The sequence below is a fragment of the Streptomyces cinnabarinus genome, from assembly GCF_027270315.1.
GTDB classification, from domain to species: domain Bacteria; phylum Actinomycetota; class Actinomycetes; order Streptomycetales; family Streptomycetaceae; genus Streptomyces; species Streptomyces cinnabarinus.
The window spans coordinates 8,480,744-8,534,854 of record NZ_CP114413.1 but is presented as its reverse complement, the minus strand read 5'-3'; the positions used below and the strand labels follow the sequence as shown (position 1 = coordinate 8,534,854).

59 protein-coding genes, 2 pseudogenes and 2 riboswitches (2 of these 63 only partly in view) are annotated in these 54,111 nt (G+C 70.9%); of the genes and pseudogenes, 25 read left to right on the top strand and 36 right to left on the bottom strand.

Annotated elements, in window-relative coordinates; genetic code table 11:
• Positions 1–196, bottom strand: the 5' portion of a protein-coding gene (locus STRCI_RS38610) for a type I polyketide synthase (RefSeq protein ID WP_269663661.1). 8,345 nt of this gene lie to the left of the window's left edge; only the first 196 of its 8,541 coding nucleotides appear in the window; its start codon is at positions 194–196; its stop codon lies off the left edge, out of view.
• 390 nt (positions 197–586) lie between these two features.
• Here STRCI_RS38610 and ccrA point away from each other — a divergent pair, with 390 nt between their 5' ends.
• Positions 587–1,933: a crotonyl-CoA carboxylase/reductase gene (ccrA, locus tag STRCI_RS38605; protein ID WP_269663660.1), complete on the top strand. Its 1,347-nt coding sequence runs from the start codon at positions 587–589 to the stop codon at positions 1,931–1,933.
• Between the two features lie 32 nt (positions 1,934–1,965).
• On the opposite strand, the gene STRCI_RS38600 is transcribed toward ccrA, so the two are convergent.
• Positions 1,966–2,925 carry a ParB/RepB/Spo0J family partition protein gene (locus STRCI_RS38600; protein ID WP_336298830.1) on the bottom strand — a complete coding sequence of 320 codons (960 nt, stop codon included), beginning with the start codon at positions 2,923–2,925 and terminating at the stop codon, positions 1,966–1,968.
• An 858-nt stretch (positions 2,926–3,783) separates the two neighbouring features.
• Here STRCI_RS38600 and STRCI_RS38595 point away from each other — a divergent pair.
• Both STRCI_RS38595 and STRCI_RS38590 read left to right on the top strand, forming a co-directional pair.
• Positions 3,784–3,981 carry a ferredoxin gene (locus STRCI_RS38595; protein WP_269663658.1) on the top strand — a complete coding sequence of 66 codons (198 nt, stop codon included), beginning with the start codon at positions 3,784–3,786 and terminating at the stop codon, positions 3,979–3,981.
• A 44-nt stretch (positions 3,982–4,025) separates the two neighbouring features.
• On the top strand, positions 4,026–4,787 hold the full coding sequence (locus STRCI_RS38590; protein WP_269663657.1) for a thioesterase II family protein: 762 nt from the start codon (positions 4,026–4,028) through the stop codon (positions 4,785–4,787).
• A 392-nt stretch (positions 4,788–5,179) separates the two neighbouring features.
• Here STRCI_RS38590 and ykgO read toward each other — a convergent pair whose 3' ends face one another.
• The 10 genes from ykgO to STRCI_RS38535 all read right to left on the bottom strand — a co-directional run bounded on the left by ykgO (position 5,180) and on the right by STRCI_RS38535 (position 11,745).
• On the bottom strand, positions 5,180–5,302 hold the full coding sequence (ykgO, locus tag STRCI_RS38580; protein ID WP_269663656.1) for a type B 50S ribosomal protein L36: 123 nt from the start codon (positions 5,300–5,302) through the stop codon (positions 5,180–5,182).
• Positions 5,303–5,335: 33 nt separating this feature from the next.
• Positions 5,336–5,596, bottom strand: a complete 261-nt coding sequence (locus tag STRCI_RS38575; protein WP_269663655.1) for a type B 50S ribosomal protein L31 — start codon at positions 5,594–5,596, stop codon at positions 5,336–5,338.
• Between the two features lie 50 nt (positions 5,597–5,646).
• Entirely contained in the window at positions 5,647–5,811 is a 165-nt protein-coding gene (gene rpmG, locus STRCI_RS38570) for a 50S ribosomal protein L33 (RefSeq protein ID WP_269663654.1), read from the bottom strand.
• Between the two features lie 96 nt (positions 5,812–5,907).
• Entirely contained in the window at positions 5,908–6,348 is a 441-nt protein-coding gene (locus STRCI_RS38565; protein ID WP_269663653.1) for an SRPBCC family protein, read from the bottom strand.
• A 53-nt stretch (positions 6,349–6,401) separates the two neighbouring features.
• Positions 6,402–6,740, bottom strand: a complete 339-nt coding sequence (locus STRCI_RS38560) for an ArsR/SmtB family transcription factor (protein WP_269663652.1) — start codon at positions 6,738–6,740, stop codon at positions 6,402–6,404.
• A complete protein-coding gene (locus STRCI_RS38555; RefSeq protein WP_269663651.1) occupies positions 6,737–7,201 on the bottom strand; it encodes an SRPBCC family protein in 465 nt (154 codons plus the stop codon). Before STRCI_RS38555 ends, STRCI_RS38560 begins: the two co-directional genes overlap by 4 nt.
• A 93-nt stretch (positions 7,202–7,294) precedes the next feature.
• Positions 7,295–7,597, bottom strand: coding sequence for a hypothetical protein (locus tag STRCI_RS38550; protein WP_269663650.1), 303 nt, complete (start codon positions 7,595–7,597; stop codon positions 7,295–7,297).
• Positions 7,598–7,790: 193 nt separating this feature from the next.
• The gene (locus STRCI_RS38545; RefSeq protein WP_269663649.1) at positions 7,791–9,647 is read right to left on the bottom strand and encodes a GMC family oxidoreductase; all 1,857 of its coding nucleotides are present in this window, start codon (positions 9,645–9,647) and stop codon (positions 7,791–7,793) included.
• Positions 9,644–11,032 carry a hypothetical protein gene (locus tag STRCI_RS38540; RefSeq protein ID WP_269663648.1) on the bottom strand — a complete coding sequence of 463 codons (1,389 nt, stop codon included), beginning with the start codon at positions 11,030–11,032 and terminating at the stop codon, positions 9,644–9,646. The genes STRCI_RS38545 and STRCI_RS38540 overlap by 4 nt, the downstream gene beginning before the upstream one ends.
• Positions 11,032–11,745, bottom strand: a complete 714-nt coding sequence (locus STRCI_RS38535) for a FadR/GntR family transcriptional regulator (protein WP_269663647.1) — start codon at positions 11,743–11,745, stop codon at positions 11,032–11,034. Before STRCI_RS38535 ends, STRCI_RS38540 begins: the two co-directional genes overlap by 1 nt.
• A 141-nt stretch (positions 11,746–11,886) precedes the next feature.
• Between STRCI_RS38535 and STRCI_RS38530 the strand changes: the two genes are divergently transcribed.
• On the top strand, positions 11,887–12,303 hold the full coding sequence (locus STRCI_RS38530; protein WP_269663646.1) for a hypothetical protein: 417 nt from the start codon (positions 11,887–11,889) through the stop codon (positions 12,301–12,303).
• Positions 12,304–12,307: 4 nt separating this feature from the next.
• Here STRCI_RS38530 and STRCI_RS38525 read toward each other — a convergent pair whose 3' ends face one another.
• From STRCI_RS38525 to STRCI_RS38515, 3 genes are all read right to left on the bottom strand, one after another.
• On the bottom strand, positions 12,308–12,697 hold the full coding sequence (locus STRCI_RS38525; RefSeq protein ID WP_269663645.1) for an effector-associated constant component EACC1: 390 nt from the start codon (positions 12,695–12,697) through the stop codon (positions 12,308–12,310).
• A gap of 9 nt (positions 12,698–12,706) precedes the next feature.
• A complete protein-coding gene (locus STRCI_RS38520) occupies positions 12,707–14,122 on the bottom strand; it encodes a caspase, EACC1-associated type (protein ID WP_269664755.1) in 1,416 nt (471 codons plus the stop codon).
• A gap of 262 nt (positions 14,123–14,384) precedes the next feature.
• The gene (locus tag STRCI_RS38515) at positions 14,385–14,798 is read right to left on the bottom strand and encodes a RidA family protein (RefSeq protein ID WP_269663644.1); all 414 of its coding nucleotides are present in this window, start codon (positions 14,796–14,798) and stop codon (positions 14,385–14,387) included.
• Between the two features lie 72 nt (positions 14,799–14,870).
• Here STRCI_RS38515 and STRCI_RS38510 point away from each other — a divergent pair, with 72 nt between their 5' ends.
• From STRCI_RS38510 to STRCI_RS38480, 7 genes are all read left to right on the top strand, one after another.
• Positions 14,871–15,782: a LysR family transcriptional regulator gene (locus STRCI_RS38510; RefSeq protein ID WP_269663643.1), complete on the top strand. Its 912-nt coding sequence runs from the start codon at positions 14,871–14,873 to the stop codon at positions 15,780–15,782.
• 170 nt (positions 15,783–15,952) lie between these two features.
• On the top strand, positions 15,953–16,162 hold the full coding sequence (locus STRCI_RS38505; protein WP_269663642.1) for a hypothetical protein: 210 nt from the start codon (positions 15,953–15,955) through the stop codon (positions 16,160–16,162).
• Positions 16,163–16,251: 89 nt separating this feature from the next.
• Positions 16,252–16,436: riboswitch (cobalamin riboswitch) on the top strand.
• A gap of 30 nt (positions 16,437–16,466) precedes the next feature.
• Entirely contained in the window at positions 16,467–17,174 is a 708-nt protein-coding gene (locus STRCI_RS38500) for an energy-coupling factor ABC transporter permease (protein ID WP_269663641.1), read from the top strand.
• Positions 17,171–17,533, top strand: a complete 363-nt coding sequence (locus STRCI_RS38495; RefSeq protein ID WP_269663640.1) for an energy-coupling factor ABC transporter substrate-binding protein — start codon at positions 17,171–17,173, stop codon at positions 17,531–17,533. Before STRCI_RS38500 ends, STRCI_RS38495 begins: the two co-directional genes overlap by 4 nt.
• A 6-nt stretch (positions 17,534–17,539) precedes the next feature.
• Positions 17,540–18,289 (top strand): cobalt ECF transporter T component CbiQ, encoded by a 750-nt coding sequence (gene cbiQ / locus STRCI_RS38490; protein WP_269663639.1) that lies wholly within the window; start codon positions 17,540–17,542, stop codon positions 18,287–18,289.
• Entirely contained in the window at positions 18,286–19,128 is an 843-nt protein-coding gene (locus STRCI_RS38485) for an energy-coupling factor ABC transporter ATP-binding protein (RefSeq protein WP_269663638.1), read from the top strand. The genes cbiQ and STRCI_RS38485 overlap by 4 nt, the downstream gene beginning before the upstream one ends.
• Positions 19,121–19,444 carry a hypothetical protein gene (locus STRCI_RS38480; RefSeq protein ID WP_269663637.1) on the top strand — a complete coding sequence of 108 codons (324 nt, stop codon included), beginning with the start codon at positions 19,121–19,123 and terminating at the stop codon, positions 19,442–19,444. Before STRCI_RS38485 ends, STRCI_RS38480 begins: the two co-directional genes overlap by 8 nt.
• Positions 19,445–19,461: 17 nt before the next feature.
• On the opposite strand, the gene STRCI_RS38475 is transcribed toward STRCI_RS38480, so the two are convergent.
• Positions 19,462–20,811, bottom strand: a complete 1,350-nt coding sequence (locus tag STRCI_RS38475) for a short-chain fatty acyl-CoA regulator family protein (protein WP_418953484.1) — start codon at positions 20,809–20,811, stop codon at positions 19,462–19,464.
• Between the two features lie 320 nt (positions 20,812–21,131).
• Between STRCI_RS38475 and aceA the strand changes: the two genes are divergently transcribed.
• From aceA to metE, 4 genes are all read left to right on the top strand, one after another.
• Positions 21,132–22,415, top strand: coding sequence for an isocitrate lyase (gene aceA / locus STRCI_RS38470; RefSeq protein WP_269663635.1), 1,284 nt, complete (start codon positions 21,132–21,134; stop codon positions 22,413–22,415).
• A gap of 35 nt (positions 22,416–22,450) precedes the next feature.
• Positions 22,451–24,043, top strand: a complete 1,593-nt coding sequence (gene aceB / locus STRCI_RS38465; RefSeq protein ID WP_269663634.1) for a malate synthase A — start codon at positions 22,451–22,453, stop codon at positions 24,041–24,043.
• On the top strand, positions 24,040–24,900 hold the full coding sequence (locus STRCI_RS38460; RefSeq protein ID WP_269663633.1) for a 3-hydroxybutyryl-CoA dehydrogenase: 861 nt from the start codon (positions 24,040–24,042) through the stop codon (positions 24,898–24,900). The genes aceB and STRCI_RS38460 overlap by 4 nt, the downstream gene beginning before the upstream one ends.
• Positions 24,901–24,902: 2 nt before the next feature.
• A riboswitch (cobalamin riboswitch) is annotated at positions 24,903–25,125 on the top strand.
• 153 nt (positions 25,126–25,278) lie between these two features.
• Positions 25,279–27,594, top strand: coding sequence for a 5-methyltetrahydropteroyltriglutamate--homocysteine S-methyltransferase (metE, locus tag STRCI_RS38455; RefSeq protein ID WP_269663632.1), 2,316 nt, complete (start codon positions 25,279–25,281; stop codon positions 27,592–27,594).
• 14 nt (positions 27,595–27,608) lie between these two features.
• Here the strand turns inward: metE and STRCI_RS38450 are convergent, their stop codons facing one another.
• Positions 27,609–28,472 (bottom strand): LLM class flavin-dependent oxidoreductase, encoded by an 864-nt coding sequence (locus tag STRCI_RS38450; RefSeq protein ID WP_269663631.1) that lies wholly within the window; start codon positions 28,470–28,472, stop codon positions 27,609–27,611.
• Positions 28,473–28,501: 29 nt separating this feature from the next.
• Positions 28,502–29,524 carry an aldo/keto reductase gene (locus STRCI_RS38445; protein WP_269663630.1) on the bottom strand — a complete coding sequence of 341 codons (1,023 nt, stop codon included), beginning with the start codon at positions 29,522–29,524 and terminating at the stop codon, positions 28,502–28,504.
• Between the two features lie 161 nt (positions 29,525–29,685).
• Here STRCI_RS38445 and STRCI_RS38440 point away from each other — a divergent pair, with 161 nt between their 5' ends.
• Positions 29,686–30,267, top strand: coding sequence for a TetR/AcrR family transcriptional regulator (locus STRCI_RS38440; RefSeq protein WP_269663629.1), 582 nt, complete (start codon positions 29,686–29,688; stop codon positions 30,265–30,267).
• 12 nt (positions 30,268–30,279) lie between these two features.
• Here STRCI_RS38440 and STRCI_RS38435 read toward each other — a convergent pair whose 3' ends face one another.
• The gene (locus STRCI_RS38435) at positions 30,280–30,864 is read right to left on the bottom strand and encodes a hypothetical protein (protein ID WP_269663628.1); all 585 of its coding nucleotides are present in this window, start codon (positions 30,862–30,864) and stop codon (positions 30,280–30,282) included.
• The gene (locus STRCI_RS38430; RefSeq protein ID WP_269663627.1) at positions 30,861–31,574 is read right to left on the bottom strand and encodes a Type 1 glutamine amidotransferase-like domain-containing protein; all 714 of its coding nucleotides are present in this window, start codon (positions 31,572–31,574) and stop codon (positions 30,861–30,863) included. Before STRCI_RS38430 ends, STRCI_RS38435 begins: the two co-directional genes overlap by 4 nt.
• Before the next feature lie 126 nt (positions 31,575–31,700).
• Here STRCI_RS38430 and STRCI_RS38425 point away from each other — a divergent pair, with 126 nt between their 5' ends.
• Together STRCI_RS38425 and STRCI_RS38420 are read left to right on the top strand one after the other, a co-directional pair.
• Complete coding sequence (locus STRCI_RS38425) at positions 31,701–32,132, top strand: tautomerase family protein (RefSeq protein WP_269663626.1); 432 nt, start codon at positions 31,701–31,703, stop codon at positions 32,130–32,132.
• Entirely contained in the window at positions 32,125–33,147 is a 1,023-nt protein-coding gene (locus STRCI_RS38420) for a zinc-dependent alcohol dehydrogenase (protein ID WP_269663625.1), read from the top strand. The genes STRCI_RS38425 and STRCI_RS38420 overlap by 8 nt, the downstream gene beginning before the upstream one ends.
• 10 nt (positions 33,148–33,157) lie before the next feature.
• On the opposite strand, the pseudogene lysA reads toward STRCI_RS38420, so the two are convergent.
• The 7 genes and pseudogenes from lysA to STRCI_RS38385 all read right to left on the bottom strand — a co-directional run bounded on the left by lysA (position 33,158) and on the right by STRCI_RS38385 (position 42,593).
• Positions 33,158–34,488 (bottom strand): annotated as a pseudogene (gene lysA, locus STRCI_RS38415) (diaminopimelate decarboxylase).
• Positions 34,485–34,850, bottom strand: a complete 366-nt coding sequence (locus STRCI_RS38410; RefSeq protein WP_269663624.1) for an SAV_915 family protein — start codon at positions 34,848–34,850, stop codon at positions 34,485–34,487. Before STRCI_RS38410 ends, lysA begins: the two are co-directional and overlap by 4 nt.
• A gap of 152 nt (positions 34,851–35,002) precedes the next feature.
• Positions 35,003–36,238, bottom strand: coding sequence for an MFS transporter (locus STRCI_RS38405; protein WP_269663623.1), 1,236 nt, complete (start codon positions 36,236–36,238; stop codon positions 35,003–35,005).
• A gap of 43 nt (positions 36,239–36,281) precedes the next feature.
• Entirely contained in the window at positions 36,282–39,305 is a 3,024-nt protein-coding gene (locus STRCI_RS38400) for an SAV_2336 N-terminal domain-related protein (RefSeq protein ID WP_269663622.1), read from the bottom strand.
• On the bottom strand, positions 39,302–40,294 hold the full coding sequence (locus tag STRCI_RS38395) for an AAA family ATPase (protein ID WP_269663621.1): 993 nt from the start codon (positions 40,292–40,294) through the stop codon (positions 39,302–39,304). The genes STRCI_RS38400 and STRCI_RS38395 overlap by 4 nt, the downstream gene beginning before the upstream one ends.
• Entirely contained in the window at positions 40,291–42,240 is a 1,950-nt protein-coding gene (locus tag STRCI_RS38390) for a VMAP-related conflict system protein (RefSeq protein ID WP_269663620.1), read from the bottom strand. Before STRCI_RS38390 ends, STRCI_RS38395 begins: the two co-directional genes overlap by 4 nt.
• Complete coding sequence (locus STRCI_RS38385) at positions 42,237–42,593, bottom strand: CU044_2847 family protein (RefSeq protein ID WP_269663619.1); 357 nt, start codon at positions 42,591–42,593, stop codon at positions 42,237–42,239. Before STRCI_RS38385 ends, STRCI_RS38390 begins: the two co-directional genes overlap by 4 nt.
• 250 nt (positions 42,594–42,843) lie before the next feature.
• On the opposite strand from STRCI_RS38385, the gene STRCI_RS38380 reads away from it, so the two are divergent.
• Entirely contained in the window at positions 42,844–43,578 is a 735-nt protein-coding gene (locus STRCI_RS38380) for a D-Ala-D-Ala carboxypeptidase family metallohydrolase (RefSeq protein WP_269663618.1), read from the top strand.
• A 36-nt stretch (positions 43,579–43,614) separates the two neighbouring features.
• Positions 43,615–44,142: an SMI1/KNR4 family protein gene (locus STRCI_RS38375; protein WP_269663617.1), complete on the top strand. Its 528-nt coding sequence runs from the start codon at positions 43,615–43,617 to the stop codon at positions 44,140–44,142.
• Between the two features lie 24 nt (positions 44,143–44,166).
• Here STRCI_RS38375 and STRCI_RS38370 read toward each other — a convergent pair whose 3' ends face one another.
• Positions 44,167–44,970: a phosphotransferase gene (locus STRCI_RS38370; protein WP_269663616.1), complete on the bottom strand. Its 804-nt coding sequence runs from the start codon at positions 44,968–44,970 to the stop codon at positions 44,167–44,169.
• Positions 44,971–45,027: 57 nt separating this feature from the next.
• Positions 45,028–45,903 carry a hypothetical protein gene (locus tag STRCI_RS38365; protein WP_269663615.1) on the bottom strand — a complete coding sequence of 292 codons (876 nt, stop codon included), beginning with the start codon at positions 45,901–45,903 and terminating at the stop codon, positions 45,028–45,030.
• A 125-nt stretch (positions 45,904–46,028) separates the two neighbouring features.
• Here STRCI_RS38365 and STRCI_RS38360 point away from each other — a divergent pair, with 125 nt between their 5' ends.
• A complete protein-coding gene (locus STRCI_RS38360; RefSeq protein WP_269663614.1) occupies positions 46,029–46,610 on the top strand; it encodes a sugar O-acetyltransferase in 582 nt (193 codons plus the stop codon).
• 15 nt (positions 46,611–46,625) lie between these two features.
• Positions 46,626–47,183, top strand: coding sequence for a TetR/AcrR family transcriptional regulator (locus tag STRCI_RS38355; protein ID WP_269663613.1), 558 nt, complete (start codon positions 46,626–46,628; stop codon positions 47,181–47,183).
• Here STRCI_RS38355 and STRCI_RS38350 read toward each other — a convergent pair.
• On the bottom strand, positions 47,173–47,580 hold the full coding sequence (locus tag STRCI_RS38350; RefSeq protein WP_269663612.1) for a RidA family protein: 408 nt from the start codon (positions 47,578–47,580) through the stop codon (positions 47,173–47,175). The two genes, STRCI_RS38355 and STRCI_RS38350, sit on opposite strands and share 11 nt — an antisense overlap.
• Positions 47,581–47,679: 99 nt before the next feature.
• On the opposite strand from STRCI_RS38350, the gene STRCI_RS38345 reads away from it, so the two are divergent.
• Entirely contained in the window at positions 47,680–48,063 is a 384-nt protein-coding gene (locus tag STRCI_RS38345) for a winged helix-turn-helix transcriptional regulator (protein WP_269663611.1), read from the top strand.
• 7 nt (positions 48,064–48,070) lie between these two features.
• On the opposite strand, the gene STRCI_RS38340 is transcribed toward STRCI_RS38345, so the two are convergent.
• The 4 genes and pseudogenes from STRCI_RS38340 to STRCI_RS43600 all read right to left on the bottom strand — a co-directional run.
• Positions 48,071–49,741 carry an alpha/beta hydrolase gene (locus STRCI_RS38340; RefSeq protein WP_269663610.1) on the bottom strand — a complete coding sequence of 557 codons (1,671 nt, stop codon included), beginning with the start codon at positions 49,739–49,741 and terminating at the stop codon, positions 48,071–48,073.
• Positions 49,742–49,786: 45 nt separating this feature from the next.
• The gene (locus tag STRCI_RS38335; RefSeq protein ID WP_269663609.1) at positions 49,787–50,311 is read right to left on the bottom strand and encodes a DUF2269 family protein; all 525 of its coding nucleotides are present in this window, start codon (positions 50,309–50,311) and stop codon (positions 49,787–49,789) included.
• A gap of 86 nt (positions 50,312–50,397) precedes the next feature.
• Complete coding sequence (locus tag STRCI_RS38330) at positions 50,398–50,700, bottom strand: hypothetical protein (protein ID WP_269663608.1); 303 nt, start codon at positions 50,698–50,700, stop codon at positions 50,398–50,400.
• A gap of 88 nt (positions 50,701–50,788) precedes the next feature.
• A pseudogene (locus tag STRCI_RS43600) lies at positions 50,789–51,145 on the bottom strand (ATP-dependent Clp protease ATP-binding subunit); the annotation flags it as partial.
• 208 nt (positions 51,146–51,353) lie between these two features.
• Here STRCI_RS43600 and STRCI_RS38315 point away from each other — a divergent pair.
• Positions 51,354–51,974, top strand: coding sequence for an NADPH-dependent F420 reductase (locus STRCI_RS38315; RefSeq protein ID WP_269663607.1), 621 nt, complete (start codon positions 51,354–51,356; stop codon positions 51,972–51,974).
• Between the two features lie 19 nt (positions 51,975–51,993).
• Here STRCI_RS38315 and STRCI_RS38310 read toward each other — a convergent pair whose 3' ends face one another.
• A complete protein-coding gene (locus STRCI_RS38310; RefSeq protein WP_269663606.1) occupies positions 51,994–52,587 on the bottom strand; it encodes a TetR/AcrR family transcriptional regulator in 594 nt (197 codons plus the stop codon).
• Positions 52,588–52,666: 79 nt separating this feature from the next.
• Here STRCI_RS38310 and STRCI_RS38305 point away from each other — a divergent pair, with 79 nt between their 5' ends.
• Complete coding sequence (locus STRCI_RS38305) at positions 52,667–53,590, top strand: oxidoreductase (RefSeq protein WP_269663605.1); 924 nt, start codon at positions 52,667–52,669, stop codon at positions 53,588–53,590.
• Here the strand turns inward: STRCI_RS38305 and STRCI_RS38300 are convergent.
• Positions 53,568–54,111 carry the 3' portion of a hypothetical protein gene (locus STRCI_RS38300; protein ID WP_269663604.1) on the bottom strand. Its footprint extends 371 nt past the window's final position, so the window shows 544 of its 915 coding nt (coding positions 372–915); the start codon falls outside the window, past its right edge — the gene reads right to left on this strand; it ends in the stop codon at positions 53,568–53,570. The genes STRCI_RS38305 and STRCI_RS38300 overlap by 23 nt on opposite strands.

The following is a 54,111-nucleotide window of genomic DNA, read 5'->3' as shown; positions in this document are numbered from 1 at the left end:
GTGCCCGCTCGCCCGCCGGGTACCGCTCCCTGAGCGTCGCGGCGATGGTGCGCGCCCGCAGGTCGACCTCGGCGTCGGTCAGGGACTGCGGCTCGCCCTCGCCGTCCACGAGGAACCGGAAGGTCCGGGCCTGCGGATGATCGGCGAAAGTCGCCCGGAAATGGTCGACAAGAGATTCGGAATCGCGGCCCGGCATGGGAACGTTCCTCTCACATTGGGCAGCTCAAGAAAACCATCGCGGGACGCCGCAGAAATCCGCTGTACACGCGGAATTACCCGGAGAATTACCTTCGGGAGGCGGCTGCTCGAGCGGTCGACGAATTAGAGGTCGCCGGGGCGGAATCTAATTCCAGCATGAATTCCCCGTTCGGAAAATCAGCATCCAGGAGCCCGGTCACCCCGTCAAGGAACGTCCTCGAAGGTCACTTGAGTCGGGCGATGCGGAAAAGCACGGGGGTGTTCAACTGACCGGATCGGACAGTTGAACACCCACTGGCGTGTGCTCTGATGAGACGCTCTGCACTCGAACCTCGGTCGAGTGCAGTAGGAATGGCATTTATCCGGGATCGAAGGGGGACTCCGAAAGATGCAGAACATCGTCGAAGCGATCCAGGCCGGTGAGCCGGACGCCGTCGCGGCCCTTCCGGTGCCCGACCACTACCGGGGCATCACCCTGCACGCCGACGAGGTGGCGATGTTCGAGGGGCTCGGCGGGCGCGACAAGGATCCGCGCAAGTCCCTGCACCTCGACGAGGTCGCCACGCCCGAACCCGCCGCCGGCGAGGTGCTGATCGCGGTGATGGCGAGCGGCATCAACCACAACACCGTGTGGTCGTCGATCTTCGAGCCGCTGCCGACCTTCCAGTTCCTCGCCCGGTACGGCAGGACGTCACCGCAGGCGGCCCGGCACGATCTGCCGTACCACGTGCTCGGCTCCGATCTGGCCGGGGTGGTGCTGCGCCGCGGCGAGGGGGTCACCGCCTGGAAGCCGGGCGACGAGGTCGTCGCGCACTGCCTGTCGGTCGAACTGCACCACCCCGACGGGCACGGGGACACCATGCTCGACCCGGAGCAGCGGATCTGGGGTTTCGAGACCAACTTCGGCGGGCTGGCCGAGCTGGCGCTGGTCAAGGCGAACCAGGTGATGCCGAAGCCGCGCCACCTCACGTGGGAGGAGGCGGCGGCCTCCGGGCTGGTCAACTCCACCGCCTACCGGCAGTTGGTCTCGGCCAACGGGGCGCGGATGAAGCAGGGCGACAACGTGCTGATCTGGGGAGCGTCCGGCGGCCTCGGCTCGTACGCCACCCAACTCGCCCTGAACGGCGGGGCGACGCCGGTGTGCGTGGTGTCCAGCCCGCAGAAGGCGGAGGTGTGCCGGCGGATGGGCGCGGAGCTGGTCATCGACCGGTCCGCCGAGGGCTACCGCTTCTGGCAGGACGAGCACACCCAGGATGTGCGCGAGTGGCGGCGGTTGGGGGCGCGGATCCGGGAACTGACCGGCGGGGAGGACCCGGACATCGTCTTCGAGCACCCCGGGAGGGAGACCTTCGGGGCCAGTGTGTACGTCGCCCGCCGCGGCGGCACGATCGTCAGCTGCGCGTCCACCAGCGGTTATGAGCACAGCTACGACAACCGCTATCTCTGGATGCACCTCAAGCGGATCATCGGCACCCACTTCGCCAACTACCGGGAGGCGTGGGAGGCGAACCGGCTCATCACCAAGGGGCGTGTCCACCCCACGCTCTCCCAGGCGGTCCCGCTGGAGCAGACCTCGCAGGCCGTGTACGACATGCATCACAACCGGCATCAGGGCAAGGTCGGCGTGCTGTGCCTCGCTCCCCGCCCGGGCCTCGGGGTACGGGATCCCGAGTTCCGGGCGAGGCACGAGGAGGCGATCAACCGGTTCCGTACGGAACCCGCGAGCGATCAGTAGTCGACGAAGCGTCCTGAAGGGGCGCGCAACGCTCAGGCTCCGGAAGAGAGTTGCCGTACGTGCTGCTCCCCCGCTGCGCCGCTGGCGGCCGCGCCTCTGCCCTCGATGTCGATGGCGAACTCCAGCCACCGGGAGGCGCACATCCGGGCCATCTGCGCCACGTCGGCCGCGCGGTGGGCCGGGATGCCGTCGATGAGGTCCTGGCGCTGTTCCGTGGTGAGGAGGTGGGCGCGCAGCAGCTGCAGCAGGGTGCGGCCGATCAGGGACATCCGCAGCGAGGGGTCCCTGCGCATGCTGGACAGCACGCTTTCCCACACCGGTGGCGCGGTCGCCGGTCCGGCGTCGTCGGACCGGTCACCGGCGTCCTCGGCGGTGCCGTCGGCGGCGAGGGCGGTCGGCCGGAACTTCGGCGTCACCGGGTCCTGTCCCAGCCGGATGCGTCGGCGGACGTCGCGTGCGGTGGCCACCGCGATGCCCGCCCGGCTCGCGATCTCCCGCAGCGAGGCGTCCGGGGTCTCGGCGATGACCCTGCTGGCGGCGAGTCTCCCGGCGGCCCCGTCGACGGGTCGTTTGCGGCCGTCCCGGCCGATGCGCAGGGTCAGTTGCGGGGTGCTCCCGGCGCGGGTGCGCAGCGAGCCCACCACCCCGGGGGAGAGTCCGGTGACCGAGGCGATGCGCCGGTCGGACCAGGCCGGATGGCTCTCCATGATGCGCATCGCCGCGGCGACCCGGTCCTGCCGGGACAGCGGCATCCCGTGTTCGGCGTTGAGCTGGACGGCGAGGACGAAGGCGTCCTCCGCGGTGCCCTCCACGAACCGGACCTCGATGAGGTCGTCGCCGCGCAGTACGGCAGCGCGCAGCCGGTGCATGCCGTCGACGACCCGCATGGTGGGCCGGTGGACGACGATGGGCGGCAGGTCGGCCTCCGACTCGGCCAGCGTCCGCGCGTGCTCCTCGACCTCCCCCGCCAGCCGAGGAGAGTCGGCCGCCATTAAGGATGTGACGGGAATTAACTTCGACTTCTGAGTGATGTCATCTTCGTCGATGGGCGACTTCGGCTTTTCCCCTGGCCGTGCGTCGGACACGCGGCGCTCCCTCCATAGCTCTGCACTGGACGGCGTCGTGTTGAGCTTCCCGCCGCCGATCCGGCGAGTTCCTGTGACACTTGTTCAGTCCGGGCTTGCGCGGGGCGCGGCCCGGTGCTGTATGGGGGGTCCACCGGAGAAGACGACGGCACTCGCGAACGCGCAGGGAAGCGCGGTGGCGCGGAATGCCGGCCTAGACCTGCGTGGCCGGGTCGTGCGGCGACGGGCGGGCCGATCGCTGACGGTGGCGTCTGCCGCTCACCCGCCCACGATCAGCTCAGCGGCAGGTGAGGGGCTTGCGGGTGGCGCGACGGGAGTCGGGGCGTGGTTCCGATCGTCCGCACTCGTCCACGGATTTCTCCCTTGAAGGACCGGCATCGACAGAATTTGACGGCTTAATATCGGTCGTTCCCGAGGCGGGTGTCAAGGAGTACGGCAGCACCCCGGGTTACTGGGTCTACGCGCGTTCCGCTAGGACGGTAACCGCGAGGACACCGTCCACGGCCAGGGTTGCCGGACCACCACTCAGAAGTGGCCAGATCGCGGCGGTCGGTCCAACAACGCGTCCCCTCACGGGGGTTCGGAACCGGCGGTAACCAACTGCCCTTGACCGGGCGGCCCCATTCTTGGAATGTGGGGTCTGCGCGCATGCGGCAATTTGAGCCATAAACCAATTGATTCGTGCACGGATGGATTCCGTGCAGGGCCCAGGTCCGCAACTGAACGGTAACTTCCCGGTCTTTTCCGTCTGGAGCGAGGACGAGCATGCGTATCGAGGCCGACCCCGAGGTGTGCGTCGGCTCGGGCATGTGTGCGCTGACCGTGCCCGATCTGTTCGACCAGTCCGATGACGACGGCACCGTGGTCGTGCTGCGTCCCGAACCGCCGGCCGAGCGGATCGTGGCGGTACGGGGCGCGGTGGAGCGCTGCCCGTCCCGCGCCCTGCAACTGCTCGACGTCTGACCATCGCCCACCGCGCACCGCCGCGCCGTGAAGGAGCACCCGAAGTGAACAACCCGTGGTTCGGCCGCTGGATGCCTGGAGAGCAAGCCGCTTTCCGGCTGTTCTGCCTTCCGTACGCGGGGGGTGCCACCGCGGCGTACCGCGAGTGGCACACCCTCGCACCCGAGCACATCCAGATCTGCCCGCTGGAGCTGCCGGGCCGGGGCAGCCGCTTCGGCGAGCCTCCGGTCAGCAGGCTCCGGCCGCTGGTGGACGGGCTGGCGGGTGCGGTCGGCCCGTTCCTGGACCGGCCGTTCGCGATCTTCGGCCACAGTATGGGCGGCCTGCTGGCGTTCGAGCTGACGCGGGCCCTGCGCCGACGCGGCGCCCCGCTCCCCGCCCACCTCTTCGTCTCCGGCCGCTCCGCCCCCGACGCGCCCCCCGAGTTCCCGCCGCTGGGCGATGCCCCGGACGAGCGCGTCCTGGAGCGCCTGCGCGAACTCGGCGGCACGCCTCAAGAGATCCTGGAAGAACCCGAGTTGATGGCCCTGATGCTGCCCACCCTGCGCGCCGACTTCGCCGTCCTGGAGAGCTACGACTACCGGGACGAGCCCCCGCTCCCGGTCCCCCTGACCGTGTTCGGCGGCACCGCCGACGCCCGGGTCACCCCGGCCCGCCTCCCCGGCTGGCGCCGCCAGACCTCAACGGGCTCCCGCCTGCGCATGCTCCCCGGCGGCCACTTCTTCCTCCACACCGCAACCCCCGAAATCCTCAACCACATCACCCACGCCCTACCGACGCCCCACCCCGAAACAGCGGCGTCGTGACGACGATTACGTGACGACGACTATGCGAGCAGAACAACGCGATCCGCCTCAGCATCGAACCCGAGCACGGGACACCCGTAGCGCCCCTCGGGATCCATGAACACCGGCTTGCCCAGGCGCACGCCGGCGGTCGGCCGGACCAGCAGACTGGGACACTCGACACCGAGCGGACGCGACAACACGGCCCCTGCCCGAGGCAACGGCAGCGGCGTCTCGCCTGCGCGGAACCAGTACGCCCAGCCCTTCACCTCAAGGAGATCGAGAACCGCCTGCCAGTCCTAGAAGATCGGCCACGCAGCCATGCTGCCGGTTTACTCTCCCGCACGCCGAACCGGCCCGGCACCCCCGTCATCGCGGGTGCCGGGCCGTCGGTCGTGCTGTCGGGCCGGTGCTCAGCCCTGGCGGGCCTTGAAGCGTGGGTTCTTCTTGTTGATCACGAATGTCGTGCCGCGCCGACGCACCACCTGGGCGCCGGGCCTCGCCTTCAGCGAGCGCAGCGACTTGCGTACCTTCATCGGTCTCCGATCGATGGCGCGGCTGGGCCGAGGTCAGGGGCGGGCGGTGACGCTACGGCCGTAGCGGCGCTCGAAGCGTTCCACGCGTCCCGCGGTGTCCACGATGCGCGAGGTGCCGGTGTAGGCGGCATGGCTCGCCGAGGAGATCTCGACGTCGACCACCGGGTAGGTGCTGCCGTCCTCCCACTCGATCATGCGCTGCGAGTCCAGGGTGGAGCGGGTCAGCAGGGTGAACCCGGACGCACGGTCGCGGAACACCACGGGGCGGGAGACGGGATGGATGCCGGGCTTCATGGGGTGTCCTTTCGTCACGGCCTCCACCGCCGGATGGCGGGAGGCGGGCGTCAGCGTTCCTCGCGGAAGAGGACGTGAGCGCGGGCGACCGGGTCGTACTTGCGCAGGACCAGCCGGTCGGGGTCGTTCAGACGGCTCTTGCGGGTGAGGTAAGTGACGCCGGTGCCGGCCGTCGACTTCAGCCTCACTACGGGCCGTGTGCTGCTGCGTGCCATGAGGGACTCCCTTCCACCGCCATGCGAGCCCAATGACTCGAACATGTCAGACACCCTCCCCAACACGGACACCCGCCTCCGCATTCCCGCACGCCTCTAATGCCAGTTACTGATCTTCACGTCCCGCGGCGCGGGCTCGCCCGTGCCCGTTTCGACCAGCCTCTTCAGGCTCATGAGGAACGTCGCCCACTTCGTCGAGCAGTGGTACATGAACTCCACCGGCTCCTGCCAGCCCTCATGCCGGAACAGGATGATCGTGAAGTTGTCCTCCCGCTTCAGCTCGAACCGGATCCGCGTACCGATCCACTCCTCGGGGCCGTCGACGACCTCCCAGAGCACGCGCCCGGAGGGCTCGGCCTCCATCACCTTCATGTCGAACCCGCCGGGCTCGAAGCGGAACCGGATCACTCCCCCGACGTCACTGTCGCCATCCGTGTCCTCGGTCCACCAGCCCGCCAGTCCGTCGATGGTCGTCAGGGCTGCATAGACGTCGTCGGGTGACGAGACGACTCCGACCCTGTGCAGGATGTCCACCATGTCGCTACCTCATTCTTCGTTCGGGCGCCCGGAGCTGGGCGCGATTCACTGGGTCAGTCCTCCTGGGCGCGCTGAATCGCCTCGGCGATCCGCTTGATGCGCTGCAACCGGGCGTCCCACGTGGCCCCGACCGCCGACAACTGGGCCACCGCTCGGGCGAGTTGAGCCTGGTCGACCTCATAGCGGCGCTCCCGCCCGGCTGGCCTGACGTGCACCAGCCCGACCCGCTGAAGCACACCGAGGTGCTTGGCCACGGCCTGCCGCGTCACCGGAAGCTGTCCGCTCAGCGTGGTCGGCGTACCGCCACCGTCGGCGAGCAGCACATCCAGCATCCGCCGCCGGGTGGGGTCCCCCACCGCCGACCAGAGCTCGTCATCGACGGTGACGCTCACCGCGTCGACACCACCCGGGCGACGTACGCGACGAGACGGGGCAGGAAGTGGTCCCACCCGGTGACGTGCTCGCGGTACTGCTCCTCGAGTACGGCCGCCTCCCAGCCCTTCTCCCGGAATCCCGTCTCGGAGAAGCGCAGCAGGGTGCCCGCCCCGGAGGGAACCAGCTCGAAGGTGACCAGGAGCGAGTTGTCCGGCGCGGCGGTCCGGCCCTCGTCGTACACCCACCGGAAGGAGAACCGGCGCGGCGGGTCGGCCTCGATCACGGTGAGGGGCACCACCGTCGCCTCCGGCGAGTTCTTGTCACCGAAGGTGATGACCCCGGTGGCGCCGGTGACCGGCGTGAGCTCCGCTTCGTCCGGCCACCACTCCCGCAGATGCTCGGGCCTGCTCACGACCTCGTACACCACCTCGGGCGTGGCGTCGATGTGGATCTCCCGCTCGATGCTGCCGTACTCCATGGGGCTCTCCCAGCCATTGGCAACCTTTGGTTGCGTATAACGGTAGAGCGTCACACCCCTATGCGCAACCGAAGGTTGCGCATGCCTCCTGATCTATGCGGCCCGAGCCCTCCCCCGCCCCGCTTCCGCCCCCGCACACACGGCACTGACCCGGTACGTCGTCTTCCCGGGATCGCTCACCGGCGCCCCCAGCGTGATCCGCCCCGCCGAGCGCAGCGCCTCGCACACCTCCGTCGGCAGGGCGACATGGCAGCCGCCGACGCCCCCACCCGGCCCGGCCGCACGCCAGTAGCCGTAGCGCAGCCGTCCGCCCGCCATGGCGGTGACGAAGACGGGGGTGCGTGGGTCGGACACGATGTGCAGGACGTCGGCCGCGGGCGCCGCGAGGGGGGTCATGGCCCTTCGCGGGCGGGGCGTGCGCGCCTCAGCGGTTGTGCCCGGCTCGTAAGACAAGGGCTGGTGCGGCATCGGCGCGCCTTTCCGGCTGAGGACGGACACCGATTCCCCCCACGGGCCCGGTGTTGATCATGCTGCGCCGCATTCTGGACCACACCACTGACAACAGCCCCGGACACCCGGCCGCGCCGCCTCACACCTCCGTCACGTGGCGTTCGGCAAGGGCCAGGGCCGCCGCCATGATGCTCAGCTGGGGGTTCACCTCCGGGCAGCTCGGCAGCACCGAGCCGTCGGTGATCAGGACACCGTGGACGCCGCGCAGACGGCCGTCGGGGTCGGTGGGTGAGCGCCCGGGATCCGACCCGGCCGCGGCCGTGCCGGTGGGGTGGAAGGCGGACACGTGGAGTTGACGTGCCGTCACCTCGCTCAGCACAGCCTTCAGCTCGTTCGGGGTACGTGCGCATGGCGCCTGGGGGACGCCGGTCAGGACTTCCTCGGCTCCCGCGGCGAACAGCAGCTCACCCATGGCCTGTTGGGCTCTCAGGAGGCGGGCCGCGTCTCGCGGGGACAGGTCGTAGCGCAGGAGTGTGCGCTCACTGCCCAGGACCCGGCCCGAGGGCTGGTCGGCGATCATGGCGCCGAGGGTGGCCAGGTGCTCGGTGGAGTCCAGTTTCCGGCGCAGGGGCCGGCCAACTCCCGGGAGCACGAAGGACGTCATGCCCGGAGGTGCCGCGGTGGCCTCGATCAGGATGCCGTCGCTGTGCAGTTGCTCCACACCGACGCTCTGCAACACGGCCGTACCGTCGACCACCGGATCACTGAAGCGGCCCGCCACGCTCACGGCTGGGTGCACACTCAGGTTGCGGCCCAGACCCGGGTGCCTGCCCAGACCCGAGCGGCGTAGCAACTGCGGGGTCTGGAGGGCGCCGGCCGCGACCACCACCACCGGGCTGAGGATCTCCAACTCACTGCCGTCCGGGCGGCTGACGACCACGCCCGCAGCGCGTGGGCCACCGGGCCGGTCGGGGTCGGTCAGGATCCGCCGGACCCGAGCACCCGTCACGATCCGGGCCCCGGACGCGCAGGCGTCGGGCAGAACGGAGAGCTGCACACTCTGCTTGGCGCCCGTGGGACAGCCGACCACACACTGGCACGAGCCCTTGCAGCCGGGCGCGTTCCGGCGCAGCGGCCCGGCCGTCCAGCCGAGTTCCTTCGCACCGGCCAGGGCGAGCCGTCCGTTGGTCCCGATCACGTCCAGCGGCTGACGCGCGACACGCAAGGTGCGTTCCACCTCGTCCAGGCACGCGTCGAAACCCTCGGCGGCGGTGAAGCCGTACCGGCTCAGCCAGCGCGCCACGACATGGGCCGGAGTGCGGTAGCAGGTACCGGAGTTCACGACCGTCGTACCGCCGACCGCCCGGCCCACCGGCAGCACCAACGGCGGATTGCCAAGGGCGATCGTCGCGCCCCCGTCGCGATAGAGATCGGTGAAGCGGTCCAGCGGTGCCCGCCGTCCGAAGGACGCGGTCGAGTGATGCTCCCCCTCCTCCAGCACCACCACTCGCATCCCGGCGCGGGCCAGTGTCCGCGCGGCCATGGCACCGCCCGCGCCCGAACCGACGACTACGGCATCGGCAGTCGACCGTGTCGGCCAGTCGAGGGCGGGGGTCAGGTCCAGCGGTGGATCGATCGGGGCGGGCGTCGACGGCGCCGGGGTCCGGTGCAGCGCCCGTTCGGTCCCGGCCGCCAGCAGCACCGGCACCTTGACGGCGTCCAGGAGCGGCAACAGAGCCCGGTGGGAAGCGAGTTGCGACAGCACGCGCTCTCGCTCCGGACCGCCCAGCGTAGCCAGGCGGGCACCGGTCCGGGCCACGGCGTAGGCGTCGATCGCCCAGGCCGCACCGCGTATCCCGGCACGGGCGTGAGCGGGCAACGCATCGAGCAGCGTCTCAAGGCGCCGCGGGACCGCCGCCGTCCACGCGGCCGTGGCGTCGTCCGCGAGCAGCGCTGCCGCAAGGGCCGCGACGGCGGAGGCGGGAGTCGGGCTCATCGGTCACCGACTTCCGCATGGGCCGTGCCAGACAGCCGCCATACGGCCTCCTGCCGCCACCTGCCCCACCAGCGCTCCACGGTCACCACCGCGTCCGCGGTCTCGCTGTTGCGGCACACCGCGGCGGATCCGTCGGGGTCGGTGTAGTCCAGGGCCAGCGTCCGCTCGGGCGGCTGTGTCACCGCCACCCGGATCCGGCGCCTGCCCACGCGTCCGGCCACCCGCCACTCGGGCAGCCCCAGCTCCGCCCGGAACCGGCCGAACCCCGCCCAGCCCACGGCCGAGCGCTCCGAACGGCGCGGCCAGGTACGCCCGTTGTGCAACAGGCGCAAGAACACCAGCGGAGGCAGCCGGTCCAGGCCCGGGCGCATGGACACCGCCGCGATGACCTCCAGTACATCACCGCCGCCCAGGTCCGCGTGCAGCCATGCCCAGCGCCGTGCGTTGCCGTGGCCGTAGATCCGGGCACTCGCGCCGACCGCCTTCTCCAGCCGCAGTTCGCCCGTGCCGTGGCGGACCGTGCCGTCGTAGCGGCTGCGCGCGGCGGGCAGCATCTGGCTGGCCGGGAGCCAGGGGCGGCGCCATGACCAGCGCGGGAAGGTGTGGAGCGGCGGGCCTTGCGGGGTCTCGGCGAGCTCCCAGGTGAACGGGCCTGCCGCGCCTGCCAGTCGGCCAGGCCGGACGAGGATGTCTTCTGCGCCGTAGACCTTCTCCTGCCCCGTCCACGGCAGGGGGCCGAAGCGGACGTGCTCGGCGGGGCCGTCCTTGGGGAACACGGCGACCCAGCCGTGGGTGTAGGCGCCGGACCCGTCAGTGGGTGCGACGACTTCGTGGTGCAACCACACCCCGGTGCCGGTCGCCGGATCGGTCAGGGTCGTGTACCAGACCTCGGTCCGGCCCGGCTTCCCGTCCCAGCGCGGCGCGAGATCCCCAGCGCCTTCGGCCGTGCGCGGGAAGCGGAAGCTCGTCAGGAAGGGGACCAGACCGGTGGCGAGCGGGAAGCGCAGTCGTCCCTCGCCCACCCGCTCGCCGTCCTCGTACAGGGTGAACGGCAGTACGGTCATCGAGGTGAGCGGCCGTGCGGGCGAGACGGATTTCCAGCCGTCCAGCACCAGGCAACGGCCTTCCAGGGTGAAGGTCACGCGATAGCGGATCCTTCGGCGGGCGAGCGGCGAGATCTCCAACTCGCCCACGGCTTCCGGGTCATCGGCCCGGCCCGCGATACGGACCCGCCCGGTCACCTGCGCCTGCGTGGTGCGGTGGGGCAGCAGCACAGATTCCGTCCGGGCCACGAGGTCCAGTCGCACCGGACGGTCCCGGTCCTCGTCGGCCAGGCGCACCCGGCCCAGCATCGTCTCCTTGAACGTCGTTCCCCGGGCGGGCATCAGACACGGTCCCGGCGCCGACGGGATTGTGCCAAATCGTCGAGCATGATGCGTTCCGTCGCCGCCAGGTAGGCACCGGCGGCCGCGCGGGCCGCGGGCTCGGCGTGCGCGGCCACGGCTTCCACCACCGGTGCCAGTCGGTCATGGGCGGCCCGCGCATCGACGAAGGGCCCCACCAGCGCCGCACGCACGGGCAGATAGGCGTTGAACAGGGTGTTGGTCAGCAGCACGTACACGCGGTTGCCGGTCGCGCGGGCCAGCGCCCGGTGCACCTCGGCATCCGCCAGCTGCGCCGCTTCCCCGCCCTCCGCGTCCGCGATCGCCGCCACCAGCCGCCGCAGTTCGGCGACCTGGGCCGCGGTGGCGCGAGCGGCGGCGCGCTCGGCGATCAACTCGCCGACAGTGCGCCGAACCTCGAATATCTCCCCGATCCAGTCCGGGCTGTGCCCCACGAGCATCGGCAGCAGATCGGCCCCGCCGAGGCGGAGGAAGTCCCGGACGCGGGTCCCCACACCGTGCTTGGTCTCCAGCAACCCCGAGTGCACGAGCCTGCCGAACGCGTGCTTGAGCGTGGTGCGGTTGACCCCGAACTCGTCGGCCAGTTCCCGCTCGGGAGGCAGATAGCTCCCGGCGGGATGCAGCCCGGCCAGGATGTCCTCCCGCAGCCGCTTCTCCAGTACGTCGACCGTGCTCTCCCGCGGCAGTACGCCCATACCGACTCCCGGCAACTCAGTGGTCCAGTGACTCAGCCACTCAACCACTGCGTTGACGAAGCGTCAACAAGCCCGCCCTCGCCCAACTTCCGTGATACACCGGGAAGATCACCGTGCCGCGATCCGAGGGGGAACCGTTCAATGGAGCGATCGACCAGCTCAAGGCCGTCGCTGCCGGGCGACATGAAGGTGCTGTCCATCGGGCTGCATCCGAGCGCACTCGACTACAGCCGACTGCCGGAGGACTTCACCGAGGCGGCGCTCACAGCCCGGATCGAGGCCGCGCACGCGGCCTTGCGCGAGGCCGGGTTCGACACGGTTCCCTGCCTGATCGACAGCTCACCGGACCACGCCGAGGCACAGGTCCGGGAGCGGCTCAAGGAGCAGACGTTCGGCTTGGCGATGATCGGTGGTGGCGTCCGGATGCTGCCGGAGCACACGCTGCTGTTCGAGCGCCTCATCAACGTCCTGACCGAGGCGGCGCCCGGGATCCGACTGTGCTTCAACACGTCCCCTGAGGACACGGTCGAGGCTCTGGGACGCTGGATCCACGCGTAGGCGTCTACTGGGTTCCGTCCGTCGTACCGTCCCCATCCGCTCGCAGTGCCGAGGTCAGCGCGGCGGCCATCGCCGCGATCTCCTCGGGAGTGCTGGCCGCGGTGACCGTGACGGTCACTTCGCCGACCGTCAGCACGACGGAGGAGCCGGTCTGTCCGGGCGACGAGCACCACTTGCGCACCACGTCGATGGCCGAAGGGAGGGCCAGCAGGCCGGTGACGACGAGGGTGAGCACGTCCATGGCCGTGCCCAGTTCGCCGGGCCTCGCGCCGGCCGAGGGCTGCCACCTGACCCTGCCGACGGCCGGCATGAGCGGGTCGCGCACGAGGAACGCCCGTAACGCGTCCGGGACTTTGCCTCCACTGGGGTCCGTCAAAAGCACGGTGTTGGCCAAGTGGCCCTCCTACTGCCTGGAAGTAGTGGTCGGGCTCGAAGTGATGACCTGATACGCCCTGTTGCGCATCAAGGGGATCCGCGACCCTTCGTTGCGGATCTGCCGGGCGGGCACCGGCAGCCCGTTGGCCAGGCACTGTGCCCGCACCGTCTCGAAGAGCGCGTCGGCATCGACGACGGGCCCCGCGCCCGGGATCCCCGACCGCAGCGCGGCGAGGATCTGACCGGTGAAGTCGGTGTACCGCTCCCCGTCGGGGGCCGTGGAGGGCTCTGTGGCGCCCGATGACGCCATGACGTAGGTGCCGCGAATGGCGGCCGATGAGGCGTCGGCCGGTCCGGACAGAAGGTCAAGGGCGGAGCCGCTGTAGCAACTGTCCAGAATCACCAGCCGGGTGGACAGGCCGAAGTCGGCGATCTGATCGCGCAGGCTGTCGAAGCTCCAGTACGAGTACGTCTGGTGCTCGCGCGAGTCCGCCATCGACAGCAGCAGCCTGCCGTGGGACGGATGCGCCCGGCCGTGCCCGGCGTAGTAGAAGAGAAACGCGCCGGACGCCGGGTCCACCTCCTCCATCACCTCCTCGATGGCGGCGTGGATCCGTCTGGGGTCCCTCGGGTCCGCCAGCACCCGGCAGTTCTCTGGCGGGATGCCGAACTCCTCCGATACGAGGAGACGTTGCAGGTCAGCGAGATTGTTGTGGATCGCGGGGACGTCGGGAAGGTGCTCATAGGCGCCGACACCGACGAGCACAGCTCCGCCGACGGTCCAGCAGGTGGAAGGCTCGGGTCCTCCGGTCGCCTCCCTGGAGGGAGGCGGCGGTGCGGGGGTTGAGACAGGGCTTGCGGCGCGGTCCGCAGGGGTCTGCATGCCCAGCGATGCGCGTGCGCGGTGCTGCCAGCGGATCATCATGTCGGCGTCCTTCGGCCGCCCCTCTCGCGCCAGCCGCTCGCGGACCAAGTCCAGGAAGGCCAGGCTGGGTGGGAGTTGACCGGCCGGGGTGTTGTATCCGGTCAGCAAGAGGAAGACATCCCACCCCGTACCGCACCACGGGGGCAGTTCCCGTGTCCTGGACGCATTTGCGCGCTCCGCCATGGGCAGCAAGTCGGACGTAAGGGACATCAGCGCAGGTCGCAGCGGCGCGAGTTCGACGCCACCGAAGAAGTCGATGGCTTGCCACTCGTTCACGAGCGGCCACAGCGCGTTGACCGCCCTCGACTGCTGCTCCACGTATTCCAGCGACCGCGCCATACAGTGCAAGCCACCGTTTATCTCCGCACACTGGCGGACCACGCGGATCAGCCATACCCGCACCGGGCCAGCGTCGAACGGCTCAACGAAGACGCCTAGTTCGTAGGAGAGCAGGTCCCGCCACACTTCCCGACCGGCCGTGGTCCGGACCGTCGCGGAATCCTGCAGGACACCCACCATCTCTGCCAACAACTCACGGCGGGCCCCTTGTGGACTGCGTTCTCTCACCCGACACCCCCGCCGCGCACTGAGTCTGCAGACGACCAGCGTAAGACCGCGCACAGCAACACACATGGCCCGCCCCGAAGTTCGGGACGGGCCACGGATTCGAGCGCCGGGCAGGCCTTGCACCTGCATCTCCCCGCAGGAAGCGGGACGTCTTTCCTTGGACCACCAACGCATAACCAGCCACCGGGTGTTGCGGCGGCTAACTCAAGATCGACTATACACCACCCGCCGGGCCGGAACTGCCGCCCGCCCGTCGCGCGTAGACCTCGATCTCGATCTTCATCCGGGGGTCGGCCAGTCCGCACATCATCATCGTCGCCGCCGGTCGGACCTCCCCGAAGCAACGGCGCAGCACCGGCCAGCAGGGCTCGAAGTCCTCCCGGTCGGGCAGGAGGTAGCGCACCCGCACCACATCCGCGAAGGTGCACTCCGCCTCGGCCAGCGCGGCCTCGATGTTGCGCAGGCACTGCTCCGCCTGCTCCACCACATCGTCGGAGATCGTCATGGTGGCGTAGTCGAAGCCGGTCGTGCCGGACACATGCACCCAGGCGCCGTCCACCACAGCTCGGGCGTAGCCGATCTGCTCCTCGAACGTCGAGCCGCTGAGGATCGCGCGTCGCTCTGTCATGCGCCGAACGCTAGGTGACCAGCGCAGATACGTCTAATACGAGCTCAGCCATGCCCTGATATCACTACGCGTATGGAACGACCCGAGCTTCCCCTCCCCCAACTCCACGCCTTCGTCGTGCTCGCCGAGGAACTCCACTTCGGTCACGCCGCCGCGCGCCTCGGTATCGCCCAGCCGCCACTGAGCCAGCAGATTCGCCGACTGGAGGACAAGGTCGGGCACTCGCTGTTCAGCCGGGGCCCCGGGCGGGTCGCCCTCACCCCCGTCGGGCGTGAGCTGCTTCCCGCCGCCCGCCGGGCCCTCGGTGACCTCGCCGACGGGCTGGCCGCCGCACGCGCCGTCGGCGGCGGCAGTTCCGGCCGACTGCGGATCGGCTTCGCCGCCTCGCTGGCCCTGACCGTGCTGCCCAGTCTGCTGCGGGACTTCCGGCAGCGGTTTCCCGGCGTGCGGCTGGACATCCGGGAGATGACCACGGCCCCACAGATCGCCGCGCTGCACGACCGGAGCATCGACATCGGCCTCCTGCGCGAGCCCTCCGAGGCCGAGAACCCGGACCTCGACTTCCGGACGGTGCTCAGCGAGCCCTACGTGGCCGTACTGCCCAGCGCGCACCCCCTGACCGGGCAACGGACCGTACAGCTCACGGATTTGTCCGACTCCCCGTTCGTGCTGCTCCCCCGGGAGGTGGGTCCGGGGCTGTACGACCGGATCCTCGGCCTGTGCGCGGCGGCGGGGTTCGTTCCGCGGGTCGTTCAGGACGCGGTGGAGTGGCAGACGGTGTGCGCGCTCGTGGAGACCGGGCTGGGTGTCTCCCTGGCTCCGGCGAGCATCCGGCGTATTCGCCTCAAGGGCGTCGCCTTCCGGAGGATCTCTCCCGGGGCCGCCCGTACGCGCGTCGCCGTCGCCTGGCGCGGGAACGACCAGAACCCGCTGGTCACCCATCTCCTCGGGGCCGTCAGCCAGGAGGCACCGCGGGTCCCGTAAATTCAGACCGAGTTCTCCCGCTGCCTCAGCAAGCGGCTCGTCCGAGAAGGCGGAGCGTCCGCCTCCTTCAGGTGAATTGCCCGGGCGTGTTGACTCCGCGTGCCGGGTGCGCGGTACCTCCCGAGCGGGTCCTCGCACGGTGTGGGATCCGTCTCGAAGGAGAGGCACTCATGCGCGCACGCTTCACCCTCCTGCCCGCTGCCCTGACCGCGACGGTGCTTGCGACGGCCGGGGACGCCGCCGCCCACGACGGCCCCCTTCTGGGTGTCTCCAACCACGCGCCCGTGGTGTCGGTGGTCAACGGCATCGAGCTGAACGACCCGTTGGAGGACGTCCTGGAGCACACCCTCAACTTCGGTGACGGCTATCACTGGGAGTGACCCCGGCGGGTGCGCGCTCTGGGCGTATGAGCTGGCGTGCGCCGTCTTTGCGCCCCCGAGGCGCGCTTGTCAGCCGACCTGATCAGGCACTACTGTCACCACGCCTTGGTGAACGGGAAATCCGGTGTGATGCCGGTGCGGCCCTCGCCACTGTGATCGGGAAGTCCGGCTCCAGCCCTCGCGGGCAGCCACTGGGTCCTTGTGACCCGGGAAGGCGGAGCACCGGGCGGTGTCACCCGTCAGCCAGGAGACCGGCCAAGGCACGTCAACCATCCACGAGGTGCTGGAGAGGGTCTGCTGAGCCATGCACATAGCCGAGGGTTTCCTGCCACCGGCGCACGCGGTCGCCTGGGGCGTCGCGTCCGCGCCGTTCGTCGTCCACGGAGTACGGTCACTCACCCGTGAGGTCAGGGAGCACCCGGAGAGCACCCTGCTCCTCGGCGCCTCCGGGGCCTTCACCTTCGTCCTGTCCGCCCTCAAGCTGCCGTCGGTGACGGGGAGTTGTTCCCATCCCACCGGCACCGGCCTCGGGGCCATCCTGTTCCGGCCGCCGATCATGGCGGTCCTGGGCACCATCACCCTGCTCTTCCAGGCCCTGTTGCTCGCCCACGGCGGCCTGACCACGCTCGGCGCCAATGTCTTCTCGATGGCGATCGTCGGGCCATGGGCGGGCTACGCGGTCTACAAGCTGCTCCGGCGCTACGACGTGCCGCTGATGGTCGCGGTGTTCTGCGGCGCATTCGTCGCCGACCTGTCCACCTACTGCGTCACCAGCGTCCAGCTGGCACTCGCCTTCCCCGACCCGAGCAGCGGTTTCCTGGGCGCGCTCGGGAAGTTCGGCTCCATCTTCGCGGTCACCCAGATCCCGCTCGCGGTGAGCGAGGGGCTGCTCACGGTGCTGGTGATGCGGCTGCTGGTGCAGTCCAGCAAGGGCGAGCTGACCCGGCTCGGCGTGCTGCTCTCCGGCGGCAAGCGGGTCCCGGCCGAGTCGAACGAGGCGGTGGCCCGATGAGCCGTAACACCAAGATCAACCTGCTGCTTCTGCTCGCGGTGGCCCTGCTCGCGGTGATGCCGCTGGTCCTCGGGATGGGCGATCACAAGGAGGAGCCGTTCACCGGCGCCGACGGCGAGGCGGAGACGGCGATCACCGAGATCGAACCGGACTACGAGCCGTGGTTCTCCCCGCTGTACGAGCCGCCGTCCGGGGAGATCGAGTCGGCGCTGTTCTCCCTCCAGGCGGCCATCGGAGCCGGTGTCCTCGCCTACTACTTCGGGCTGCGGCGCGGCCGCAAGCAGGGTGAGCTGCGGGCCCGGGAGCGGGATGCCGTGGGCGTGGGAAGTGCCGGGGAGTCGGACGGCGAAGGGGTCTGAGCCCTCGTGCTGCCCATCGACGCGGCGGCGCACAGCAGTCGCTGGCGCCGCCGCCATCCCGTGGACAAGGCCGTGCTCGGGCTCGGTCTCACCGTGCTCGCGATCTCGCTGCCGCCCTGGCCCGGCGCCGCGCTGGTCCTGGTGACCGCCCTCGCCGTGCTGCTGGGTCCGGCGGGCGTGCCGGGCCGGAAGCTGTGGCGGGCCTACCGGGTGCCTCTGGGCTTCTGCATCACCGGCGCAGCCACGCTGCTGGTCCAGGTGGGCGGGCCGGACGGCTTCGTCTCCCTCGCCGACGACGGCGCGGTGCGGGCCGGGGAGTTGCTGCTGCGCACCTCCGCGGCCTCCCTGGGCGTGCTGCTGTTCGCGTTCACCACGCCCATGTCGGACCTGTTGCCGCGGCTGGTGAAGGCCGGCGTGCCACCGGCCGTGGTCGACGTGGCACTGGTGACCTACCGGATGAGCTTTCTGCTGCTGGACTCGATGCGGCGGATCCGGGACGCCCAGGGAGCGCGGCTCGGGCACACCACGCGGGCCGCGACGTGGCGGTCCCTGGGCGGGCTCGGGGCCACCGCGTTCGTGCGCGCCTTCGACCGGGCCACCCGGCTTCAGGCGGGGCTCGCCGGGCGCGGCTACGACGGCACGCTTCGCGTGCTGGTGCCCGAGGCCCGGATCTCGGTCCGTTTCACGGCGGCGAGCTGCGGGCTGCTCGTGGCGCTGGCCGCCCTCACCCTCGTACTGGAAGGTCCCCTGTCATGAGCGAGTTGGTCGCCCTCAGGGGCGCGTCCTACGCCTACGAGGAAGGGCCGACCGTGCTCGACGGCCTGGACTTCGAGGTGCGCGAGGGGCGGGCGCTGGCCCTGCTCGGCCGCAACGGCAGCGGCAAGACGACACTGATGCGGCTGCTGAGCGGGGGACTTCGGCCGCGCGAGGGCCAACTGACCGTCGAGGGACGGGCGGTGTCGTACGACCGCAAGGGGCTGACCCGGTTGCGGACGACCGTTCAGCTGGTGGTGCAGGATCCCGACGACCAGCTCTTCGCGGCCTCGGTCGGGCAGGACGTGTCCTTCGGGCCGCTCAACCTCGGACTCTCCGACGCCGAGGTGCGGGCGCGGGTCGAGGAGGCGCTCGCCGCGCTGGACATCACGGCGCTCGCCGAGCGGCCCACGCATCTGCTCTCCTACGGGCAGCGCAAGCGGACCGCGATCGCCGGTGCCGTGGCGATGCGGCCCCGGGTGCTGATCCTCGACGAGCCGACCGCCGGGCTCGACCCGGACGGGCAGGAGCGGCTGCTGGCCACGCTCGACGGACTGCGGGCGAACGGCACCACCGTGGTCATGGCCACGCACGACGTCGACCTCGCCCTGCGCTGGGCCGACGACGCGGCGCTCCTCACTCCGGGTGGCGCCCGCACCGGCCCCGCGCCCGAGATGCTGGCCCGCACCGATCTCCTGAAGGAGGCCGGACTGCGGTTGCCGTGGGGTGTCGCGGCAGCCGAACTGCTGCGGGGGCAGGGTCTGTTGGGTGGAGGTGCGGCGGGTCCGCGTACGCCTGAGGAGCTTGCCGCGCTGGCCGCCCCGATACCGGCCGATGGGTGATGTGCCTCGGGGCCGGCCGGTCGTGGTCGACGGGCAGGAGCTGGTCGCCGTGTCCGGTGAGGACTTCGCCCGGTTGCTGGCCACCCGCCGACAGGTGGGCGGCCAGAGCGCCCGCATGCGCGCCCTGTTGGGCACCGTCGAGGAACTGCTCCGGGTGCTGGCCGACGTCGACACGGCCCTGGCCGAGGTGGGCGCCGCCCATGCCTGTGCGGGCTCGGGCTGCGCGGTGTGCACGGTCGTCGGCGGGGTGGCGGACCGGGTGCGGGTGGCCCGGGAGGCCGGGGGCCGCAGGCTGGGGCGGCGCGCCTCCGAGTAGGCCCTCCGGCCCGTCGGTCATGAGGGGTCGGTGACCGGATACGGCACGAAGGTACTGCTGTTCTGGTCGATGCGCAGGGAACGGCCGAGCGGCGGCGCGGCCCGCTGCGGGCACTCCAGCCGCTCACAGACCCGGCACCCCATGCCGATGGCGGTCACGGCCGAGTCATTGGCCAGGTCGAGCCCGTCGGAGTAGACCAGCCGGTGGGCATGGCGGATCTCGCAACCCAGCCCGATGGCATACGTCTTGCCGGGCTCTCCCCACCCGCCGCGGTGCCGGGTCACCGCGCGGGCCGTCCACAAGTAGCGCTGCCCGTCCGGCATTTCGGCGACCTGGAGGTGGATGCGGCCGGGCGCGGCGAATGCCTCGTAGACGTTCCACAGCGGGCAGGTGCCGCCGGCCCGGGAGAAGTGGAAGCCGGTCGCCGACTGCCGCTTGGACATGTTCCCGGCGCGGTCCACCCGGACGAACGAGAACGGCACGCCGCGCAGCCGGGGCCGCTGGAGGGTGCTCAGGCGGTGGCAGACGGTCTCGTAGCCGAGGCCGTAGCGGTCGGTGAGGCGTTCGATGTCGTAGCGGAACTCCTCGGCCGCCGTGTGGAAGGCGGTGTACGGCAGGATCAGCGCGGCGGCGAAGTAGTGCGCGATGCCGATGCGGGCCAGGGCGTGGGTGGGCGACCCGGCCGGGAAGTCCTCGGCGGCCTGGCGGTCGAGGTCCTCGCCGTGTTCCAGCAGGGCGAGCTGGGTCGCCATGCGGAAGGCCCGCTGACCGGGCCGCAGGTGGGTCGACAGGTGCAGGGTGCGGGTCGTGTCGTCGTAGCGGTGCAGTCGGCCTCCGGCCTGCGCGGCCAGGCGCACACCGTGGGTGTCGGCCAGGCGTGCGGTCAGGGCGCCGAGCACCTCGCCGGGCCGGATGCCGAGTTCACCGGCGAGGCGTTCGGCGGCGACGTCGGTGTCGTGCAGATAGTTCTGGCGGCGGTAGAAGAAGTCCCGCATCTCCTCGTGGGGTGAGAGCGCCGTGGCGCGGTCGCGGGCACGGGCGTCCGTCGCTCCGGCGAGCCGCTCGGAGAGCAGTTGGTTGCGCCGGGCGAGGTCGAGCAGCACCTGTGCCACGGCGGGCAGACGCCCCGCGACGTCGGCGAGGTCGGCCGGGGACACCCGGGACTCGGCGAGTTCCTGCGTGAGCGCTTCCCTCAGGTCCGCCACCAGCCGGGTGGTGTCACGTTCGGAGAAGAAGCCCGGGTCGACGCCGAAAGCCTCGGTCAGCCGGAGCAGGACCGGGACGGTGAGTGGCCGGGAGTCGTGTTCCATCTGGTTGAGATAGCTGGGCGAGATGCCGAGGACCCGGGCCAGTTGGGCCTGGCTCATCCGCCGTTCCTCGCGCAGCCGTCGCAGACGCGCCCCCGCGTACGTCTTGCCCGCCACCTCGTCCTCCCCGTCCGGTTCCGGCCAGCGTACGCGATCAGCGCCGCGATTCACCCTTCGCAAAATTGGCAATCGACGCTCGGAAGATTCGCAGAACTTGGCATTCAGCCACGGTTGTTGACACTCAGTGCCACTGCCAGAGTTGCCGCTGCGGACCTGATGACGAGCGTTCGCGGCAGATCAAAGACACGCAGTGCCACGCCCCTTCCGCATTGGCGGCGGGTGTTGGCACATGCACACAGACCGAGGAGACGGTGACAGTCATGGCAGAGGCGAGGACGCAGGCGGCCGAGGAACTCGCGCGGCGCTGGGCCACCGACGCACGGTGGCAGGGCATCGAGCGCACCTACCCGGCCGAGGACGTGATCCGACTGTCCGGCAGCGTCCGCGAGGAGCACACCCTGGCCCGCCGGGGCGCCGAGCGGCTCTGGCGGCAGCTGCACGAGCGGGACTATGTCCACGCGCTCGGCGCGCTCACCGGCGGGCAGGCCGTCCAGCAGGTGAAGGCCGGGCTCCAGGCGATCTACCTGTCCGGCTGGCAGGTCGCCGCCGATGCCAACCAGGCCGGTCACACCTACCCCGACCAGAGCCTGTACCCGGTCAACTCGGTGCCGCAGGTGGTCCGTCGGATCAACAACGCCCTCCTGCGCGCCGACCAGATCGCCACCGCGGAAGGGGCGGGCGACACGACGGACTGGCTCGCGCCGATCGTCGCCGACGCCGAGGCCGGGTTCGGCGGTCCGCTGAACGCCTTCGAGCTGACCAAGGCGATGATCGCGGCCGGGGCGGCCGGCATCCACTACGAGGACCAGCTCGCCTCGGAGAAGAAGTGCGGCCATCTAGGCGGCAAGGTGCTCGTGCCCACCTCCCAGCACATCCGCACCCTGAACGCGGCCCGCCTCGCCGCCGACATCGCCGACGTCCCGACGGTGATCGTCGCCCGTACGGACGCCCTGGCCGCCAACCTCCTCACCAGCGATGTCGACGAGCGGGACGCGGAGTTCGTCACCGGCGAGCGGACCGCCGAGGGCTTCTACCGGGTCCGCAACGGCATGGCCCCCGTCATCGCCCGCGGCCTCGCCTACGCCCCGTACGCCGACCTGATCTGGGTCGAGACCGGCACCCCCGACCTCGCCCAGGCCCGCGAGTTCGCCGAGGCCATCCACGCCCAGTACCCGGACCAGATGCTGGCCTACAACTGCTCGCCCTCCTTCAACTGGAAGGCGGCGCTGGACGACGACCGGATCGCCAAGTTCCAGCGGGAGCTGGGGGCGATGGGCTACCGGTTCCAGTTCATCACCCTGGCCGGGTTCCACTCCCTCAACCACGGCATGTTCGACCTCGCCCGCGGCTACGCCGAGCACGGCATGACCGCCTACGTCGACCTCCAGGAGCGGGAGTTCGCCGCCCAGGAGCACGGTTTCACCGCCGTGCGACACCAACGCGAGGTCGGCACCGGCTACTTCGACCTCGTCTCCACCGCCGTGAACCCCGCTTCCGCCACGACCGCGCTCGCCGGCTCGACCGAGGAGGAGCAGTTCCACTAGGTCACCGTCATCCCGTCCCGGTCAGGAGACCCACCATGTCCGTCACCGCCCTCTCCCACCGCCTCCGCGTCCTCGCGCCCCCAGGCCACCGGCACGACGAGATCCTCACGCCCGCCGCCCTGGACTTCGTGGGCCGGCTGGCCGCCGAGTTCGGCCCGCGCCGCCAGGACCTGATGAAGGAACGGCGCCGCCAGGCCCTGCGGCTGGCCACCGGCTCACCGCTCGACTTCCCCATGGTCACCGCCACCGTCCGGGACGACCCCGGCTGGCGGGTCGCACCGCCCGCGCCCGGCCTGACCGACCGGCGGGTCGAGATCACCGGCCCACCGGACCGCCGGATGACGGTCAACGCCCTCAACTCCGGTGCCAGTGTCTGGATGGCCGACTTCGAGGACGCCACGTCCCCGCTGTGGGACCACATCGTCGGCGGCCAGCTGAACCTCCTCGACGCCATCGAGCGCCGGATCGACTTCACCACCCCGCAGGGCAGGGAGTACCGGCTCGGCGAGCGGCTCGCCACGATCGTGGTCCGGCCGCGCGGCTGGCATCTGGACGAAGAGCACCTGGAGTTCGAGGGGCGGCCGGTGCCCGCCGCGCTGGTCGACTTCGGTCTGTACTTCTTCCACTGCGCCCAGCGCCAGATCGACGCCGGGCACGGCCCGTACTTCTATCTGCCCAAGCTGGAGAACCGCTACGAGGCCCGACTGTGGAACGACATCTTCGTCAGGGCCCAGGAGCTGCTCGGCATACCGCGCGGCACCGTCCGGGCCACCGTCCTGATCGAGACGATCACCGCCGCCTTCGAGATGGAGGAGATCCTCCACGAGCTGCGTGAGCACGGCGCCGGGCTCAACGCGGGCCGCTGGGACTACCTGTTCAGCCTGATCAAGACGTTCGGACATCGCTCCGACTTCCTCCTTCCGGACCGGGCGAGGGTGACCATGACCGCCCCGTTCCTGCGGGCGTACACCGAACTGCTGGTGCGCACCTGCCACAGGCGGGGCGCGCACGCCATCGGCGGCATGGCCGCCCAGGTGCCCGGGGCGGACCCCGAGGCGCGTACGGCGGCGCTCGCCACGGTCCGGCTGGACAAGGAGCGGGAGGCGGAGGACGGCTTCGACGGCTCCTGGGTGGCTCACCCGGGGCTCGTCCCCGTCTGCCGTGAGGTCTTCGACGGCGTGCTCGGCGAACGGCCCCACCAGATCGACCGGACGCGCGACGACGTGGACGTGCGGGCGGCGGATCTGCTCTCGGTGCGTCGGATCAGCGGCCCGCCGACGCCCGACGGCGTGCGCGCCAACATCGCCGTCTCGGTGCGCTACTTCGCCGCGTGGCTGCGGGGCAAGGGGGCGGTCGCGCTGTACGGGCTGATGGAGGACGCGGCGACCGCGGAGATCGCCCGGGTGCAGATCTGGCAGTGGCTGCGGCACCGGGTGATCGACCGGGTGACGGTGCTGGAGCTGCTCGACTCCGAAGTGGCGGCGCTGCGGGCGGAGGACGCGTCGGCGCCCGTCGACGAGATCCGTGCGCTCTTCCAACGGAACGCGCTGAGCGGCGAGTTGCCGCCCTTCTTCACCCCGGAGGCCTACACCCGCCATCTGGTGCGCCACGCGGAGGCACGCTCATGAGCAGCGGTATCCGGCGCATCGGAGTGGTCGGCGGTGGACAGATGGGCGCGGGCATCGCCGAGGTGTGCGCACGGGCCGGACTCGACACGGTGGTCTGCGAGGCCGACGCGATCGCCGCCGGCGCCGCCCGGGAGCGGGTGGCCGCCTCCCTGGAGCGTGCCGTGCGCCGCGGCAAGCTGGACCCGGCCGCCGCCCAGGACGCCCTCGCCCGCCTGACCTTCAGCGGAACGCTGGAGGACCTGGCCGACCGGCAGCTCGTCGTCGAGGCCGTCATCGAGAACCCCGGTGCCAAAGCGGAGGTGTTCGCCGCACTGGACAAGATCGTCCAGGATCCGGCGGCCGTCCTGGCGACCAACACCTCCTCCCTCCCGGTGATGCGGCTCGGCATGGCCACCAGCCGCGCGGACCGGGTGGTGGGCCTGCACTTCTTCAACCCGGTGCCGGTGCTGCCGCTGGTCGAGGTGGTGTCCACCCTGCACACGGCTCCGGGGACGGTCGCCGTCGTACGGGACTTCGTCACCGGCACCCTGGGCAAGACCGTCGTCCACTCCCGGGACCGGGCGGGCTTCGTGGTCAACGCGCTGCTCATCCCGTACCTGCTCGCCGGGATCCGGATGGCGGAGTCCGGCTTCGCCACCGCCACCGACATCGACACCGCGATGGAACTGGGCTGCGCCCACCCCATGGGCCCGCTGAAGCTGGCGGACCTGATCGGTCTCGACACCGTGGCCGCGATCGCCGAGGCGCTGTACGAGGAGTTCAAGGAGCCCCTGCACGCCACTCCCCCGCTGCTGCGGCGGATGGTCGAGGCCGGGCTGCTGGGGCGCAAAACCGGGCGGGGATTCCACGTGTACTGAACTAGAGTTGGCGTCGCAGCTGGTTCGCCCCGTCAGCCGGACGGGAGCGTCGTAAGAGGGAACCCGGTGGGAATCCGGGACTGCCCCGCAGCGGTGAGTGGGAACGACCGCCGTCATACGCACTGGGCCCGATGTACCGGGCCCGGGAAGCGACGGCCAGTAGGAGTGCTCCGCCAGGAGGACGTGCCCGCGAGTCCGAAGACCTGCCAACTGCCCGTGCCCGGACCCCTCGTGCACGGACATCCCGGTGACCTCGAGGGCGGGTCGGCGTACACACCAGGCGGAGCGGCACCGAGCGCGCCCGCCGGGTTTGTCACCCCTTCGCGCTCTCGTCCCGTCCCCGGGATCTCAGGGATTCATCTCGCGAAGGAGATCTCCGTGACCACCGAACCCACAGCCGCCGCCGCGACGGCCACTGTGTACGGCTATCCCCGGCAGGGCCCGAACCGGGAACTCAAGAAGGCCGTCGAGGGCTACTGGAAGGGCCGCGTCTCCGCCCACGCCCTCCACGCCACCGGCGCCGAGCTGCGCCGCGCCACCTGGCGGCGACTGGCCGAGGCCGGGATCGGCGAAGTCCCCACCGGTGACTTCTCGTTCTACGACCATGTCCTGGACGCCACCGTCATGCTGGGCGCGATCCCCGGCCGCCACCGGGCCGCCATGGACGCCGACCCGCTCGACGGGTACTTCGCCATGGCGCGCGGGACGCAGGACGTCGCCCCGCTGGAGATGACCAAGTGGTTCGACACCAACTATCACTATCTGGTGCCCGAGTTGGGCCCGGACACGGTGTTCACCGCCGACTCCGCCAAGCAGGTCGGCGAGGTGCGCGAGGCGCTCGCGCTGGGGCTCACGCCCCGGCCGGTCCTCGTCGGCCCCGTCACCTACCTGCTCCTCGCCAAGCCCGCGCCCGGGACGGCCCCCGGCTTCGCCCCGCTCACCCTGCTGGACCGGCTGCTGCCGGTGTACGCCGAACTCCTCGCCGATCTGCGCGCGGCGGGCGCCGCATGGGTGCAACTCGATGAGCCCGCCCTGGTACAGGACCGCACGCCGGCCGAACTCGGCGCCGCCGCCCGCGCCTACCAGGGCCTCGGCGCGCTCACCGACCGGCCGAAGCTGCTCGTCGCCTCCTACTTCGGCCGGCTCGGCGAGGCCCTGCCGGTACTGGCCAAATCCCCGGTCGACGGACTGGCCCTGGACTTCACCGGCACCGGCAGCCTCGAAGAGCTCGCCCGGGTCGGCGGACTGCCCGGAAAGCGGCTGGTCGCCGGAGTCGTCGACGGCCGCAATGTGTGGGTCAACGACCTGGCGAAGTCCCTCACGACCCTCGGCACGCTGCTCGGACTCGCCGACCGCGTCGACGTGGCCGCCTCCTGCTCACTGCTGCACGTCCCCCTCGACACGGCGGCCGAGCGGGACATCGAACCGCAGATCCTGCGCTGGCTCGCCTTCGCCCGGCAGAAGACCGCCGAGATCGTCACCCTCGCCAAGGGCCTGACCCGCGGCACCGACGCCATCGCCGCCGAACTCGCCGCCAACCGGGCCGACCTGGCCTCCCGCGCCCGCTCCCCCATCACCCACGACCCGGCCGTGCGCGCCCGCGCGGCCGCGGTCACCGAGTCGGACACGCGCCGTTCCCAGCCGTACACGGAACGCTCGGCCGCGCAGCGCGCCCTGCTCGGCCTGCCGCTGCTGCCGACGACCACCATCGGCTCCTTCCCGCAGACCGGCGAACTGCGCACCGCTCGGGCCGACTTGCGGGCGGGCCGGATCGACGCGGCCGGGTACGAGGACCGCGTCCGGGCCGAGATCCAGGAGGTGATCTCCTTCCAGGAGAAGGCCGGTCTCGACGTTCTGGTGCACGGCGAGCCCGAACGCAACGACATGGTGCAGTACTTCGCCGAGCGCCTCACCGGGTATCTCGCCACACAGCACGGCTGGGTGCAGTCCTACGGCACCCGCTGCGTCCGCCCGCCCATCCTGGCCGGTGACATCTCCCGGCCCGAACCGATGACGGTGCGCTGGACGACGTACGCCCAATCGCTCACCTCCCGTCCGGTCAAGGGGATGCTCACCGGTCCCGTCACCATGCTCGCCTGGTCCTTCGTCCGGGACGACCAGCCGCTCGCCGAGACCGCCCGGCAGGTCGCCCTCGCCCTGCGCGAGGAGGTGAACGACCTGGAGGCGGCGGGCAGTTCGGTGATCCAGGTGGACGAGCCCGCGCTGCGCGAGACACTGCCGTTGCGGTCCGCCGACCATGCGGAGTACCTGGCGTGGGCGACCGAGGCGTTCCGGCTCAGCACCGGCGGGGTCCGGCCGGACACCCAGATCCACACGCACATGTGCTACGCCGAGTTCGGTGACATCGTGCGGGCCATCGACGATCTCGACGCCGATGTCATCAGCCTGGAGGCGGCCCGTTCCCATATGCAGGTGGCCCGTGAACTGGCCGCGCACGGCTATCCGCGCGAGGCCGGGCCCGGGGTGTACGACATCCACTCGCCGCGGGTTCCGGACGTGAGGGAGGTGGCGGACCTGCTGCGGACCGGGTTGCGGGCGATCCCCGCCGAGCGGCTGTGGGTCAATCCCGACTGCGGTCTGAAGACCCGGGGTTGGCCGGAGACCCGCGCCGCCCTGGAGAGCCTGGTCGCCGCGGCCCGGGTGGTGCGCGGGGAGGTGTCGGCGGCGGGCTGATCCGAACGGCCGGCCTAGGCCGCCGGGCCGATCAGCTCGTCGGCCGTCCAGCGGGCGACGTCCGCGGGGTACGGCGCCGGCAGGCCGAGCACGAGGTGCCGGAAGCCGGCGTCGATCGCCTCGCGGATCGCCGCCCGGGTGTCGCCGGGGCGGTCGTAGGAGACGGGCAGGTGGATCGAGCGGGTGAGGGTGTCGGGGTCGCGGCCGATGTCCGCGCAGTAGCGGTCCAGCAGGGCGCCGCGGCGGATGACGTCGTCGATGTCGCCGCCCGGGATGTTCCAGATGTCGGCGTGCTCGGCGACCACGCGCAGTGTCGCGGCGGAGCGTCCGCCGATGAGGACGGGCGGGTGGGGGCGCTGGACGGGTCTGGGGCTGCCGAAGGCGCCGGTGAGCCGGTGGTGGGTGCCGTGGAAGTCGAACGGCTCGTCCTCGGTCCACAGTCGCCGGATCACCGTGCAGGCTTCCGCCAGGTCGGCGACGGCGTGCGCGGTGTCGTGGAAGGGCAGACCGTGGGCGTCGTACTCGCGCCGGGCCAGCGGGTGGCCGGGGCGGGAGCCGACGCCGATGCCGAAGTCCAGCCGTCCGCCGGAGACGATGTCGACGGTGGTGGCGATCTTGGCCAGCAGGGCCGGGGGCCGGAAGCGGTTGCTGGTGACCATGACGCCGACGCGCAGCCGCCGGGTGTGGGCGGCGAGGGCGGAGAGCAGGGTCCAGCCCTCGTAGGTGGGTCCGGCGGGGTCGCCGAAGATCGGCATGAGGTGGTCGAAGAGCCAGGCGTGCTCGATCTCGGGGACGGTGTCGGCCTCGCGCCAGACGCGCAGGACGTCGGCGTAGTCGACCTGCGAGGGGGCGGTCATGATGCCGAAGCTGAGTGACATGGTGGCGTCGCTCCTTCCGGGTCGCGGCTTCAGCGTCGGCGTCGCAGGGCCGGGTCGAGCAGGGCGGGCGGGGTGTCGTGCTTCTCCTCGGGGGCGAGGTCGAGGCCGGGGGCGACGACGGTGTCGATCGCGTCGAGCACATCGGCGGGGAGCACCGTGTCGGCGGCGGCGAGCTGGGAGCGCAGGTGGTCCAGGGTGCGGGGGCCGATGAGGGCGCTGGTGACGGCGGGGTGGGCGGTCACGAAGCCGAGGGCGAGCTGGATCATGGTCAGCCCCGCTTCGTCAGCGATCACGGCGAGCTGTTCCACGGCGTCGAGGCGGGCACGGTTGACGGGGCGGGAGAGATCGAAACGCTCCGGCAGGATCTTGGAGCGGCTGGTGGTGATGTCCTGCCCCGCGCGAACCGCGCCCGAGAGCCACCCGGAAGCCAGCGGACTCCAGGCCAGCACGCCGAGGCCGTACTCCTGGGTGGCCGGCAGGACGTGGGCCTCGATGCCGCGCTGGAGGATCGAGTAGCCGGGCTGCTCGGTGGCATAGCGGCTCAGTCGGTGTTCGCGGGCGGCCCACTGTGCCTGGACGATGCGGTGGGCGGGGAAGGTCGAGGAGCCGAAGTAGCGGATCTTCCCGGCGCGTTGGAGGTCGGTGAGGGCCGACAGGGTCTCCTCGTCGCTGGTGTGCGGGTCCCAGCGGTGGATCTGGAAGAGATCGACGTGGTCGACGCCGAGGCGGCGCAGGCTGTCGTCGAGCGCGGTGAACAGCCAACGGCGGGATCCGCCCTGGTGGTTGGGCTCCTCGCTCATCGGCATGGTGGCCTTGGTGGCGAGCACGATGTCGTCGCGGCGACCGGCGATGGCCTTGCCGACCATCTCCTCCGACTCACCGGCGCTGTACCAGTCGGCGGTGTCGATGAGGTTGATCCCGGCGGCGAGGGCTTCGTCGACGAGGGCGGTGGCCTCGTCCTGGGTGGTGCGTCCGATGCGGCCGAAGTTCATGGCGCCGAGGGCGAGGGCGCTGACCTTGACTCCGGTGCGGCCCAGGGTGCGGTACTGCATGACCGTGTCTCCTCGGTGGAGTGGTGTGGGCGGGCATGGCTGGTGACCGGTCTTCCGCTCTGGCATCATGACCAAACGGAACCGTGTCCCGTTTCGACAATACGGAACACCGTCCCGTTTAGCAATGGCGGTCAGGCGGTCATGGAAGGATCGGTGCGGCGATGAGTGAGGGAGCGGGGCGGACGGCCCGGCCCAGACGGGCGGACGCCCGGCGCAACGAGCAGACGCTGCTCGACGCGGCCGCCGCGGTCTTCGTGGCCTCCGGCGTGGAGGCGCCGGTGCGTGACATCGCGGCCGAGGCCGGGGTGGGTACGGCGACGATCTACCGCCACTTCCCCACCCGGGCGGACCTGATCATCGCCGTGTACCGGCACCAGGTGGAGGCATGCGCCGAGGCCGGTCCGGAGCTGCTGGCGACGCGCCCGACCCCGTACGACGCGCTCGGGCGGTGGATCGATCTGTTCGTGGACTTCCTGGTGACCAAGCACGGCCTCGCCGCCGTGCTGCACTCCGACGAGGCCGGGTTCGAGACGCTGCACGCCTATTTCCTCGACCGGCTGGTCCCCGTCTGCACCGAGCTGCTCCGAGCCGCGGCGGCGGCCGGACAGGTGCGCTCCGACATCGGCGCCCTCGAACTCATGCGGGGCGTGGGGAACTTGTGCATCGGCGCGGAGAACAACCCCGACTACGACGCGCGCCGGCTGGTGGGCCTGCTGGTGGCGGGGCTGCGCACGGAGGCCTGACCAGCCGGGGGCTCATTCGTTGGCGGCGCCGTACCGCAGGAGGCCGCCCCGCGGAACCAGATAGCCGATGCCTCGCGTCGACGGCAAGTCACCCGCCAGTGTGGCGGCTTCGGCGCAACCGGAGACCTCGAAGCCGATGACACCCAGGGCGAAAGGGGCGCCTTCGAACGCCCTGGCCCCAATGTCGGCGAGCCAGTCGTCGAGCACACCGGACCGAAAGAACGGCCCATCACCGCCGTACGCGACGCCCGCATGATCCAGCGCGCCGAGCGGGACGTAGAAGTCGAGCCAGTCACTGCTGTCGTCACCACCGCGGATCGCCACGCACCCGCACACGACCACTTCCCCCGTCGGCAGCCGCACCCGACCGTAGAGATTCCCGAACTCGGCCAACGAACCCAAGCCGCACGGGACGGACTCCTGCTCCTCGGGCTCCCGGTCCCGGCACCCGAAGCACCCCTGAACCTCCGCGGCGGCCCAAAGAGCACGCAGCAGCTCCTCGACCCGAGCGTCCTCGGTCGACCCGATCTCGATGGCCAGCTCGTAGTAGCCACCCAGCCAGTTGGTCCGGTCCCGGAAAGCGGCGGGATTCGTCATGACGTGATCACGCGGCACGGCAACGCCTCCTCGGCCGCGCCGCTCTCCCCCACTCGCTCCACCCGGTACAGGCGCGCCTCAGGCACCCGAGTCACCGCCTCTACGAGGTTCCCGTCCCTGAAGCGGGCGGCTACGCCGTCCTCAAGGGCCCATCCTGCGGGCAGCGCCCCTGTCGCGACGGCCTGCTGGTAGCCGGCGCGGCGGCCCTCCTCGCTGTCGTAGTGCGGGCACACCGATCCTTCGATCAGGCCCAGTCCGTCCGGCAGGAAGGTCAGCGGGCCGTAGGAGTCGGTGTGTGAGCCCTGGGCCCAGCAGTTGGCGCCGGCGCTAATGCCACAGAGAAGCGTGCCGCGGTCGTACGCCTCGTGCAGGACGCGGTCGAGGCCGTGGGTGCGCCAGACCGCCAGGAGGTTGGCGGTGTTGCCGCCTCCGACGTAGATGACGTCCTGGTCGAGCACATGTCTCCGCAGGGCCTCGTCGTCGAGTTCGCGCTGGAACAGCCGTAGGACGGAGGGTTCGCAGGCGCGGGGGCGGAAGGCGTCGAGGAAGCGGTCGATGTAGGCGGGGGCGTCTCCGCTGGCTGTCGGGACGAAGCAGATTCTCGGGCGCGGGTTGCTCACCTGGGTCAGCAGCCAGTCGTCCAGGAGGCCGTCCTCGTCCGTGGAGAAGCCTCCTCCGAGCAGCGCGATGCCCGGTCCTGGGGTGGTCACCTCTGCAGTTCTCCTTCCTGACCCACTGGCTATAACGGTCGTCATAGTCTAGCGTGACGCAGGTCTATAACAGTCGTTATAGACGCCGGTGGCCTGTCTGCCGGGCCCGAGGGGAGAGGTGTGCTCATGCCGATGATCAGGCTTACTGCGCCTGTTGGTTCACTGACCGAGGAGGGGCGTCGCGGGGTGCAGCGGGAGCTCGCCGCGGTGCTGCTGCGGTGGGAGGGGGCGCCGGACACCGCGTTCTTCCGGGGGCAGGCGTGGAGCTATCTCGTCGAGCTGCCGGAGGGCGCCCAGGTGACCGCCGAGGACGAGGAACCGCGCTTCCTGGTGGAGGTCACCGTGCCGCAGGGTGCCGTGTCCGAGCGGCGTAAGGCCGGGCTCGTCGAAGAGGCGACGCGGACGGTGCTGGGCGCCGCCGGGCTCGGTGCCGAAGAGGCGCTTCGGGTGTGGGTGCTGGTGCACGAGCAGCCCGACGGCACCTGGGGCGCCGGCGGCTCCGTCGTCCGGTACGCCGATCTCGTCGCCCTGGCGAAGGGACAGCGGGCCGATGCGTGAACTGACCTACGTCGCCCGCCGCACCGTCGAATGGCGCGAGGTCCCCGACCCCGGGCTCCGCTCCGACCAGGAGGCGATCGTCGCCCCCGTCGCCGCCACACCCTGCGATGTCGACTCCTCCATCCTGGCCGGTCACGGTTTCATAGAACCCCCCTTCGCGCTCGGCCACGAGTGCGTCGCCCGCGTCGTCGAGACCGGTGCCGACGTCACCGCCGTCGCCCCCGGCGATCTGGTCGTGGTGCCCTGGTCCATCAACTGCGGTACCTGCGACCGCTGTCGGCAGGGCCTGACCGCACACTGCGCGAGCGTGCCGTACATGGCGATGTACGGCGCCCCGATCGGCGGCAGTTGGGGCGGCCTCTTCTCCGACCTGGTCCGCGTGCCGTACGCCGACGCCATGCTCGTACCGCTGCCCGCCGGTCTCGACCCGGTCGCCATGGCCTCCGCCAGCGACAACTGGTCCCTGGCCTGGCGGCTGGTCGCCCCGCACCTCAGGGCGCGTCCCGGCGCCCGGGTCCTCGTCGTCGCCCGGGGCAGCATCGGACTGTACGTGTGCGACATCGCCCGTGCGCTCGGCGCCTCGGACGTGCTCTACGTCGATCCCGACCCCGCCCACCGAGCTCTGGCGGAGGGCTTCGGGGCCGCCACCGCCGAAGCCGTCGAGGCCCTCGAACCGGCGAGGCAGGGCGGCTTCGACATCGCCGTGGAGGCCACCGGCCGCGTCGACCAGCTCGCCCGTACCGTCAAGTCCCTTGCCCCGGAAGGGATCTGCGAGAGCGCGGGCAACCACTTCCGCCCCGGCGAACTCCCTCTGCTCGACATGTACCTCACCGGCGTCACCCTGCGCATCGCCCGCGACAACGTCCGCGCCCACATCCCCGACGCCCTCGCCCTCGCCGCCTCCGGCACGGTCGCTCCCGAGAAGGTGGTCTCCGACGTCATCGACTGGGAGGACCTGCCGAGCGCGCTCCCGGAGAAGCACCTCAAGCCGGTCTTCGTCCGCGCCGAGGGGTGAGCGGTCCCGGCTACAGACCCACGTCACGGCTGCGGATGTCGTCCAGCGACTCCCGACGAACCAGCAGCCGGGCGTGCCCGGCACGGACGGCGGCCACCGGGGGACGGCCGACGAGGTTGTACGCGGACGCCATGGACAGGTGATACGCACCGGCCACGGGTACGGCGAGCAGGTCTCCCGGGCGTATGTCGTCGGGGAGTTCCGCGTCCGCCGCGAGCACATCGCCCGCCTCGCAGTGCCTGCCCACCACGGTCACCCGTGCCGAGGTCGCACTGCCGCGGCGGCCGACCAGCCGGGGCGCGTACCGCACGCCGTACAGCGCCGGTCGCGGGTTGTCGCTCATACCGCCGTCGACGGCGACGAAGACCTGCTCACCACCGCGCTTCACCGCCAGCACGCGGTACAGCGCGACGCCCGCCGGTCCCACGACGGCCCGCCCCGGCTCGATGATCAGCCGGGGCACGGTCAGCCCCGCCGCCGCGCACGCCGCGTGCAGCTCCGTCCGCACCTTGCGGGCCAACCGCGTGAGGTCCAGGGAGGGTTCACCGGGCCGGTAGGCGATGCCGTGGCCGCCGCCCAGGTCGAGTTCGGGCATACCAGGCCGTGCTGCTCATACAGGCGCGACATCAGCCCGACCATGCGCCGGACGGCGGCCAGATACGGCTTCTCGCTGGTGATCTGCGAGCCCAAGTGGCAGTGCAGGCCGGTCAGTTCGAGCTGGGGCTGGTCCAGGATCCGGGCGATGGCGTGCTGGGCGTACCCGTCGGCGATGGACAGCCCGAACTTCTGGTTCTCGGTACCGGTACGGATCTTCTCGTGGCCGCCCGCGCTGACGCCGGGCACGACCCGGACCATGACCTTCTGATGTCCGCCGGGCCCGACGGCGGCCGCCAGCCGGGCGATCTCGGACGGGCTGTCGATCACGACACGGCCGACGCCGAGGCGCAGCGCGGTGGCCAGGTCCTGCGGCGACTTGGCGTTGCCGTGCAGCACGATCCGCTCGGGCGGGAAGCCGGTGGTGACCGCCAGCTCCATCTCTCCGGCGGAGCAGACATCGAGCCCGAGGCCCTCCTCCTCCACCCAGTGGAGCACGGCGCGGCAGAGGAACGCCTTGGCCGCGTACAGGACTTCGGCGTCCGGGAAGACACTCCGGTACATACGGCACCGCTCACGCACCTCGTCCTCGGCCAGGATGTACACCGGGGTGCCGAACCGGTCGGCGATCTCCGCGAGCGGCACTCCGGCGACGGCGAGCTCGCCCGGCCGGGCTTCCGTGGTGGCGGCGGGCCAGACGGACAGCCGGTCGCCCAGGGCGGGGGCGGACTCCTGTACGGCGGTCATCGCGCGGTCCCCTCTCGGGTGATCCGCCCCGCCACGGCCGGTACGGGTGCCTGGGCGACGGGTCCGACCGGCCGGGGAGCCGGTGCGGAGAAGGTGGGGTCCACGGTGACGGTGGTGACGCCGAGCGGGGAGACGAGCGTCCGCAGCGCGGGCTCGGCGAGTCTGATCCAGGGCTGCTCGGGGCCGAGGGTGCCGATCAGCCGCTCCTCGGAGGTGAAGGCGACGGCCGTACGGTCACCGAGGGGAGTACGGAAGAGGCGGGCCGCACATCCTGACGGTCCCGGCCGGACCGGTACGAGCAGGGGTCCGGCCGGGGATCGATCGGACGGTTCGGGGTCTTCGGCGTACAGCAGCTCCGTCATGGGATTCCTCCGACGAGTGGTTCCGGGAGTTCGCGCTCTGACGCTATGCCCGCCCCTGAACTGCCCCGGATCTCTCCTGACGGGATCCTGACGCACCCACCGCCGACCTTGACGCGCCTCAGACACCGGCCGCAGGATCCACCCCGCGCCCCTCAAACACCTGCCGAAGCGTCCGCTCCCCGCGCCTCCCGCACCCGGGAGAACGCCAGCACCCCCGCCTGCGCCACGGCCCCCGAGAACCCCACCCCCAGGGCGAACCGATAGCTCACCTGGTCGGCCAGGACGCCCCCGAGCGGTGCGCCCACCGCGACCATGCCCCAGTTGAACGACCGGATCGTGGCGTTCATCCGGCCGCGCAGCGCGTCGGGCGTGACCTGCTGCCGATAGCTCACCTCCACCGGGCTCTCGACGCCGATGGCCAACGACACCAGGAAGAACGCCAGTGCCACCGACGGCAGCGCCCAACTCCCCCGCCCGGCAAGGACGATGGGCAGCCAGCCGACCGCGGCCAGCACCCGGAAGGCGATCAGCGTGACGCCGACGTCGAACCTGGCGAGCACCCGCCCGGACAGCGCGCCGCCGAGCACCGCGCCCACCCCGGCACAGGCGTAGGTCACGCCGAGACCGAAGTCGCCGATCCTCAGCTCGCGCAGGGCGAAGACCACGAACACCGTGCTCACCATGGTGTTGAACAGCAGCATCGCGTGCGAGGTCAGCGCGATGGGTGCCAGGGTGCGGTGCCGGTAGACCCAGGCCACCCCTTCACTCAGTTCCTTGCCCACACCGCGCCGCGTGCCACGCTCGGGGGCGGGGTCATCGGCCTTGACGGACGCGAGCAGCAGCCCGGAGACGAGATAGGTGAGCGCGTCCAGCAGCACGGCGAGCGGCGCCCCCAAGTACTTGATCAGCACCCCGGCGATCAGCGGCCCGGTCGAACCGGCCACCGCACTGGCCTGCTCGGTCCGCGCGTACCCCGCGTTGAGCAGCTCCCTCGGCACCAACTGAGGAACGTAGGACTGGCTCGCCGCCTCGAACAACAGGCTCATCAGCCCCACGGCGAACACGCACAGACACAGCGTGGTGATGCCGAGCCGGTCCAGCGCGTACAGCACCGGTATCGCGGCCAGCAGGACAGCCCGCGCGAGATCCGTGCCCACCATCACCGGCTTGCGCCGACAACGGTCCACCAACACCCCGGCCAGCAGCCCGAAGAGCAGATACGGCAGCCACCGCGCGGCATTCACGACGCCCACCTCGGTCGCCGAGGCACTCAACGTCACCGCAGTGAGAATCTGAAGAGCCAGCCCCGAAATCTGCGACCCGAAAGCCGACACCGCGGAAGCGGTCCAGAAGCGCGGGTACCCGGGGACGTCCAGCAGGCGGGGCATGATCGGAACGGTAACAACTTCCTTGCTGGACAAGGGGATCGGCTCAAACGGGACCAGGCGGGCCGGGCCGTCGCTCCGGATCATCGAGCAGGAGTACCAGGTGGCGGCCGACGTGGCTGTCCCATGCCTCCGGCCCCAATGCCAGTGCCTCGTAGCGCAATTTGGTGACTCGCTGCATGAGCCTGTCGGGGCGAAGGTCTTCGACGAGTTCCGCAACTGCATGGGAGAAGGCCGCGTCCATGAGACCACGGCGGTCCCAGATCATGATGGGTACACCCGCCCGGAGCCCAGCGAGCACCTCTCGACGGTCGGCTCCGGAATCGTCGCCGGGCGGTGCACTGAGCACCAGACATACCGCGTTGCTGTCCTCCTTGAGTTCCCGCTCCAGATGGAAGGGGTAGCTGTCATCTCCCCCTGTACGGCTCCAAAATGCGTGGCTTCGTTCGGGGCGTTCCGTCAGCTGACGCCACTTTGTGAACCAGGGCCGGTGCCAGGCCCCCCGCCCCATCCGCTCCAGGCTGCGCACCACCACAGAATGGTCCAGAGCCAGCGGGGTCGGATCGGGGTGTTCCCCATCCTTCAGCCACCACTCGACCGGTTCGTTGAGCAACTCCCACGGAAGGACGAATTCCAGGTTCACCGGCTCCCGCACATCGAACCACTGCTCTTCCATCGCTCGGACAACGCTGCGCACTGCCTCCGGCAGCTCCTCCCGGCTGTGCCGATCGGTCCCACCGTGGACAGGGTGCCAACCCTCCAGATCGGCCTGCCGCCAGTGCGAGAGGTAATAGCCGTCTGTCTCGACCCGGTCCGGCTCGAACTGGACAAGCAACGACCGGTAGGCACGGCGGGGCGTCCACTGCGAGAATTCCCGACGGTCCCAGTCGGCCAGTTGCACCTCCGCTCCCAGGGAAGACGCCTGTTGGCGATTGAAGCGGCGTAGAAGCAGAGCGTCCGTCGATTGCCCTTCGTTCGTCATACGGTCCGCCACCAACACCAGGAAGGCCAGGCTGGGTGGCAGTTCACCGGCGTGAGTGGCCTCGCCGGCCAGCCGGAGAAAGACGTGCCATCCGGTCTCGCACCACAACGGGAGCTCCTGGACCCGCGATCGGCTCGCTCGCCTCGCGAACGCCGTCAGTTTTGTGCGGCCTGTCACCCTGTCCAGGACTGGTCGAAGGACGTACAGATCGGCGTGGTCGAAGAACTGGAACGCTTCCCACTCGTCCCACAGCGGCCACAGGGCGGTGACGGCCGACGACTCCTGCTCGATGTATTGCAGGCACCGCACCAGATAGCCGAGCCCGTCCGGCTGCTCCGTGCAGGTTCTCACCAGATCATGCGCCCAGACCCACAGCGGATTCTCCGGCAGCGCCAGGGGAAGCCCGAGCTCCGACTCCAACATCGAGACCAGCAGGCTCCGAGAGGTGCTGTGCCTCACCGATAGCGAGGATTGCACGACATCCGCGATTCTTTTGACCAGCAACTCGCGCACACCTCGCGGTCCACTTTCGCCTCGGACCGCGGCAGGTCCAGAGCCGGAGCTGACCGAGGTGTCACGCAGGCCTATCCGCGCGAAGGACGGCCCAGGGGCGGGCAGGGTGACGTTCCCCTGCCCTGAGGGAAGCACGGCGAAGGCCGGTGTGTCCCTGGCGTCGCCCGCATGGGCTGTCAGATAGGCCGAGACCTCGTCGCGCACACGACGGGAGTCGGAGCGCCTGACCGTGCTCTCCAGGACCTCTGGGACTCCGTCGACGAAGCGGTACTCGGGGCTGACGAAGTCGTGGCGCGCGCGGTGGAGGAGGCCGCTCAGGAGCACCTCGGCCAGGTGGGCGGGGCGTGACTCGGGGAGCATGACGCGCTGGACGAGCCGCATGACCGGGAGGGTGAGGGGGACCGTGGCCAAGTAGCCGGCGAGGCGGTAGGCCTGGGGAGAGGCATGTGCGCGAAAGGCACGGACCAGGCCCAGTGGGTCGCCGGTGGCGGCTACGGCGCCGTCGGGCAGTGTGCCACCGTCCCGGGGGCGGCCCGTCGTCGTCACGACGGCCGGGACGCCGCCCGGGGCGGTGGCCGTGATCAAGCGGGTCCACAACCCGAGCCACGACGGGTCGAGTTCGAGGACTGGCACCGGTGTCCCTGTGACAGGTCCGCTCAGCAGGGCAGCGCTGCCGGACCGGGCGGTACGCAGACGTGTGTTGGGGAGACCTGGTATACCGCTGTGCAGTCGTACTTCCTCCAGAGGGAGCCCGGTGCGGCGCCAGAGCCGTTGCGGAAGCGGTTGGATCAGCGCCAACGGGCCCCCGCGCCCCCACAGTTCGAGCAGGCGATCGGCGCGGCCGTCCCGCCAGAGAGCCGATACACAGTCACTGACACACCAGATCGCTTGCCGTCCGGTCGGATCGAGGATCTCGCGGGGACTGTGGAGCGGGCTCGTGGGCACCGCCTGCGGGTGGAGACCCGCCGACCCGTCGGGGGTGGGATGAAGGTGCCAGAGGCGGATGTCCCGGAATGCGCCCGTTCGCTGGAGCAGCGCCGTGAGCTCTCGTACGAGGGAGTGCCACACGACCATGGTGGGACCCGTCTCCATCACCAGGGCGAGGCTGAGCCAGCGCTCCGGCTCGGGGTGTGTGGCCGGGAGGAACAGCCGTTCCTCCGCGCTGCGCTCGGCGGTGGCCGTCTCGTCGAGGAGTACCCGCTGCCGGGAAGGGACTCTGCGCTTCAGCGGCCGAAGAGCTCGCAGGAGGTCGAGCTCGTGCGTGAGGGCGGGGGCATCGGCCACCCGGACGGCAACAGCGCGAGTGGGGCCCGGACCGGCCCCAGTGGTGGCAACGCCGGTGGTGGAGGCGTGCAGGGTGGCGGGTGTGACCGCGTCGATCCGCCCTGGCGCGTGGGCCACCGGGCCGGGTTTGTCACTGCCCTGCGCGGGCGGGCGCTGGGGGTGATCGACGTGTCCGGTCGCGGACTGAGCGATGTGTGTGGCGAGCCACAGCGCTTCCGCCGCCTCTCGTGCGGTCGGATCGACCCCGATCCCCTCAAGGGCGGTGAGAACGCGGTCGAAGTCGGGCGTCATGGGGCCGTGGGGGGAAGGTGACCGAGCAGCTGTTGCGCGAGCTGCTCTCGGTCGCCTCCGCCGCGGGCGGCGTGGAAGGTCAGGTACAGGGCGTTCAGCAGGTGGTCAGTGGCGAGGTCACTCGCGTCGCGTCGACGCAGGAACGTGGTCACCAATGCGGCGGCCTCCGCGCTGATCTCCGGATCGAGCCTCGCTTCGACGATCCGCATCAGTTCGTCGTGGTCCGGGGGCGGGATCTGCAGGTGAACGCACCGGCGCAGGAACGCGGGTGGGAACTCTCGTTCCTGATTGCTGGTGAGCACGACGAACGGGAAGGCCCGGCAGCGGACCCGCCCGCTGTGCACGACAACCCCCTCAGGGCCACGGTCGGCGGTGGAGACACTGACGTCGGCCTGCTCGCCCCGGGCCGCCCGCTCCAGCTCGGGGATGGTGAACTCGCCCTCCTCGAAAACGTTGAGAAGGTCGTTGGGGAGGTCGATGTCGCTCTTGTCGATCTCGTCGATCAGCAGGACGCGGGGGCGTTCGCGGGGCAACAGCGCGGTGCCCAGCGGGCCGAGGGTGATGTAGCGGCCGATGTCGGTCTCGGCGTCCTGTTGCTGCTTGGCCGTCGAGACATCGTGGAGACGGCGAATCGCGTCGTAGGTGTACAGACCGTCCTTGAGGGTGGTGCGGCTGGTGATGGGCCACCGGAGCACCGGGCCCAGTCCGAGTTCGTGAGCGATGGCCAGCGCCAGGCTGGACTTGCCGACACCGGGCTTACCGCTGACGAGCAGGGGGCGGCGCAGGTACAGGGCGGCATTGACCAGGTCGAGGATCTCCGGGGCGGCCTGGTAGAACATCGCCCGCACCAGGTCGACGGGGGACCACTCGATCGCTTCGGCGGCGATGGGGGGACCGCCGTCGAAGGCGCGCCATGCCTGTGGTGGAGGGAGCCGGCTGATCCCGTCGTGGGGTGTGTTCGTTCCTTGGAAGATCCGCCAGTCGGTCAACTCGGCTGCCCTCCTTGGGCGATGTGCTCGGGGAACCGCAGCGCGGGGCCGTCACCGGGCAGTTTGCGGGTGGCATCGTCCCAGAGCAGGACGACCTGCTCCCCGCAGTGGCCGGTTGACGTGACGGCGTCGACGCGCAGCTTCATGATCAGCTCCGGCAGCTCGTGCACGCTGCTGCGGGCGAGTTCCGCGGCGAAGGCGTGACGGAAGGCGGCTCCGGCGCACACCCCCGCGGCGGACTCGGCTTCGGTGGCGTGGGCACTGTCCCGCCCCGGGGCGCCCCGGAGGCGGCACCGCGCCGAGCATCCGGCACGCGTCCAGACAGCAACCGGGATGCCCGCGTACAACGCCGTCTCCAGCACATGCTGACGCGCCGTGGCCTCGGGGCTGAACGGCAGGGCCAGCACTGCCAGGTCCTGCTGTTGCTGAAGCCAGGCGAAGAACTGCTCCGGGGGCATGTCCTGGTGACAGTCGACCCAGTCCATCCTGGCCTCGCCGTGGGAGCCTTGGCGCAGACGTCGCCATCGTGTGGTCCAGGACGGGTACGTCTCCGGCCTCCGGTCCAGGGCACGCAAAATCACCGGGTACTGCCGGCCGACTGGCGCCCAAGCCTGCGAGAGGTACCAGGTGTCAACGTCCACCGAGCTCAACTTGGCAGTAGGCAGGGCGAATTCAATGATCAGATCACTGCTGATCTCCCCCAGTTCCTGAATCGCCGACGGGATCACCGCCCGGAACTGCGCCTGTGCCTCGGCGAGCGTCAATGGCTGGTCGTCGCACAGCACGGGATAGGGCGGCTCGGTCACATCCGGATACTTCCAGACGCGAAGGAAGTAGCGGTCGCCGTCCGGGGTCTGCGTGTCGAGGTGAACGCTGATGGCCGCGACGCCGTTGATGCCGGTGCCGGTGGCGGGCGGCGCGACCGGGGAGGGCGTGGGCACTCCCAGCCGGCCGGCCACCAGATCGGCCATTCCGGCCAGCGGGCCGGAGTCCTCGGACAGCGCCGCGTCCGTGACCTGCCGGATGAACTGGAGCAAGGGATGTGGCCCGTCCAGCATGGCCGGAGCGTCGGCCACCTCCCGCAGGGCGTCGGCCACCGTGTCGATTCGGCCGGCCGGTTCGCCGTAATCACGGTGAACGGAACGCCAGTACAAGGCAGCGGGTGCGAGCCCAGAACGTCGAGCGGCACGAAGCAGCGCCTTCTCCTCGCGCAACGACAACACCGCACCCGGCGCGTACTCGTGCTGAAGAGCCGCACGCAACCGCCAGAGTTCGGTGTCCAGAGGGTTCGGAGCCCGGTTCGCCTCCCACACAGAGGGAAACAGGATCCGTACCGTGGACACACCGATGGCCCGCCCGCCCATGGGGAGGTTCTTCCTGCGGGCGGTGGTCACGATCCCGCACACCTCTCCCTGCTCCAGATCGAGCAGTGGTCCGCCAGACATCCCCGGCGCCAGTTCACCGCCTTTCAGCTGGAGTGCCGGATGGCGCTCGCCGTGGATCGCCGGTCCCTCGTACTCCACCGTGCCGAGGCCGAGTCGTGGGGTCTGCTCGTAGACCGCGCTGTAGCCGGCGGCGCACAGGCGCTGTCCGATGCCGGGCGGCTTGTCGGCCATCGGGATCCAGTGGTGATCCGGCAGTGGATCCTCCAGCGTGATCACTGCGAGGTCCGGAGGGTCCCACACATCGTCCGGACCGCTGTACGACGGAGGCAACGCGACGACGGAACCCTCGGCATGACCCCCGGCCCAGGTGACCCGGGCCCGCTCGGCCGTCGGCCGGCTTCCGCCCTTCACCGGCAAGGCGACGACGTGCGCGCAGGTGACGACGAGACCGCGGCCGACGAAGAATCCACTGCCTCCGCGCAGACCTGGACCGCTGACCCTGACTACAAAGCCGCTCAGCAGATCCAGGACTTCGTCCGGTTCGGCGTCCACATGCGTCACGGGCTGCCGGACACCGAGCCGTTCTGCCACTCCAGGCGGACCCGCAGCGTGGCCGTTGCCTCCCCGTCGACCAGCAGACAGACCAGACGCGAGCCCTTCACAGCGAAGTTGAGCCCGAACTCGGCCTCCACCACATCGGGTTTCACCGACTGGAGCGCGTCCTGCACTGTCGTCGCCACCCCACGTAGCGCGGTGCCAACGGCCGCGAAGGAGAGCGCCTCGCTCAGCCCGACGTTCGACGGTCCACCGTCCTCGTCGTCCAGATCGTCCCCGTCGGCCGTCACTGGTAACGCTCGCACCAAGAGAGCACCACCACCGGGCAGTTCCAGTTCGACGACCTCTCCGTCCCCCATGGCACTCCCCCGCATCTTCGCGCTCCTGCGTGCAAATCATGGTGGCACGAACCGATCCCGCCACGGCTTCGATTCGGCAGAATCGAGTTCGGCGACCCCACCGCCGTGCGGACAAGCGGCGGCGGACGTTCACCACCCCGCCACAAGCGGGCTGTTGACGCGCGTAGCGCTTGGCCTCACGCTGGGCTGCGGTCGTCGCCGCAGGGTGCGACGGCCGCAGCAATGAGGCAGTCGACGGCCTGGAGGTCGGATGTTCAGACGGATGGCACGATCCCTCACCGCGTTTGTCATGATCATGTCCGGTGCGGTGGTCGGTGTGGGCGCCGCCGCCGGTACCGCGCATGCCGATGAGTGCTACACGTGGAGCCGGACGCTGTCCCAGGGCTCCTCCGGCGGCGATGTGACGCAGTTGCAGATCCGGGTCGCGGGCTGGGTGACCTCGGGCGAGCGGCTGTCCTATGACGGCGCGTACGGCGCCCGGACCGCGGCCGCCGTGAAGAAGTTCCAGGCCGCGTACGGTCTGCCCGCCGACGGGGTCGCGGGGCCGCAGACCTTCAGCAAGATCTACGCGCTCCAGGACGCGGACTGCACCCCGGTCCACTTCACCTACGGCGAGCTCAACCGCTGCAACTCCGACTGGTCCGGTGGCGCCGTCCCGGCCGCGACCGCCAAGGCGAACGCCCTGAAGACCATGTGGAAACTGGAAGCCATGCGGCACGCGCTCGGCGACGTCCCGATCTCCGTCTCCAGCGGCTTCCGCTCCTACGCCTGCAACAGCGCCGTCGGCGGTTCCGCCACCAGCCGCCACCTGTACGGCGACGCGGCCGACCTCACCGGCTCGCCGTCCCTGTGCCGACTGGCCCAGCAGGCCCGGACGCACGGCTTCTCGGAGATCCTCGGCCCGGGCTACCCCGGCCACAACGACCACACCCATGTCGCGCTCGACCCCTCCCCCTACTGGTCGGCGCCCTCCTGCGGCATCTGAGCGACCGTTGTCAGAGCCGGCGGCTAGTCTGCGCGCGTGACCGAGACACCTGTCGACGACCGCGCACTGCCGCCGGCCCTGGCCGAGATCGCCGCCGTCGAGTTCGACTACGACGACGGCAACGGCATCGACTTCGAGCCGTACGACGTCTTCGACTCCGCCGGGGAGACCACGGACTGGCTCCGGCACTGGACCGGCAACCGTGCCCTGGACGGCGCCGCCTACCGCGTGTTCGGACAGGACGGCACCGGCGGGCTCGCCGCGCTGTGGTGTGTGCGCGCCGGGCGTCCGCTCGCCGAGCAACCGGTGGTCTTCATGGGGTCCGAGGGCGCCTGCGGAGTCGTCGCCGGGACGCTGTCCGACTTCCTGTGGGTCCTCGCGGACGGCATCGGCCCGATGGAGGCCGTGGAGTACGACGACCACACGGGCCGCCCGGATCCGACGCTCACCTCGCTCGCGGAACGGCACGCGAGCACTCCGCGCCGCAGTGCGCAGGCCATCATCGCCGACGCGCGGGCCCAGTTCCCGACCTATGCCGAGGACATCGACGCGCTCTGCCGATGACCGCCATAGGCCGCTGTGCCGGAGTCAGTTCAGCAGAGCGGCCGTGAACTCCTCGCGGCGGGCCACCAGCCAGGACTGGATGCGGTCCCAGCGCTGCCAGCCACCGCGCTCGTCGAGCATGCGGCGGTAGGCGGGGTCACCGTCGGCGACGCGGCGGGCCACGAAGGCGCGGCAGGTCTCGGTGGCCCGCTCGATGACACCGGGCAACTCGGCGCGTCCGCCGGGCGGCAGGCCGTAGCCGTCGGCCAGCAGCCGCAGGCGCGCGGGCGCGTCGAACGGCGCTGGGTAGGCGGCCGCCGCGGATGCCGGGTCGAGCATGGGGACCCAGTAGCGGGCGGTCATCGCGAGGTCCCAGACGGGGCGGCCCGGGGCGGCGAAGTCGAAGTCGATCAGGGCCGTGGCGCCGGCCTCGCGGAAGACGACGTTCTCCGGGCAGACGTCGTTGTGGCAGACGATCGGTCCCCCGCCCGCCGGGTCGGCGAGGTCGGCGGGCCATGCGGCGTCCGGGTCCACACCGACTGCGGCGGCCGCGTCGTGCATCCGGCGCAGCAGGGCGCCCACGGAGGCGAGGGCGGTGCTGGTCAACGCCCAGCGCGGGAAGGGCGGCAGGGCCACGGTGCCGGGGAGGTAGGTCAGTCGTTCCCGGCCGTCGGCGGTGAGTTCGACCGGGGTCGGGGCCGCGTCGAAGCCGTGTTCCCTCAGTGCTCGCAGGTGGGCGTGGAGGGCGCGGGCGTTCGGTGGTGCGGGGCGGTCGACCAGTTCACCCCGGCGGAAGACCGCTCCCGCGTTCACCGAACCGCCGGTCAGTGCCTCGCCCTCCGCCGTCATGGCGATCAGGCTACGGCGTCGGACGCGGCCATGTCCGCGTCGGTCGGGCGATCCGGCTCAGGCGCGATCACTCACCCTGGCCGCCCGCAGCGCGGCCACCGCGGCGCCGGGGTCCTCGGCGTAGAAGCGGAAGGCTCGGGCCTCGGCGGGCCTGCCCAGGGCGCGGAGGTAGGCGACGGGCTCGGTGAGTTCGACGGTGACCGTCGTCTGACCGGCCACGGCGATGTCGGCCACGCCGTCCTCGTCCACGGCGGCCAGCTTGCCCTCCGGGAACTTGCGGTCCTGACGGACGGAGGCGATGCGGTCGGCCGGGATCCGGATGTCCAGGAGCGCGCCGTAGCGCAGGCGCAGGGCACCGTCGGGGGCGATGACATGCGGGCGGACCACGCAGGAGGCGTGCAGGGCGATGACGAAGTAGCAGCCCCAGATGTCGAGGACGAGGGTGATCGCGTGCACCACCGGCCACGGGATCAGGAAGGCGAGGGCCACGGTCTCGACGACGCAGACGAAGAAGAAGCCGAACATCACCGCCGTCTGGCCCGGGGCGTAGAGGACGGAGACATCGCCCTCGCGTACGCCGTGCGGTCCTCGTCGGGTCACCCAGCGCAGGAAGCTGGTGGAGAGGAACAGCTCGTGGGCGGTCAGCCTGCGCACGGGCGCCGGGATCGTGTCGGCGAGCGCGGCGAGGAGCGCCGGGCGGGGGTCGAGACCGGCGGCGCGGTGGCGCCGGTGGTCGAGGGTGAGCAGGGTCGCCACCGCGATCGTGAGGGTGAGCACCGCAAGTCGCGTGGCCGGCTGTGCGGCCGGCGGGACGGTCACTCCCCCGGCCACGCACAGGATCAGCAGCAGCTCACCGGGCAGCAGCGCCATCGACGACCAGCGCACGGCCTTCCGCAACACCTTCACCGCGCCGGAAGTCTCTTCGTTTCGCATGCGCCCAGTAGAAACGTTGCCGCTGCGGCAAGGTCAAGCCGGGGAGGATCGCCGTACCGGATCACTTCAGCACGCGGCACTTCAGGTGACCCGCACGACATCCACCAGAGTGTACGATCGTACACATGCCGACGGACTACTTCGCGGACGATCCCCGCACCCACCTCGAACGCATGCTGGCGGGCGACCTCTACATCGCCGACGACCCCGAGATCGCGCGCCGGCAGCAGCGGGCCGTGCGGCTGGCTGCCCGCTACCAGGCCGCCCATGCCGAGGATCCGGACAACGCGCAGGGGATCCTGGCCGAGTTGCTCGGTTCGCTGGGTGAGCACGCGTATGTGCGGCCGCCGTTGTTCGTCGACTACGGCAGCAACATCGCCATCGGCGCGCGCACCTTCGTCAACTTCAACCTCACCGCGCTGGACGTCGCCGCGATCGCCATCGGCGAGGACTGCCAGATCGGTCCGAGCGTCCAACTGCTCACCCCCACACATCCGTTGGAGCCTCAGCCCCGGCGCGACAAGCTGGAGGCCGCGCGGCCGATCACCATCGGGAACAACGTGTGGCTCGGCGGCGGGGTCATCGTGCTGCCCGGGGTGAGCATCGGGGACGACTCCGTGATCGGCGCCGGTTCGGTGGTGACTAAGGACGTGCCCGCGGGTGTCGTCACCGTCGGCAGTCCCGCACGCGTCGTCCGGACTCTCTGAGCGCGGGCCGCCGCCATGGCCACCGGGCACACCGATCCCCAGCGCCGTGAGCGCATCCTCACCGCCACCCTCGACCTCATCGCCGAGGAGGGGGTCGCGGGCGTCTCCCACCGGAAGATCGCGGCGCGGGCCGGGGTGCCGCTGGGGTCGATGACGTATCACTTCGGCGGGATGGAGGAGGTGCTGCGGGAGGCGTTCGGGCGGTTCGCCGATCACATCGTGGGGGTCTTCGACGCCTACCTCGCCGCTCCGGAGGGGCCCGAGCAGGCCCGCGAGGCCGTGACGGACCTCGTGCACGCGCTCTCCGAAGGCAGCCGCCGCGACCTCGTCCTCACCCAGGAGTTGTACACCCTGGCGGCTCGGCGACCGGCGTACCGGGAGCTGACCGACGCCTGGATGCGGCGCAGCCGGGTCCATCTGGAGAAGCTTTTCGACCCGGACACCGCACGCCAGTTGGACGCCCTGATCGAAGGGCTGGCCCTGCACCGGGCGCTCTCGCGCGAGCCGCACGAGCGGGCGCTGACCGCCGAGGCGGTCCGGCGCATCACCACACCCGGTGGCGTCAGTCGATGACCGCGGTGGCCTCCACCTCCACCAGATGTTCCGGTACGTCGAGTGCGGCGACGCCGATGAGGCTGGCGGGCGGCAGCGGGGCCGTCCCGAGGGTCTCGGCCGCGCGAGCGATGCCCGCCATGAGCAGGGGCATCTTGTCGGGCGTCCAGCCGACGACGTAGACGGTGAGCTTCGCCAGATCCGCCAGGGAGGCGCCGGCCCCGGACAGGGCGGTGGCGACGTTCAGGTAGCAGCGCTCGACCTGTGCGGCGAGGTCGCCCTCGCCGACTGTGACGCCCTGGTCGTCCCAGGACACCTGACCGGCGACGAAGACCAGCCGGGATCCGGTCGCGACCGACACCTGCCGGTAGGCGTCGATCTTGGGCAGTCCGTCGGGGTTCAGGAGGGTGATGGCCATGGAGTACGCCCTTCGCCTGGTCTCTTGTGGTTACTCAGGAACCGTAGGAGAGTGTGCGTTGACATGGAAGAACGCACTTTTCGGTGACGGGGGAACCTGATGGTGACCAAGCAGGTCAGGGGCGGTTCGGCCGAGGACGCTGACCTGGCGCGCGCGGACTCGCTGGCGCGGGAGATCTTCTCGGACGTCGCCAACAAGTGGGCGCTGCTGATCATCGAGTTCCTCGGTGACCGCACGCTGCGCTTCAGCGAGCTGCGCCGGGAGGTCGAGGGCATCAGCCACAAGATGCTCACCCAGAATCTGCGCATGCTGGAGCGCAACGGCCTGGTGGAGCGGACGGTGTACGCCACCGTGCCGCCGCGGGTGGAGTACACGCTGACCGCGCCGGGCCAGGATCTGCGGGAGACGATCGACGGCCTGTGCCGCTGGACCCGCCGTCATCTCGGCCACATCGAGTCCTCCCGGCGCGGCTTCGACGGCTGAACGGTCGTCAGCCGTTGGCGATGATGTCCCGCAGTCGCGCGAGGTCCTCTTCCGTGACGTCGGCCGGGCGCAGGACGGCGTTCCAGGCGTCCACGTACTCGGTGCGGTACTTGTGGCCGTGCCCGGCCGGGACCTCGGTGGCGAAGGGGAGGTCGGCGGTGATCTGCCAGAAGGTCACGAAGGGCACCCAGAACATGTCCTCCAGGACGTCGCGGCCGGGCGACTCCCCGATCCAGTCCGGTTCGTCGAGGATCAGGTGCGGGCCCCACCACACGATCGGGTCGGACGGGTGCAGCAGGTACAGCACCCGGCTGTCGTCCCAGGGGTCCCCCGTCGGCGGGATGGTCTCGCTCGCGTCGGTGGCGAAGCGCACGGTCCGGCCGTCCTTGTAGACGGGCTGTACCTCCGGGGTGCCGGACTCGCGGTGGTCGGTGAACTCCCGGTACAGGGTGTTGAAGTTGGGCGGTCCCGCGAAGAGGGTGCCGGAGGTGCGGTTGCGCAAGTCGTACTCGCCGCTGAAGGCCGTCTCGCCGCCGAAGGAGCCGAGGCTCTCGCCGGCCACGTAGAGCCGGGGGCGCTCGTCCGGGGACAGGTTCGACCAGGTGTCGTAGACGGCATCGAACAGTTCACGGCCCGCCGCCCGGGCCTTGGACTGGTCGACCAGGTAGGAGAGCCAGGACGGCAGGTAGGAGTACTGGAGCGCCACGGTCGCGGTGTCGCCGTTGTTGAGGTACTCGAAGGCGTCCACACAGGCCGGGTCGAGCCAGCCGCTTCCGGTCGTGGTCGCCACCAGGAGGTTCGCGCGCTCGAAACCGCCGGCGCGGCGCAGGTCGGCGACGGCCCGTGCGGCGCGGTCCTCGGTGTCCTCGGCGGTGTCCAGTCCGGCGTAGGCCCGGACAGGTTCCGGTGCGGGCCGCTCGCTGAACCGGGTGAGGTCCTCGGACGAGGGGCCCGAGCCGATGAAGACCCGTCCTTCCCTGCCCAGTGAGTCCCACGGTACGAGGGATCCCGGGCCGCCCGAGCGGGTGCTCGTGGTGGGCTGCTCGATGCCCTTCGGGGTCTCGGTGTCGCGGATCGAGAAAGCGCTGTTGGCGGCGCCGACGATGCCGTCGAGGAGGAGTCCGCTGATGAACAGCCAGGACATGCCCGCCACCAGGATCCAGCCCACCGCCTTAGCGGCCCGCTCCCCGATCCAGCGCATCAACTGCCGGGACACCCAGCGGTAGAGGGCCCGCACGGCGCGGCCGAGGAGCAGGATCAGGGCGAAGACCAGCAGGGCGATCAGGGGTGCGAAGACCGCCTGGGGAACGCTGAATTCCCGTACGCCCATGATGTCGCGGATCTCGTGCTGCCAGTACTGGCCGAACCCGAAGGCGACGGCGAACAGGGCGGTCCCGCCGATCAGGAACACCGGCCAGGACCAGCGGTGTGCGGGGCGGGGGTCGCGGTCGGCGAAGGCGCGCCAGACGGCGGCGGCGAGGACGCCGAGGCCGTAGCCGATGCCCGCGTTGATGCCGCAGATCAGTCCCTGCAGCAGGCCCCCGCGCGGGAGGAGCGACGGGGTGAAGGACAGACAGGCGAGCAGGAGCGCGCCCCAGCAGCCGGGGAGGGTGACATGCAGGTGCCGGCGCCATCGGCCGGGTGGCGCCGGATGGTCCTCCGGGGGCGGCTCGCTCATGGCTCCTCCGCGCAAATCGTCTCCCGGTGGCGCGGTGGTCGCCAGTCAGGCGGCCTGGCGCACCCGTTCACGGGCGGCCGGGGCGCGCAGCCGCCGTCCGCGGCGGGTGAGGCCCCAGGGCTTGAGGACCGAGATCACGGTCATGAAGACGTATGCGGTCAGGGACACGATCGGGCCGAAGAGGACGTCGCCGGAGTCGGGCAGGGGGCCGCCCGCGGCGACGGCGGTGACCGCGGAGTTCACTCCGGGGCGCAGCGCGAAGACGGTCGCGGTGGTGGTGGCCAGGGTCAGCCAGAACTTGGTCCAGACCCAGCGGTGCCTGGCCAGCCCCCAGGGCGTGCCCAGGGAGAGCAGCAGGCCGCTGAGGAGGGTCAGGAAGGCGATGGGGAGCAGGAGCCAGTCCGCGAACAGCTTCATGGCGCGCACCGACGCCTCCACCGTCACCGGTGAGCCGGTGCCCGCGGCGGTGGAGCCGAGCGCGAGCAGGCCGAGGCTCAGGCCGAGCCAGGCGGCGGAGGCGATGACATGGACGGCGAGGGTGGCCCGGCGAGCGGGGCGGCTGAGTTTCACACGGCTCAGCGTGCCGAGGCGTCCGGCTCCGGTCGTCTGACGGCGGGAGCAACCTCACGTACTCGCCGGGGCGTACGCCGTGCTCGTCAGGCTGCTCCGCCGGACTTCGCCACGACGAAGTACCGGTGCAGGGGGGACATCGTCACCTGGGGGTCACTGCCCACGTTCAGCTCGCCCTTGAGCACCGGGGCGATCCGCTCGGCGATGAACCGCGACAACTGGCCCTCGGACTCCCAGATGTCGAAGACGCGCAGGCCGCCGTCCTCGAACCAGCTCGCGTGCAGGACGAGTCCGTCGGCCACGTCCTCCTCCCAGCGCACCCGGGCACGGGCCGTCTCGTACAGGTCGGGGGTGATCTCCTGCCATGCGATGTTCACGGCGATGGCCATGCCGGGTCCTGCCTTTCGTGGGTGCTCAGTTCTCGGCCTTCGGGGCCAGGTGGACGGCCAGTTCGCCGTCCGCGACGTCCACCGAGACGGTGTCGCCGGGGTTGAGGGTGCCGTCGAGCAGCATGTTCGACAGCCGGTTGTCGAGCTGGGTCTGCAGGGTGCGGCGCAGCGGGCGGGCGCCGAACTCGGGCTGATGGCCGCGTTCGGCGAGCCATTCGGCGGGCACCTGGGTGGCCGCCCACAGCAGGTGCCCGGTGTCCAGGTCGGCTCGGTCCTCGGCGGCCCTGGCCCCGGCCGCGGCCAGCAGCGCGTGCGCGGAGTCGCTGAGCAGGCGTCCGATGGGGACGCGCTGCACGGCCGGCGGGGAGGTCGCCGGGCTCATGCCGAAGAAGCGGTTGAACAGGTCGGAGAAGGGGTCGCCGGAACCGAAGGACGAGAGCGTCACTGTGACCTGCCTGCCCGGTGGACGGCACGACGGACGCGCACCGGCCGACCGAAGTGGTTCTGCCGTACCCGCCCAAGTCTTGGCCGGGGCCACCGGCCCCACAACCGGAGATCACCTCGCCCGGGACCGCGGGACTACGACTTTTGTGCCTGCCCGGCTGGGCCCGGGGCCCGATGGGCCGGGCCGCGGCCGCGGATAGCGTCATGGCATGCGTATAGGACTACTTGGCACCGGCAATGTCGCCCGAGCACTGGCCCGCGGTTGGAGCGCCGCGGGACACGACGTACTCCTCGGCTCCCGTAGGCCGGACGAGCGTAAGGAACTCGGCCTTCCCGTGGCGGGGCTGAGCGAGACCGCCGCGCACGCGGAGGTCCTGGTCAACGCCACTCCGGGGAACGTCTCGGTGGAGCTGCTGCACTCCATCGGGGCGCCCGCGCTGTCCGGCACCCTGCTGATCGACGTGGGGGTCGGCATGTCCGACGACTACAGCGAGCTCTCCCACCCCAACAGCAGCCTGGCCGAGCAGATTCAGGCGGCCTTCCCGCAGACCCGCGTCGTCAAGACGCTGTGCACGATGGACTCCACGGCGATGGTCGCCCCGGCGAGTCTCGACGGACAGAGCACAGTGTTCCTCTCCGGCGACGACGCCGAGGCCAAGCGGACGACCGGCCGGCTGCTGACCGACCTCGGCTGGCCCGAGTCGTCCCAGCTGGACATCGGCGGCATCACCAGTGCCCGCGGACAGGAGCACTTCGCCCTGCTGTTCATCGGGATAGCGAACGGACTGGGGTCCCACACCTTCAACATCAAGGTGGTCCCGCAGCCGTGAGGCGGGTCCTGCGCGGGGGCTACTGCGGACGGCACCCGCGCAGGATGGACGCGATGACGTCGTCCAGTCCGTTCTCGGACACCTCGGGCGGCAGCATGCCGCTCACCCGCAGCCCCACATAGCCGTGCAGGGCCGCGAACACCGGCAGCGCCACGCGCTCCAACGGGCCCTCCTGGACCTCTCCCCTGCGCTGGCCCTCGCTGATCAGTGACAGGAGCTGTTCGGACCAGCGGTGCGCGGCGCCGCTCAGCGCCTCGGACGCCTCCGGGCTGTGCTTCACCGAGAACATCAGGTCCAGCAGGGCGGCGTCGGCGACGGCGAACCCCACGTACGCGCGGGCCGCGGCGTCCAGCCGCTCGGCGAAGGTCTCGCCGACGCCCTCCTGAGAAGCCTCGATGGCGTCGGCCATCCGCTCGAACCCGGTCTGCGCCAGCGCGTCCAGCAGGGCCTGCTTGGACTTGAAGTGGCGGCTGGGCGCGGCGGGGCTCACCCCGATGTCCCGGGCCAGCTCCCGCAGTGACAGCGCGCCCGATCCCTTCTCGCGCAGGGTCTGTTCGGCCCGGGCGAGCAGTTGGGCGGGCAGGTCTCCGTGGTGGTAGGAGCGGTTTCTCATGCCTCAACCCTAGCGGGGTGTGAGCAACGCACACATTGTGAACGTTGCATACATTGTTATCACCGCCTACATTGGAGGCATGGATACGAACCAGCACACCCAGCCCTGGGCCGTCACGGCCCTCCCCGACCTCACCGGCCGTACCGCCGTCGTCACCGGCGCCAACAGCGGACTCGGCCTCGCCACCGTGACGGCGCTGGCGGGCGCCGGCGCCCATGTCGTGCTCGCGGTACGGGACCCCCGGCGCGGCGAGTCCGCGGCGGCCGCGGTGAACGGCAGCGTGGAGGTACGCCGCCTGGACCTGGCCGACCTGTCCTCGGTCCGCGAGTTCGCCGCCGCCTGGCACGGCGACCTGGATCTGCTGATCAACAACGCGGGTGTCATGAACATCCCCGAGGCGCGTACCAAGGACGGCTTCGAGATGCAGTTCGGCACCAATCACCTGGGCCATTTCGCCCTGACGAACCTGCTGCTGCCGCACATCACGGACCGCGTGGTGACCGTGTCGTCGGGCGCGCACCGGATGCCCGGCAGCCCTGTCATCCGCTTCGACAACCTCGACCTCACCGGCGAGTACGCGCCGATGACCGCCTACAGCCAGTCCAAGCTGGCCAATCTGCTCTTCACGCTGGAACTCCAGCGCCGGCTGGGCGCGGCGGGCTCCCCGGTACGCGCGCTGGCCGCGCACCCCGGCTGGGCGGCCACCAACCTCCAGGGCCACGACGCCAGTTTCCTCCGCAGACTGTTCCTGCGCCTCGGCAACCGGCTGCTCGCCCAGGACAGCGAGGCGGGCGCCCTGCCCACCCTGTACGCCGCGGTGCAGGACCTCCCCGGCGCCAGTTATGTCGGCCCCAACGGCATGTTCGAGATGCGTGGCGCCCCGGCCCTGGTCGGCCGCTCGGACGCGGCGAGCGATCCCGCCGCGGCACGACGGCTGTGGAGCGTCTCGGCGGAGCTGACCGGCGTCAGCTTCCCCGAGCTCACCGCCCCGGCGCGGGTCTGACGGGGCCCGAGTGCCCCTCCAGCCGGGCGGCGGCCGTCTCCGCACGGCGTCGCGCCTCACGCACCCGGCGTTCCGCCGCCCGTAGCTCCTCCCGCGCCCGGCGCTCCTCCTCGGACGCCTGCCGGTGGTCCGCCTTGGCGCGGCTCAGTTCCTCGGTCAACTCGCCCACTCGATCCTTGAGTTCGGCAGCCCGCCGCTGGGACGCCACCGACTCCCGCTCGGCCGCGGCGGCCTCCTTCTCCAGCGCCCGCAGTGCGCGCTCCGCCGCCTCGGCATCCTCCCGGGCCCGGGTCAGCCCCTCGTCGTCGCGGCCCTTCTTCGGGCGGGACGGGGGGCGGGGTGCCGCGGTCGGGCCCGTCACGTCGTCGCCGCCCATCGCTGGGCGGGTCGGAGTCCGGCGCGCCGCGGTCGGGCTCACCTCGGGGAATCCGACGGTCGCCTCCAGCGGTCTGACCAGGTGGCCGGTGGCCCACTGCGCGGCCGCCTCGGGGTCGGCCAGTACAGCGTGCAGGGTGCCCTCC

Bases quoted from the DNA above. Each gene is read 5' to 3' on its own strand.
- STRCI_RS38575 (WP_269663655.1), bottom strand. From the start codon at position 5,596: ATGAAGCCCGGCATCCATCCCGTCTCCCGCCCCGTGGTGTTCCGCGAC.
- ccrA (WP_269663660.1), top strand. From the start codon at position 587: ATGCAGAACATCGTCGAAGCGATCCAGGCCGGTGAGCCGGACGCCGTC.
- aceB (WP_269663634.1), top strand. From the start codon at position 22,451: ATGTCCGTCACCGCCCTCTCCCACCGCCTCCGCGTCCTCGCGCCCCCA.
- STRCI_RS38520 (WP_269664755.1), bottom strand. From the start codon at position 14,122: ATGGTGGGTGTCCTGCAGGATTCCGCGACGGTCCGGACCACGGCCGGT.
- STRCI_RS38450 (WP_269663631.1), bottom strand. From the start codon at position 28,472: ATGTCACTCAGCTTCGGCATCATGACCGCCCCCTCGCAGGTCGACTAC.
- STRCI_RS38345 (WP_269663611.1), top strand. From the start codon at position 47,680: ATGGTGACCAAGCAGGTCAGGGGCGGTTCGGCCGAGGACGCTGACCTG.
- STRCI_RS38365 (WP_269663615.1), bottom strand. From the start codon at position 45,903: ATGCGAAACGAAGAGACTTCCGGCGCGGTGAAGGTGTTGCGGAAGGCC.
- STRCI_RS38315 (WP_269663607.1), top strand. From the start codon at position 51,354: ATGCGTATAGGACTACTTGGCACCGGCAATGTCGCCCGAGCACTGGCC.
- STRCI_RS38480 (WP_269663637.1), top strand. From the start codon at position 19,121: ATGGGTGATGTGCCTCGGGGCCGGCCGGTCGTGGTCGACGGGCAGGAG.
- STRCI_RS38595 (WP_269663658.1), top strand. From the start codon at position 3,784: ATGCGTATCGAGGCCGACCCCGAGGTGTGCGTCGGCTCGGGCATGTGT.
- STRCI_RS38425 (WP_269663626.1), top strand. From the start codon at position 31,701: ATGCCGATGATCAGGCTTACTGCGCCTGTTGGTTCACTGACCGAGGAG.
- STRCI_RS38545 (WP_269663649.1), bottom strand. From the start codon at position 9,647: ATGAGCCCGACTCCCGCCTCCGCCGTCGCGGCCCTTGCGGCAGCGCTG.
- STRCI_RS38400 (WP_269663622.1), bottom strand. From the start codon at position 39,305: ATGACGCCCGACTTCGACCGCGTTCTCACCGCCCTTGAGGGGATCGGG.
- STRCI_RS38505 (WP_269663642.1), top strand. From the start codon at position 15,953: ATGCGCGCACGCTTCACCCTCCTGCCCGCTGCCCTGACCGCGACGGTG.
- STRCI_RS38445 (WP_269663630.1), bottom strand. From the start codon at position 29,524: ATGCAGTACCGCACCCTGGGCCGCACCGGAGTCAAGGTCAGCGCCCTC.
- STRCI_RS38305 (WP_269663605.1), top strand. From the start codon at position 52,667: ATGGATACGAACCAGCACACCCAGCCCTGGGCCGTCACGGCCCTCCCC.
- STRCI_RS38355 (WP_269663613.1), top strand. From the start codon at position 46,626: ATGGCCACCGGGCACACCGATCCCCAGCGCCGTGAGCGCATCCTCACC.
- rpmG (WP_269663654.1), bottom strand. From the start codon at position 5,811: ATGGCACGCAGCAGCACACGGCCCGTAGTGAGGCTGAAGTCGACGGCC.
- STRCI_RS38550 (WP_269663650.1), bottom strand. From the start codon at position 7,597: ATGACCCCCCTCGCGGCGCCCGCGGCCGACGTCCTGCACATCGTGTCC.
- STRCI_RS38460 (WP_269663633.1), top strand. From the start codon at position 24,040: ATGAGCAGCGGTATCCGGCGCATCGGAGTGGTCGGCGGTGGACAGATG.
- STRCI_RS38310 (WP_269663606.1), bottom strand. From the start codon at position 52,587: ATGAGAAACCGCTCCTACCACCACGGAGACCTGCCCGCCCAACTGCTC.
- STRCI_RS38495 (WP_269663640.1), top strand. From the start codon at position 17,171: ATGAGCCGTAACACCAAGATCAACCTGCTGCTTCTGCTCGCGGTGGCC.
- STRCI_RS38485 (WP_269663638.1), top strand. From the start codon at position 18,286: ATGAGCGAGTTGGTCGCCCTCAGGGGCGCGTCCTACGCCTACGAGGAA.
- STRCI_RS38565 (WP_269663653.1), bottom strand. From the start codon at position 6,348: ATGGTGGACATCCTGCACAGGGTCGGAGTCGTCTCGTCACCCGACGAC.
- STRCI_RS38360 (WP_269663614.1), top strand. From the start codon at position 46,029: ATGCCGACGGACTACTTCGCGGACGATCCCCGCACCCACCTCGAACGC.
- STRCI_RS38475 (WP_418953484.1), bottom strand. From the start codon at position 20,811: ATGAGCCAGGCCCAACTGGCCCGGGTCCTCGGCATCTCGCCCAGCTAT.
- STRCI_RS38510 (WP_269663643.1), top strand. From the start codon at position 14,871: ATGGAACGACCCGAGCTTCCCCTCCCCCAACTCCACGCCTTCGTCGTG.
- STRCI_RS38535 (WP_269663647.1), bottom strand. From the start codon at position 11,745: ATGGGCGTACTGCCGCGGGAGAGCACGGTCGACGTACTGGAGAAGCGG.
- aceA (WP_269663635.1), top strand. From the start codon at position 21,132: ATGGCAGAGGCGAGGACGCAGGCGGCCGAGGAACTCGCGCGGCGCTGG.
- STRCI_RS38410 (WP_269663624.1), bottom strand. From the start codon at position 34,850: ATGACGGAGCTGCTGTACGCCGAAGACCCCGAACCGTCCGATCGATCC.
- STRCI_RS38405 (WP_269663623.1), bottom strand. From the start codon at position 36,238: ATGCCCCGCCTGCTGGACGTCCCCGGGTACCCGCGCTTCTGGACCGCT.
- STRCI_RS38340 (WP_269663610.1), bottom strand. From the start codon at position 49,741: ATGAGCGAGCCGCCCCCGGAGGACCATCCGGCGCCACCCGGCCGATGG.
- STRCI_RS38555 (WP_269663651.1), bottom strand. From the start codon at position 7,201: ATGGAGTACGGCAGCATCGAGCGGGAGATCCACATCGACGCCACGCCC.
- STRCI_RS38540 (WP_269663648.1), bottom strand. From the start codon at position 11,032: ATGCCCGCCCGGGGAACGACGTTCAAGGAGACGATGCTGGGCCGGGTG.
- STRCI_RS38530 (WP_269663646.1), top strand. From the start codon at position 11,887: ATGGAGCGATCGACCAGCTCAAGGCCGTCGCTGCCGGGCGACATGAAG.
- ykgO (WP_269663656.1), bottom strand. From the start codon at position 5,302: ATGAAGGTACGCAAGTCGCTGCGCTCGCTGAAGGCGAGGCCCGGCGCC.
- STRCI_RS38420 (WP_269663625.1), top strand. From the start codon at position 32,125: ATGCGTGAACTGACCTACGTCGCCCGCCGCACCGTCGAATGGCGCGAG.
- STRCI_RS38515 (WP_269663644.1), bottom strand. From the start codon at position 14,798: ATGACAGAGCGACGCGCGATCCTCAGCGGCTCGACGTTCGAGGAGCAG.
- STRCI_RS38600 (WP_336298830.1), bottom strand. From the start codon at position 2,925: ATGGCGGCCGACTCTCCTCGGCTGGCGGGGGAGGTCGAGGAGCACGCG.
- STRCI_RS38500 (WP_269663641.1), top strand. From the start codon at position 16,467: ATGCACATAGCCGAGGGTTTCCTGCCACCGGCGCACGCGGTCGCCTGG.
- STRCI_RS38440 (WP_269663629.1), top strand. From the start codon at position 29,686: ATGAGTGAGGGAGCGGGGCGGACGGCCCGGCCCAGACGGGCGGACGCC.
- STRCI_RS38350 (WP_269663612.1), bottom strand. From the start codon at position 47,580: ATGGCCATCACCCTCCTGAACCCCGACGGACTGCCCAAGATCGACGCC.
- STRCI_RS38380 (WP_269663618.1), top strand. From the start codon at position 42,844: ATGTTCAGACGGATGGCACGATCCCTCACCGCGTTTGTCATGATCATG.
- STRCI_RS38370 (WP_269663616.1), bottom strand. From the start codon at position 44,970: ATGACGGCGGAGGGCGAGGCACTGACCGGCGGTTCGGTGAACGCGGGA.
- STRCI_RS38385 (WP_269663619.1), bottom strand. From the start codon at position 42,593: ATGGGGGACGGAGAGGTCGTCGAACTGGAACTGCCCGGTGGTGGTGCT.
- STRCI_RS38330 (WP_269663608.1), bottom strand. From the start codon at position 50,700: ATGGCCATCGCCGTGAACATCGCATGGCAGGAGATCACCCCCGACCTG.
- STRCI_RS38435 (WP_269663628.1), bottom strand. From the start codon at position 30,864: ATGACGAATCCCGCCGCTTTCCGGGACCGGACCAACTGGCTGGGTGGC.